This window comes from Vibrio ostreae, assembly GCF_019226825.1.
In the GTDB taxonomy this organism is placed as follows: domain Bacteria; phylum Pseudomonadota; class Gammaproteobacteria; order Enterobacterales; family Vibrionaceae; genus Vibrio; species Vibrio ostreae.
In genome coordinates this window covers 1268346-1326016 of record NZ_CP076642.1, presented here as the reverse complement: position 1 = coordinate 1326016, position 57671 = coordinate 1268346, and the positions used below count along the sequence as shown (strand labels likewise).

General features: G+C 48.9%; 48 protein-coding genes and 4 pseudogenes (2 of these 52 cut by a window edge). 25 read left to right on the top strand and 27 right to left on the bottom strand.

Annotated features, from left to right (window positions below; translation table 11 throughout):
- On the bottom strand, positions 1–710 hold the 5' portion of the coding sequence (locus KNV97_RS05770) for an aminotransferase-like domain-containing protein (protein WP_218561759.1). It extends 706 nt beyond the left edge of the window; the window shows 710 of its 1416 coding nt (coding positions 1–710); it begins with the start codon at positions 708–710; its stop codon lies off the left edge, out of view.
- Between the two features lie 152 nt (positions 711–862).
- Between KNV97_RS05770 and KNV97_RS05765 the strand changes: the two genes are divergently transcribed.
- The 6 genes from KNV97_RS05765 to KNV97_RS05740 all read left to right on the top strand — a co-directional run bounded on the left by KNV97_RS05765 (position 863) and on the right by KNV97_RS05740 (position 6380).
- Positions 863–2230, top strand: coding sequence for a cytochrome ubiquinol oxidase subunit I (locus tag KNV97_RS05765; RefSeq protein WP_218561758.1), 1368 nt, complete (start codon positions 863–865; stop codon positions 2228–2230).
- A 30-nt stretch (positions 2231–2260) separates the two neighbouring features.
- Positions 2261–3268 (top strand): cytochrome d ubiquinol oxidase subunit II, encoded by a 1008-nt coding sequence (cydB, locus tag KNV97_RS05760; RefSeq protein ID WP_218561757.1) that lies wholly within the window; start codon positions 2261–2263, stop codon positions 3266–3268.
- A gap of 19 nt (positions 3269–3287) precedes the next feature.
- Positions 3288–3410, top strand: a complete 123-nt coding sequence (locus tag KNV97_RS05755) for a DUF2474 domain-containing protein (protein ID WP_136487412.1) — start codon at positions 3288–3290, stop codon at positions 3408–3410.
- Between the two features lie 445 nt (positions 3411–3855).
- On the top strand, positions 3856–4110 hold the full coding sequence (locus KNV97_RS05750) for a hypothetical protein (protein WP_218561756.1): 255 nt from the start codon (positions 3856–3858) through the stop codon (positions 4108–4110).
- A gap of 356 nt (positions 4111–4466) precedes the next feature.
- Positions 4467–5414: a hypothetical protein gene (locus tag KNV97_RS05745; protein ID WP_407701873.1), complete on the top strand. Its 948-nt coding sequence runs from the start codon at positions 4467–4469 to the stop codon at positions 5412–5414.
- Between the two features lie 537 nt (positions 5415–5951).
- The gene (locus KNV97_RS05740) at positions 5952–6380 is read left to right on the top strand and encodes a hypothetical protein (protein ID WP_218561754.1); all 429 of its coding nucleotides are present in this window, start codon (positions 5952–5954) and stop codon (positions 6378–6380) included.
- A gap of 328 nt (positions 6381–6708) precedes the next feature.
- Here KNV97_RS05740 and KNV97_RS05735 read toward each other — a convergent pair whose 3' ends face one another.
- From KNV97_RS05735 to KNV97_RS05715, 5 genes and pseudogenes are all read right to left on the bottom strand, one after another.
- The gene (locus KNV97_RS05735) at positions 6709–13032 is read right to left on the bottom strand and encodes a DEAD/DEAH box helicase (protein ID WP_218561753.1); all 6324 of its coding nucleotides are present in this window, start codon (positions 13030–13032) and stop codon (positions 6709–6711) included.
- Positions 13033–14178 (bottom strand): STY4851/ECs_5259 family protein, encoded by a 1146-nt coding sequence (locus KNV97_RS05730; protein ID WP_256611571.1) that lies wholly within the window; start codon positions 14176–14178, stop codon positions 13033–13035.
- Positions 14159–16342 (bottom strand): STY4851/ECs_5259 family protein, encoded by a 2184-nt coding sequence (locus KNV97_RS05725; protein WP_218561751.1) that lies wholly within the window; start codon positions 16340–16342, stop codon positions 14159–14161. Before KNV97_RS05725 ends, KNV97_RS05730 begins: the two co-directional genes overlap by 20 nt.
- A gap of 166 nt (positions 16343–16508) precedes the next feature.
- Complete coding sequence (locus tag KNV97_RS05720) at positions 16509–16658, bottom strand: hypothetical protein (protein ID WP_218561750.1); 150 nt, start codon at positions 16656–16658, stop codon at positions 16509–16511.
- 369 nt (positions 16659–17027) lie between these two features.
- A pseudogene (locus KNV97_RS05715) lies at positions 17028–17774 on the bottom strand (transposase).
- A 78-nt stretch (positions 17775–17852) separates the two neighbouring features.
- Between KNV97_RS05715 and KNV97_RS22110 the strand changes: the two are divergent.
- Positions 17853–17945, top strand: a pseudogene (locus KNV97_RS22110) (integrase); the annotation flags it as partial.
- 113 nt (positions 17946–18058) lie between these two features.
- Here KNV97_RS22110 and KNV97_RS05710 read toward each other — a convergent pair.
- Positions 18059–19102, bottom strand: coding sequence for a GMP reductase (locus KNV97_RS05710; protein ID WP_136487414.1), 1044 nt, complete (start codon positions 19100–19102; stop codon positions 18059–18061).
- A 595-nt stretch (positions 19103–19697) separates the two neighbouring features.
- Here KNV97_RS05710 and KNV97_RS05705 point away from each other — a divergent pair.
- Together KNV97_RS05705 and KNV97_RS05700 are read left to right on the top strand one after the other, a co-directional pair.
- Positions 19698–20255 carry an outer membrane beta-barrel protein gene (locus tag KNV97_RS05705; RefSeq protein WP_218561749.1) on the top strand — a complete coding sequence of 186 codons (558 nt, stop codon included), beginning with the start codon at positions 19698–19700 and terminating at the stop codon, positions 20253–20255.
- Between the two features lie 143 nt (positions 20256–20398).
- Entirely contained in the window at positions 20399–21394 is a 996-nt protein-coding gene (locus KNV97_RS05700) for a 2-hydroxyacid dehydrogenase (RefSeq protein WP_218561748.1), read from the top strand.
- 144 nt (positions 21395–21538) lie between these two features.
- Here KNV97_RS05700 and KNV97_RS05695 read toward each other — a convergent pair.
- The 6 genes and pseudogenes from KNV97_RS05695 to KNV97_RS05670 form a co-directional block, all read right to left on the bottom strand.
- Positions 21539–23012: pseudogene (locus KNV97_RS05695) on the bottom strand (NAD(P)H-hydrate dehydratase).
- Between the two features lie 128 nt (positions 23013–23140).
- Positions 23141–23581, bottom strand: coding sequence for a PAS domain-containing protein (locus tag KNV97_RS05690; RefSeq protein ID WP_136487419.1), 441 nt, complete (start codon positions 23579–23581; stop codon positions 23141–23143).
- Positions 23581–24585, bottom strand: coding sequence for a response regulator (locus tag KNV97_RS05685; protein WP_218561747.1), 1005 nt, complete (start codon positions 24583–24585; stop codon positions 23581–23583). Before KNV97_RS05685 ends, KNV97_RS05690 begins: the two co-directional genes overlap by 1 nt.
- A 190-nt stretch (positions 24586–24775) precedes the next feature.
- The gene (locus KNV97_RS05680; RefSeq protein ID WP_136487421.1) at positions 24776–25015 is read right to left on the bottom strand and encodes a hypothetical protein; all 240 of its coding nucleotides are present in this window, start codon (positions 25013–25015) and stop codon (positions 24776–24778) included.
- Between the two features lie 283 nt (positions 25016–25298).
- Positions 25299–25652 carry an NADH:ubiquinone oxidoreductase gene (locus KNV97_RS05675; protein ID WP_407701872.1) on the bottom strand — a complete coding sequence of 118 codons (354 nt, stop codon included), beginning with the start codon at positions 25650–25652 and terminating at the stop codon, positions 25299–25301.
- Positions 25653–26219: 567 nt separating this feature from the next.
- Positions 26220–26423: an alternative ribosome-rescue factor A gene (locus tag KNV97_RS05670; protein WP_136487422.1), complete on the bottom strand. Its 204-nt coding sequence runs from the start codon at positions 26421–26423 to the stop codon at positions 26220–26222.
- Positions 26424–26799: 376 nt separating this feature from the next.
- Between KNV97_RS05670 and KNV97_RS05665 the strand changes: the two genes are divergently transcribed.
- Together KNV97_RS05665 and KNV97_RS05660 are read left to right on the top strand one after the other, a co-directional pair.
- Complete coding sequence (locus KNV97_RS05665) at positions 26800–27009, top strand: cold-shock protein (RefSeq protein ID WP_000106983.1); 210 nt, start codon at positions 26800–26802, stop codon at positions 27007–27009.
- Between the two features lie 189 nt (positions 27010–27198).
- The gene (locus tag KNV97_RS05660; RefSeq protein WP_218561746.1) at positions 27199–27741 is read left to right on the top strand and encodes a YaeQ family protein; all 543 of its coding nucleotides are present in this window, start codon (positions 27199–27201) and stop codon (positions 27739–27741) included.
- Positions 27742–27837: 96 nt separating this feature from the next.
- On the opposite strand, the gene hmpA is transcribed toward KNV97_RS05660, so the two are convergent.
- Positions 27838–29022 carry an NO-inducible flavohemoprotein gene (hmpA, locus tag KNV97_RS05655; protein ID WP_218561745.1) on the bottom strand — a complete coding sequence of 395 codons (1185 nt, stop codon included), beginning with the start codon at positions 29020–29022 and terminating at the stop codon, positions 27838–27840.
- A gap of 231 nt (positions 29023–29253) precedes the next feature.
- On the opposite strand from hmpA, the gene norR reads away from it, so the two are divergent.
- Positions 29254–30843, top strand: a complete 1590-nt coding sequence (gene norR, locus KNV97_RS05650) for a nitric oxide reductase transcriptional regulator NorR (RefSeq protein ID WP_407701871.1) — start codon at positions 29254–29256, stop codon at positions 30841–30843.
- A gap of 192 nt (positions 30844–31035) precedes the next feature.
- Here the strand turns inward: norR and KNV97_RS05645 are convergent, their stop codons facing one another.
- The 4 genes from KNV97_RS05645 to KNV97_RS05630 all read right to left on the bottom strand — a co-directional run bounded on the left by KNV97_RS05645 (position 31036) and on the right by KNV97_RS05630 (position 36627).
- Positions 31036–31920, bottom strand: coding sequence for a mechanosensitive ion channel family protein (locus tag KNV97_RS05645; protein ID WP_218561743.1), 885 nt, complete (start codon positions 31918–31920; stop codon positions 31036–31038).
- 445 nt (positions 31921–32365) lie between these two features.
- On the bottom strand, positions 32366–33598 hold the full coding sequence (gene pepT / locus KNV97_RS05640) for a peptidase T (RefSeq protein ID WP_218561742.1): 1233 nt from the start codon (positions 33596–33598) through the stop codon (positions 32366–32368).
- Positions 33599–33951: 353 nt separating this feature from the next.
- Positions 33952–34971 carry a DUF4382 domain-containing protein gene (locus KNV97_RS05635; RefSeq protein WP_136487428.1) on the bottom strand — a complete coding sequence of 340 codons (1020 nt, stop codon included), beginning with the start codon at positions 34969–34971 and terminating at the stop codon, positions 33952–33954.
- Positions 34972–35262: 291 nt separating this feature from the next.
- The gene (locus KNV97_RS05630; protein ID WP_218561741.1) at positions 35263–36627 is read right to left on the bottom strand and encodes an alpha-amylase family protein; all 1365 of its coding nucleotides are present in this window, start codon (positions 36625–36627) and stop codon (positions 35263–35265) included.
- 251 nt (positions 36628–36878) lie between these two features.
- Between KNV97_RS05630 and KNV97_RS05625 the strand changes: the two genes are divergently transcribed.
- Complete coding sequence (locus tag KNV97_RS05625; protein ID WP_136487430.1) at positions 36879–37532, top strand: DsbA family oxidoreductase; 654 nt, start codon at positions 36879–36881, stop codon at positions 37530–37532.
- Positions 37533–37814: 282 nt separating this feature from the next.
- Here the strand turns inward: KNV97_RS05625 and KNV97_RS05620 are convergent, their stop codons facing one another.
- Together KNV97_RS05620 and KNV97_RS05615 are read right to left on the bottom strand one after the other, a co-directional pair.
- Positions 37815–38015, bottom strand: coding sequence for a restriction endonuclease subunit S (locus KNV97_RS05620; protein WP_136487431.1), 201 nt, complete (start codon positions 38013–38015; stop codon positions 37815–37817).
- Between the two features lie 62 nt (positions 38016–38077).
- Positions 38078–39997 carry a methyl-accepting chemotaxis protein gene (locus tag KNV97_RS05615; RefSeq protein WP_218561740.1) on the bottom strand — a complete coding sequence of 640 codons (1920 nt, stop codon included), beginning with the start codon at positions 39995–39997 and terminating at the stop codon, positions 38078–38080.
- A 483-nt stretch (positions 39998–40480) separates the two neighbouring features.
- Here KNV97_RS05615 and KNV97_RS05610 point away from each other — a divergent pair, with 483 nt between their 5' ends.
- From KNV97_RS05610 to KNV97_RS05575, 9 genes are all read left to right on the top strand, one after another.
- Positions 40481–41437 carry an AAA family ATPase gene (locus KNV97_RS05610; protein WP_218561739.1) on the top strand — a complete coding sequence of 319 codons (957 nt, stop codon included), beginning with the start codon at positions 40481–40483 and terminating at the stop codon, positions 41435–41437.
- 9 nt (positions 41438–41446) lie between these two features.
- On the top strand, positions 41447–42373 hold the full coding sequence (locus KNV97_RS05605; protein ID WP_218561738.1) for a DUF58 domain-containing protein: 927 nt from the start codon (positions 41447–41449) through the stop codon (positions 42371–42373).
- A 9-nt stretch (positions 42374–42382) separates the two neighbouring features.
- The gene (locus KNV97_RS05600) at positions 42383–42868 is read left to right on the top strand and encodes a DUF4381 domain-containing protein (RefSeq protein ID WP_136487435.1); all 486 of its coding nucleotides are present in this window, start codon (positions 42383–42385) and stop codon (positions 42866–42868) included.
- The gene (locus tag KNV97_RS05595) at positions 42855–43823 is read left to right on the top strand and encodes a vWA domain-containing protein (protein WP_218561737.1); all 969 of its coding nucleotides are present in this window, start codon (positions 42855–42857) and stop codon (positions 43821–43823) included. Before KNV97_RS05600 ends, KNV97_RS05595 begins: the two co-directional genes overlap by 14 nt.
- A complete protein-coding gene (locus tag KNV97_RS22105; protein ID WP_322972660.1) occupies positions 43816–44979 on the top strand; it encodes a VWA domain-containing protein in 1164 nt (387 codons plus the stop codon). The genes KNV97_RS05595 and KNV97_RS22105 overlap by 8 nt, the downstream gene beginning before the upstream one ends.
- Positions 44870–45769 carry a tetratricopeptide repeat protein gene (locus KNV97_RS22100; protein WP_322972659.1) on the top strand — a complete coding sequence of 300 codons (900 nt, stop codon included), beginning with the start codon at positions 44870–44872 and terminating at the stop codon, positions 45767–45769. The genes KNV97_RS22105 and KNV97_RS22100 overlap by 110 nt, the downstream gene beginning before the upstream one ends.
- A gap of 2 nt (positions 45770–45771) precedes the next feature.
- Positions 45772–47433, top strand: a complete 1662-nt coding sequence (locus KNV97_RS05585) for a BatD family protein (RefSeq protein WP_256611560.1) — start codon at positions 45772–45774, stop codon at positions 47431–47433.
- Positions 47434–47505: 72 nt separating this feature from the next.
- Positions 47506–48225: an SIMPL domain-containing protein gene (locus KNV97_RS05580; RefSeq protein ID WP_218561735.1), complete on the top strand. Its 720-nt coding sequence runs from the start codon at positions 47506–47508 to the stop codon at positions 48223–48225.
- A 172-nt stretch (positions 48226–48397) separates the two neighbouring features.
- Positions 48398–48925 carry a L,D-transpeptidase family protein gene (locus KNV97_RS05575; protein WP_136487440.1) on the top strand — a complete coding sequence of 176 codons (528 nt, stop codon included), beginning with the start codon at positions 48398–48400 and terminating at the stop codon, positions 48923–48925.
- A 153-nt stretch (positions 48926–49078) separates the two neighbouring features.
- Here KNV97_RS05575 and astB read toward each other — a convergent pair whose 3' ends face one another.
- The 4 genes from astB to KNV97_RS05555 form a co-directional block, all read right to left on the bottom strand.
- Entirely contained in the window at positions 49079–50419 is a 1341-nt protein-coding gene (gene astB / locus KNV97_RS05570; RefSeq protein ID WP_218562138.1) for an N-succinylarginine dihydrolase, read from the bottom strand.
- A gap of 253 nt (positions 50420–50672) precedes the next feature.
- A complete protein-coding gene (gene astA / locus KNV97_RS05565) occupies positions 50673–51716 on the bottom strand; it encodes an arginine N-succinyltransferase (protein ID WP_136487441.1) in 1044 nt (347 codons plus the stop codon).
- A gap of 38 nt (positions 51717–51754) precedes the next feature.
- Positions 51755–52771 (bottom strand): arginine N-succinyltransferase, encoded by a 1017-nt coding sequence (locus tag KNV97_RS05560; RefSeq protein WP_218561734.1) that lies wholly within the window; start codon positions 52769–52771, stop codon positions 51755–51757.
- 661 nt (positions 52772–53432) lie between these two features.
- Positions 53433–53861: a DUF2000 domain-containing protein gene (locus KNV97_RS05555; protein WP_136487443.1), complete on the bottom strand. Its 429-nt coding sequence runs from the start codon at positions 53859–53861 to the stop codon at positions 53433–53435.
- A gap of 374 nt (positions 53862–54235) precedes the next feature.
- Here KNV97_RS05555 and KNV97_RS05550 point away from each other — a divergent pair, with 374 nt between their 5' ends.
- Both KNV97_RS05550 and arfB read left to right on the top strand, forming a co-directional pair.
- Positions 54236–54661 carry a universal stress protein gene (locus KNV97_RS05550; protein ID WP_136487444.1) on the top strand — a complete coding sequence of 142 codons (426 nt, stop codon included), beginning with the start codon at positions 54236–54238 and terminating at the stop codon, positions 54659–54661.
- Between the two features lie 125 nt (positions 54662–54786).
- Positions 54787–55199 (top strand): annotated as a pseudogene (gene arfB / locus KNV97_RS05545) (alternative ribosome rescue aminoacyl-tRNA hydrolase ArfB).
- On the opposite strand, the gene KNV97_RS05540 reads toward arfB, so the two are convergent.
- Both KNV97_RS05540 and KNV97_RS05535 read right to left on the bottom strand, forming a co-directional pair.
- Positions 55176–55379, bottom strand: a complete 204-nt coding sequence (locus tag KNV97_RS05540; protein ID WP_218561733.1) for a hypothetical protein — start codon at positions 55377–55379, stop codon at positions 55176–55178. The pseudogene arfB and the gene KNV97_RS05540 sit on opposite strands and share 24 nt — an antisense overlap.
- An 83-nt stretch (positions 55380–55462) precedes the next feature.
- Entirely contained in the window at positions 55463–56275 is an 813-nt protein-coding gene (locus KNV97_RS05535; protein ID WP_218561732.1) for a TSUP family transporter, read from the bottom strand.
- A gap of 100 nt (positions 56276–56375) precedes the next feature.
- Between KNV97_RS05535 and KNV97_RS05530 the strand changes: the two genes are divergently transcribed.
- The gene (locus KNV97_RS05530) at positions 56376–57284 is read left to right on the top strand and encodes a LysR family transcriptional regulator (RefSeq protein WP_218561731.1); all 909 of its coding nucleotides are present in this window, start codon (positions 56376–56378) and stop codon (positions 57282–57284) included.
- Positions 57285–57375: 91 nt separating this feature from the next.
- Here the strand turns inward: KNV97_RS05530 and KNV97_RS05525 are convergent, their stop codons facing one another.
- Positions 57376–57671 carry the final stretch of a LysE family translocator gene (locus KNV97_RS05525; protein ID WP_218561730.1) on the bottom strand. Its footprint extends 340 nt past the window's final position, so 296 of the gene's 636 nt are visible here — the last part of the coding sequence; the start codon falls outside the window, past its right edge; the stop codon is at positions 57376–57378.

The window sequence follows — 57671 nt, the reverse complement described above, 5'->3', positions numbered from 1 at the left end:
TGGAGTGCTCTTTCCAGCGAGTCCAGGTCAATACCGGTTTGCGGGTCTGTGCGGACCGACAACGCTTTCAAACCGAGGCGTTGCAGTGACTGCAGCGCGCCGTAAAAGGTTGGCGACTCCACCACCACCCAGTCGCCGGGCCGGGTGCAGGCCTGCAAACTGAGATTAAGCGCTTCCAGCGCGCCGGCGGTGATAACAATTTCATCCGGCGCCACGGCAATCCCTTTGGCCGCATAGCGCTTAGCAATCAGCGTTCGCAGCTCTTGATTACCCGGCGGCAGATTATCAAAAGAGTTGGACACCGGCATACTGCGCGCCGCCGCAGCCAAAGCGCGGGTGACGTGGTAACGCGGATATAAACCAGGATCAGGGTAGGCAAAACCAAAATTAACCATGTGCGGATTTTTACCCGCCTGCAGCACATCAAAGATAAACTCGTTGATATCGACCTGTTCAGTACCAGACACCGCGGCAGGCACGGGATGAAGCTCACTGGTCACCAAACGCGGCGCGACTTTATAGCCGGAACGCGCCTGAGAAATGAGCCAACCCTGCGATTCAAGTAACTGGTAAGCGTGCAACACCGTCATCAGGCTCAGACCACTGTGCTCAGCCTGCTTACGCAGTGACGGCAGCTTGTCCCCCGCCCGCCACACACCCGATTGGATCTGCCGTTTTAACTGCTCTACTAAATCCTGATACTTCGCCAATGCTGCCACCTGTTTACGCTAACTGGTAAAAACAATAACACAACAACTTTAAAACTGTTATACCTTAATCGCTCCGTTCTGTATCTACCCGCTCCTGGCACAAGCTTTTACCCTAGCTTACCCAACACAATAATTAAGCTCGAAGGAATTTTATGTTCGGTCTAGACGCATTTATGCTTGCCCGGATACAGTTTGCTTTTACTGTGTCTTTTCACATTATTTTTCCCGCCATCACCATCGGACTCGCAACCTATCTCGCGGTTCTGGAAGGACTATGGCTCAAAAGCCGTCAGCCGGAATACAAAACGCTGTACCACTTCTGGTCGAAAATTTTTGCCGTTAACTTCGGCATGGGCGTGGTATCGGGCCTGGTCATGGCTTATCAGTTCGGCACTAACTGGAGTGGTTTTGCCGATTTCGCTGGCAGCATCACCGGCCCGCTACTGACTTATGAAGTGTTAACCGCGTTCTTCCTGGAAGCGGGCTTTTTGGGCGTTATGCTATTTGGCTGGCACCGGGTTGGCGAAAAACTGCATTTCTTCGCCACTTGCATGGTTGCACTAGGTACCATTATCTCGACCTTCTGGATCTTAGCCTCTAACAGCTGGATGCATACCCCGCAAGGCTTTGATCTGGTTGATGGCCGCGCCGTGCCGGCTGATTGGTTTGCCATCATCTTCAACCCGTCCTTCCCTTACCGTTTAGCGCACATGGGTATTGCGGCATTTCTGAGTACCGCGCTATTTGTCGGCTCCGCTGCCGCCTGGCATCTGCTCAACAACTGCCGTACGCCAGCAGTGAAGAGGATGTTCTCAATGTCACTGGGCATGCTAGTGATTGTTGCCCCGCTGCAGGCGCTGATTGGTGACGTACATGGATTGAACACTCTGCAATATCAGCCAGCCAAAATTGCGGCGATTGAAGGCCACTGGTCCAATGCTAATGGTGAACCTACACCATTGATCCTGTTTGGTCTGCCGAACATGGAGCAGGAACGGACCGACTACGCGTTAGAGATCCCGCTACTCGGTAGCCTGATCCTGCGTCACAGCCTGAGCGAGCCGATCCCGGCGCTGCAAGACTTTCCTATTGATGAACGCCCGTATTCACCGGTCATTTTCTGGTCGTTTCGCCTCATGGTCGCGCTCGGGATGCTAATGATCCTGCAAGGCGTTTACAGCCTGTGGTTACGACGCAAAAACGCGCTCTACTCCACCCGCTGGTTCCTGAAATTTTCTGTTGTGATGGGACCGGCTGGTCTTATCGCGATTCTCGCCGGCTGGTTCACCACCGAAATCGGCCGCCAGCCCTGGGTGGTGTACGGGCTGCAAAAAACCACCGATGCCGTCTCGGCACACGGTGAATTGCAGATGAGCATCAGCCTGATAGCTTTTCTGGTGATCTACAGCACCGTGTTCGGCTTTGGTTACTACTACATGATCCATCAGATCAAGCAAGGCCCCGATCTGCCTGAGCCTGACGACATGCATGAGATCAGCACCATTTCAGGTCGTATTTAACGCCCGCAGAGAACGCTTGAGGTAAACACTATGCAATTTGACTTATCCGTGATTTGGTTCGCGATCATTGTCTTCGCCACCCTGATGTATATTGTGATGGACGGCTTTGATCTCGGCATCGGCATTCTGATGCCCTTCATCAGGCATCACAAACATAAAGACATGATGGTCAACAGCGTTGCCCCTGTCTGGGACGGCAATGAAACTTGGCTGGTGCTGGGCGGCGCGGCGTTGTATGGCGCATTCCCGCTCGCTTATGCGGTGATCAGCGAAGCCCTGACCGTCCCATTAACCCTGATGCTGATCGCGTTGATCTTCCGTGGTGTGGCGTTTGAGTTCCGCTTTAAGGCCCTGCCCAACCATCTGCAATTCTGGGATCGCTCGTTTATGGCCGGCTCTGTTTTAGCCACCTTCTGCCAGGGTATAGTCGTCGGTGCGGTGATTCAGGGCTTTGATGTCCAAAACCGGGTGTTCATTGGTGGTCAGCTCGACTGGCTGACGCCTTTCCCGCTGCTCTGCGGTCTGGGCTTGCTCGCGACCTATGCCCTGCTCGGCGCCACCTGGCTGATCATGAAAACCGAAGGAGAGTTACAGCACATCCTGTATAGGCTGAGCTACAAAACACTGTTTACAATGATCGCAGCTCTGGTAATGGTAAGTATTTGGACGCCACTGGCTTATCCTTCGATTGCCGAGCGCTGGTTCTCACTGCCGAACCTCTATTACCTGCTACCGGTACCGCTAATTACCGCCCTGGTGTGCCTCAAACTGGCTAAATCCGTGCGTAACCGCCGTGAACGCAGCCCGTTTATCATGGCGCTGCTCATCGTGTTGCTTGGCTTTGCAGGACTGGGGATCAGTATCTGGCCGAATATCATTCCGCCCAACATCACCATCTGGCAGGCTGCGGCTCCCCACAAGAGCCAAAGCTTTATGCTGGTTGGTGCCGCTATGATCATTCCGGTTATCCTCGCCTACACCTTCTGGAGCTATTACGTCTTCGCCGGCAAGGTCAACGAAGATGAAACCTATCATTAACATAACAGCAGGGGAAAAGATGAAAAAGAATCTCCAACAGTGGGGCTGGATGCTGGCCATCTGGGCCGCCAGTATCGCTGCCCTTGGTGCAGTATCCATTGGGTTTCGCCTGCTGATGACCGCAGCCGGACTGAAATCTTAACCCTTCCATTGAGCTTGCGAGGCTTCTATCTCCATCCCCGGTTTTTCGCTTGATTTCGGGGGTTTTGTGCGCCAATCAGTGTGTGACCGAGCCAATACCAGCCAAATCACTCTTTACTTTACACGTTGTTATTTTGCGCTTGTACACGGATGAATGTCGTGCGCTTAATCGTAATCAAAGCTCTGATGTGCCAATGTCGGCGCTTGATAAACGGACACGCGGCATTTTATTTATCTCAGCCAAGAGAATGATAAACAGTTTAATCAAACAACTGTTATATGTTTAAAATTGCATTCTGTATCTACATCAAGGCCGGCAAACCTTTTAGCATGGCGGAAAAACAGCAAAATTAAACAAATCATACCTAAATGGGTATTAAGCCAGATAAACATAAGCCTTTGGTTTTTCTAACGTAAGTAGATATTGAATTTGATGGAGATAAATAATGAGCAATGGTTGGTTTAACTTCTTTCCTTACTTTGCAGGCGCACTTAAGATCATTGTGACAGCGATTGGCGCTTACTTTGCGATTAAATGGCATTTTGATGAAGATCGACGGGTAAAAGAAGCAGAAGGCGTGGTATTTGAACCACAGAGCTTCAAGAAAAAGTTGGCCAAGATGCTCGCCATTCCAGTCATTCTGACCCTTCTGATCATTATCACCATCTACGCCACTAATTGGATACTTGACGCTTATTGACGGGTTATGTTGAGACGGTCGAGGGTTAGCGATTTGATATTGTCTGCTCACTTCGTTAAAAAACTGTCGATAAAATAGATAATGCTTGATGATGAAACTGGGGACGGATGTGCTTACCCAAAGCTTGGTTAATTTTTTCTGAGCATATTTGCGACACCAACGGCGGAGTTTTCCACACTTTTTGTGATATTTGTTCATATTCCATCGGGCTCGTTAGTTGAAACAAGACTAGCCAAATTACAATCGGTTGCATATTTAACTCAGACAGGTCACACCGATCGGGCAAATTTTTGCCTAGCAGTATTTACCTTTATGATGCACTGATGATGGATGTAAGAGACTGAAAAATGACGGATATGAGCCGTACCAATATGCGCTGGATAGAAGGAGATACGTTACCTGAAAAGGCCGCGCCTAAGCTGTCCCCGAAAGAAAAATATTTACAACAAGTACAAGAGAATTATCGCCAGTCGGATGAGAGCTGGAGCTATGTTCAGGCAAATGAAGACCGCTACGCTGCCCATCGAGCAGATGTACTTTCTCGGCGAAGCCCTTCACAAGTTCTGGATGACTCTCTTCGGGATACCATGACTTCACAGTGTTCACTACAAGAGGAAATGGCTAAGAATCATCAACATGTTCTCATTACTGATTTAGAAGATGCGCATAAAGTTCTGCATAACCTTTGGTTCGAATCTGGACATGATGTCGCGGCGATCGCCGCAAGCATCAATACGGCAAAATCTTGGTTCAACCATACAGAACCAATGTTTAACGCCCATTCTATTGCTAAACAGTTTGGCGACATGGGTATCAAAGCCGATTTAATCGAAAGTAAAGGTAAGACGTTCATTGCGTTTAACGGTACCGACAATAACGGAAAAGTGCTCAAGCATGCGTTTGTGAACGAAACTCGAATCAATATGAATGGTAAAAAATATCCATTGAACTCTTTTAAATCGATGCAAGCTGGTTTTAGTCCTCAATCTCGCTCGGGCAACTTCAAAGGTGCCGGCGTTGTCACGTTCTTTGTATCGTCAGGAATCGCTACCACCGAACTGGTATTTAACAATGACTATCACCTTGTGGATTGGTTCGGGAATGTTGGTAGCGACATGTTTAAAGCATTGGTTCAGTATGGTGCCGGTGAAGCTATGTTATTTTCCGCTGCTTATGCGAGCGCTCCAATTCTAGCGGGAGCGATATTTGTAATGATCGCTTACTTAGGTATTGAATATCTTTGGGGTGAATACAGAGTGCGTGATTCAATTGTGGAGGAATTAAAGAGTGTCACAGGGAGTTAAGGTTCGATTAGCTTGCTTATTTCTGTTTGGCGTTGCGTTTGGGGTTTGGGCAGTGTGTACCTACGGTGTTTACAGTGATTATAGGGATATAATCAATCGTGCGGACGTAGTGCAAGTATCGATTCTTACGCTTTGGGTTCCTTTAGGGGGATTCGGCGCAATTGCTTGTGTCTTGATGATGCTGCCAAAGGTGCTTTATTCAGGGAAGAAGATGAACGAGCTCTATACTCAGCGTCAATTTTTACTGGCAAACAAAGTTTGTATTTGGTTTGCCTTAATCGGAGTGGCATTTGCTGCTGGCTGGACATACTACTCCCTCGACTTGCTAGAAAAATATGGATATGTGTATAGTCGAGATCTCACGCGAATCACACCGACAGGGATACATCTAATCTATGTTAAGCTGCCGCAATACTGACATATTTAGAATACATTTACACTCAAGGGGCTTATTGCCCCTTGTTTCCTTTGGGTTAAGCGAGTTCTTATATACGCAGCAATGGAAAAATCGGACTCTAATAATAACGGAGCCTGAAAATGCCACAGCAAACTAAAGTGAGAATCGCAGGCGCTTGCTTACTATTACTTATGGTCGGCGGTTGGTTCTTTATATCTTATACCGCATTGCAAGATTACTTAGATTTGTTGAATCATAAGCATGTGGTGACGTTCTCACCTGTTGTATTGTTGGTGCCGATTGGTGGGCTCGGTGCAGTTCTCTGTGCGGTAGTTCTTTTCCCTAAAACCATTTGGTACGGGAAAAGGTTTGATGAAATATACTCATCCAAAATGATATCAAGAGTTAACAGGATATCCGTATATTTCATCCTCATCGGCGTAGCATTTGCAGCAGGATGGACTTATCACACTTTTGATTTGATGGATAAATACGGTTACGTGTACAGTGACGAACTCAATAGGAATGCGGGTACAAGTATTTACCGAAAATGGGTAAAATCTAGGTAGATTAGCTAGTACATCATTGGCGTTGAGCCATACTTTCACTAGCCACTTTCCATTTTTGACATAAAAAAGAGCCGCTAAACAGCGGCTCTCATTAGTTCGATATTTCTGTTGATACAACCATATGTTGATATCACCAAATACAACCATAAATTGATATTTTTGTGATAAACCGAGCTAATGCTGAGTTTTTGTGTAAGAAAGTTTCTTACACAAAGACGGTCGTTGTACCAGCTTGGTTAAAACTAAGCGCTCACACATTGAACTGAACTTCAATGTGTGATTTAACAACCCAACAGTAATATCTATAGACAATACTGATTGGAAATACCTACAACACGTTAACAGCAATCCAAGTGGACCAGTTAGCACTGTTAGACACCTTAGCTAATTTATATACTTCAATTAACCTTTTTATCTGGTCGTGTGTGTCTCTCATAAAATCAAACCGATGCATACCACCAGAGAGATCTAATCGCCAATAGCCAAACCCTTGATCTAGAGTGACTTCAACTATATCACCAGTAGAAAAACGCAACTTTATCGCTCTTCGGTGCGGCACTTCGCGTTTATTATCAATTATATTTGTATCTACTGTTTTAGCGGCCATATGGGTCAACCATGCACCAAATATTGCTTTATAGTCATCACGATCATCCCAATCATGGTTTACCGTATAAGGATTTCTATTTTGTTCATCAAAGCAACTATTTACTTCTATTTGGCAATCTGATGTTCCTACTAGTGCTTTGAGAACTTCCGCTAACAATAATAATGAAACAGGGCTTTGGAGATACCGGTCCGAATACGAAACACTCTTAAGCTCACCTTCTTTAAGCAACTTTGTTAGTCGCTCATCTTTACTTTTTAATAACTTCACAAAACCTCGACCGAAGTTTGAGAGTTGTCCATTTAATTCAGTCGCAATATCAACATGAACTGCTCCTAACAAGTGAGTTGGTTCCTTGGAGTCTAACTCAAAAGGAATTGTCGCGATTTCTGGTTCACTATAAGAAATAATGGAGATGTCGTCTGCTGTAAGCCAATGCGCTCCTGGGGTGGTGGCTTTAACGTCAAGATTGGCTAACGTTGACCAACCACTACTTGTCAAGCCTTGGAAAACAATCGCCCCACACTCTTTCCCATATCTTAGCTGAACTCCAATTTTTTGTATTTCCCTTAAGAAACTCACAATTTCATCTGTGAATTCAACTTTAGGGACGACTATTGAAACAGCGATATTCTTCGCTAATAGTTCATGCAATTTCGATTTCATCAAGACAAGAGATGTATCCCACCCCTCGACTTCAGAAGAAAGAACAAATAAACATTCCGATACCTTTTCATTGAGTAAATCGGTCAATTGCGCCTCGATAGTTTGAGGGCAGTATTTTCCATCCTTGATAAGGTTTTGGTGCTTAGTCGAGAGTGATACGTAATGTTTAAAATTATCCCCTAACCATTCTATCGCTAACATGCGATCGAGTTTATCGGTATCGTGCTTCGAATCCGACTCTAAAAGGCATTCAGGACAAAACGCATCACATTGCTTCCTACAATCAAGTTTTCCAACTAATCCATTCAATATCTCGGAAATATGAAATGGCGCGGATGTCGAAAATCCGGCACCACCGCCCACGCTGTCGAACAGTTGTAGTACTAATGCGCGTTGATTATCACCAATAACTGTTGGCCTAACGCTATATTGGACCTCATTTGTAGATACACCGAGTTGCTCTACTAAGCACTTTCGTAACGCTACAGCCAAAGTGGTCGCTATTTTTCGACCCTGCTCATTATCAGGTATGTATTCACCCGTTTTGGGATTCTTAATCACCAGTTCAAATACGTCTGTTCGAGAGTTAATACCCAAATGAATCGAAGACATTATCTTGGCAGACCCGTCACAGTCCGCATGTCGACCTACTTCATCTTTATCGAACTTACTAGGGCGCGGTGGTTTATGTGTCTTTTCAAAGTTAAGTGCGTTTGGCAACTCACCTTTCGCTGTCATTGACTCTGCACGACCACAAGCCATACATAACGCATATCCTTTACCCGACAATCCAGAACTATGATGGAAGACCTTGCCGTTGGCATCCGACACCATATATCCAAGTGCAGGCATTGGTAATGGTGTCGCTGTACCTGATGCAATAACCCAGGAAGGTTGAACGGGAACATAAACATTATTCGAAATATTATTCGTCGGCTCTCGATAATAATCAGTGACAAACCCTGTAGGCTGAATTACTTTTTTGCGGCATTCCGTGTTATCAGGAATTGCTTGCCCACAAGCGATATTAGTACACACGAGATTACTCGAATCAGATTGTACTTCTAAATCAGTTTCGTAACCTGTCTGCCCACAACTTGGACAACGCCAGGCTAGGTCAAACTTCTGAGAATCTTTCGCGCCATCAACGTGGATTTTTTGCCAATTCAGAGAAATACCAGCCCCTCGATGTACTCGACCATCAAGCACTATTTCAGAACCAGGAGCATACTCGCGGATTGCAACAGCTAAATTTCGACTTGGCAATCCTCGATTTATAGAAACATTATCTTCTCGATCGAGTTTACTTAGATTCCTAAATTGAAGCTGCCTTCTAAAATCGGCGATATTATCAGTATCCAAGTTTACGACATCCGTAGGGAATCCATATCCCGGGAGGAACGCCCTTGTTGCTAAATCTCGCAGTAAGTACTCTCGACATAAACGGGACTTCTCACTATTTAGCTTAAAAGCATACGGGCCATCAGGATCAACGCCGATCAATTCATTTTCTATGTATTGATATTCATTTACCCACCGAGTGGTTATTTCCTCTATTTTCTTTGCTGAGTACTTACAAATTTGTGCCAAAGGAGCATTTCTCAACGCGGTACCTTTAACTAAAGTAGACAAGGCTGATTGAAACTTCTTATCACACGTTTTCACCCAATTGATATAACGTTCTGCGATAGATTTTTCGTCATTAACCTTTGCGTTAAACCACTCAAGATCTAAGTTAAATTTTTCTTTACTTGTTAAACCAATTTCTTCGATTAAAAAGCGTCCCATCAAAAATGAATTTACATGTCTCTGCACCAATTTCTCAGATGAAAATTCAACGTGTGGAGCAGGTATAACGGTGGTGAATGGCCATTTCGGGTTGTTAAAAACCAACGAGTCATGAGGATTGCTTTTGCATAGCGTATAACTTATCGCTCTAGACTCTTTAGATCGGCCTGCCCGACCTGCGCGTTGAAGGTAGTTAGCAGGGTGTGGCGGTACATTATTCATCACTACCGCAGTAATCCCCCCTATATCAACGCCCATTTCCATTGTTGTAGAGCAATTGAGGACATTTTTCCTACCAACTTTAAACTCATCCTCATATATTTTAAGTCGCTCAGCGGATTGTTGCGCAGAGTGTTCTGCAGAAGAGTAGTAAAAACCACCCTCTACTGTTCTGTCATTAATATCCGTCCACAAGTTTTGCTCTCTTAGTGCTTTCACTTCCGATGAGTTCGCAATAGCTTTGCGCGTTAAAATCAGTGAAAGCAAGAAGTCATCACTTCCTTCAAAAGCCCATACAGCCGGAAGTTTCACTTCTTCACATAGATTATCATCTAACTGACCTTTAAACGGAATATACGGAGTGATTCCTTTGAACGTAGTATCCAACAGCTTGTTCGTAACCGGGCATATGTAAGCCGAATTCATCAATGAAAAGCTGACATTAGTCAAGTTCAAACTATATTGTTTGTCTGCTGCTGAATCTTGCAAGATTTTCGAACCAGTTAACGCATTCCAAGCAGAAATCAACCAGCCATTAATAGTGTCTTCTCCTGACGTACTCGTTATATCAATACCTGTGGCAATAGTGAGCAAATTGATTATACGTTGTTGACGTTTACTGCCTTTTCTTACTAGCGGCCAACTCTTTGCTCTGTTTTCATCGACATCACTCGCGTCAGGCCCTAATAAGGTTTTGGGAGAAAAGTGCATGCCGATCCAACGAATCCATTCACGATCAATGGTTATATAGGAGTTTTCGCGTACAAAGAAATCCAGACATACTTTAAGGTAATCGCGCCAATCTGTTACTGTTAAGCCGTAATTTTCCCAAAGCTCCGGTACAACATCGATTTTATCCAATCCTGGGTAGACTATCTTAACCAAGCCCTGAGTTTCTAGACTGTTTCTATTTTTGGGTCGTCTAGCAAATTCTCTTGTCAGTAGCATTTGAGTCAGTCGTATAGGCCCAGTCGAATCATCAAATATTTCCGGCGACAACCTCTTGTTCTCTTTTAACATCGACTCTTTTAAATCATTATCTTGCTTAATAACATCAACAAGATCAGACCAAGGGACCGTTTGAGGCACCGGTATAGCAACCGAGCTACTAGCAATATTAATATATTCTTTTAGTGCTTTTGCGTCTTCAGGCATGGATTGTTCGATGGATGGCAACATAACTCGTAGTTTTTCGATCGGCATACTCAAGTAGTCTTTCACCTGGTTAAGTAACGCCCCATCTATAACAACTTTGTCTTCAACATGCCTACGAAGCTCCTTAAATACTAAACCTCGCAACCGAGACCGCTCAGCTTCTTGTTGCATCCGAATTGACATTTTCGCGGTTCCTTGTCGGCTATCGGTAAAGGTAATTAACCGACGTCCTCTCCCTGGAACGGAATTAGGACCTATCCTGGATTCTTTATCCACCTCAATATCTGGGCAGTACTCGAGTACTGTTGGTACCACATTCGCCGTATAGAATGGCGCGCCTAATAGACCTCTTCGCAACGCTTTATTGTACTGACCTCTTCCTGAGTAACCACATTCACAACACTGTTGCGATTCACTCATCGACTTAGTCAACCGGATTGGACTCTTATCTGGAAAGCGTTCATGTCCAACAATATCAAAACCCGTTAATAGGTAATCATCGCTCTGTTTTGAGCCGATAACGACTTGAGTATCACTTGCCGTTGCATTTTTAGAAAACTGATCTGAGCGCTCTTCATCCATCTCTTTTTCAGCTTCATCAAGTAGCGAAAACTCATCATTAATTTTTCCCGTCCACTGTTGCAAGTGTCCATTGTGATCGGCTGCCAATAAATGAGGTTCGTTACAATCATTGCAAAACGCAAGTTCAAGCACTACCGCACCACAATGACATTTCTGACGATGTTCACTATACACATACCCAAATGGCCATGCGCCATTCAGTTTAGATTGTTTTTTATTCGGGCAGTTGGGGTCAATACAGCACCACAAACCATGCAATGTTCGCTGAAAATAATGAGCTCTGAGTTTTAAAAATGCCTCACTATTATGGGAACTTTTAGTTCCTGTGCAAATATCTAACCATCGAGTTAACTCTGCTTCATCTAACTCATAAGGTTTTAATTTATCTATTAATTCAGCGTAATGTACTGGACCTATATTGTATCCAGATAACAATTCTCGTATTTTCACAGCTAATGCTGAGCTCGCTAAAGCAGAGTATCGACGTTCTGATACTTCCGAGTTTTGACTCCGCTTCTTCTCTTTGGGTTGTTCACCTTCTGGATCTATCGCTTCTATTTCACTGAGGGTTAAATTTGCTGGCGTTACTTTGGGCAAGTTAGGAACAACACGTTTCCCCCCAATGACAACTACCTGCTGTACATCAACATTAGCTAACCTAGCAAGATATTGTTTTAGTTGCGTTTCAGCTTCTGCGCCCGCAATCGTTGCGGAAGTCGCAATAAAGCGAATATCTTCAGGCTTAACATCAAAAGCTTGCATGACACGTCTTAATTGCAGAGCAAGCTCAGCGGCCTGGGAACCAACATACGTATGCGCTTCATCTAGTACGATCCAACGCAACTTACCCTGCGACTTTTGGATAATGGGAGCATCAGCTTGCCTCACCAACATATACTCCAGCATGGTTCCGTTAGTTACCAAAATGGGTGCTGGGTCGTCTCGCATCAACTTTCTAGAAAGAACTTCCTGAGGCTGCTTTCTTTGCCTTTGCCTATCTTGGGCTTTAAGGTCATTTGGCGTATTCCCGTTATACAAACAAAAACGAATATCTCCGTTAAAGTGCCTCGTCCAAGCATTTAGTCGTTCTTTCTGAGAATTTATTAACGCATTCAAAGGATAAAGAAATAACGCTCTCACTCCAGTTAGCGAATTGTTTATCTGTTGCGTTTCTCTATACAAATCTTCGAGTACTGGCACCATGAAGCACTCAGTTTTACCAGAGCCGGTACCACTGGTGATAATCTGAGATTGGGGTTGAAGATCAAGTAAGCCTCTCCATGCTTCTAATTGGTGTTTATATGGTCTTATCTCTCGATTCAACACATACTTACACTTGCAACTGCTGTCTTTTTTACACCCTTCTTTATGCGGTGCGACATCTAGCGCGTCTAGTAGTTCTGGGCTGAGTAGGTTGTTATGTTTAGGGGTAGAGAGGTCTTCTATCGTTATTTCGTCTGCTTCCCAAGCAAACATTTGCTCAAACACAGGACCATGAACAAACTTTTCATCCGTTTCCATCAACTCACTTAAATGGTTTCTAAGAGCGGGATTATTAATACCCAAAATACTCAAAGTTGACTCTTTTGCTCGACTATTAGCTTGTTGTTTTAGGGTGGAAAAATATTGCTTCATTTAAGCTTCCTCTTGAGCAAATACATATAATGCACTTTGAAATACGGGGTTAAACCAATGACGATCAAACTCGACAATCTGTCGCAAATGGAAATAATGAATGGGATAAAGTGTCGATGATAGTTCTTCCAATTGAACTTTTCCACACGCCACTGCCGCTGCAAAGATAGGAAAATAAAGGACGCTCTTGTGGAACCCACGAATGACTTCGAAATGAATAAGCGATTCACAGTGTTTTTTGCACCATGTTTCTAACTCAAAACTAAATGCTGTCGGCCACTCACGGTCAGACAAATGAACTCGCACCAAGTCTTGACTCCATTCAGGCAGACAATATTGAAAAACAGCTGACAAATTCGGTTCTGGTTGGATAAATTGATCGGAGAACAATGCTCGACACTGTTCTTCAAACAATGGGGTAAATTCTGAAAGTGTTTCTAGTCTACTGTTTACTTTGTTATCCACCACTTTGTCAGGCAGTCCTATGCTTAACAACATCTGACGATATTTATCAATATTCGACTGCCAAATATGCAGCGGTATAAGCTCCCAAATAACATTAAATTCCACTTTCAAACGTTCCATCAACTGAACGGGGTTATCAGCTTTAAACGCAAGTGCTGATAGGCAAGCGGTGTGTTTCACTATTGCTTTCCATACTTCAAACGTAGCCATTGGGAGGTGAGAATAATTGGCAAACAAGTCATTAATAAATCGCCAACTACTGTGATTAAAATCATTAGCTAACATTGGAAATACATCGGCTATCGCATTTGGATTAGTTATTGGGTGGAATAAGGCAACAGCCTTGTTTAAGGTATGGATATCACTAATACAATCAATAGCCTCACTACCAGGAATAAATTTTGCGCGAAATGCCAGCTCAGTCTTGCTTGAAGGAACGATTAACGTTGGCTGATATAACCTTTTATTCAGCTCGAATACACCTGTCGCTGCGCCATTGGAATATCTTTGTTGAAGAGCATGCGGTTTTTCTGCTGGGTCTGCCAAATTAATCACTTCTGGCTGAATGATGAGATCTTTCCCCAGCTTCACGTCAAAACTTACCGTCTCATTAACCAACTGGGCTTCGGTTGCATATCGACCAATAATTATTTGTTGCTCTCTACAACCCGCCCCCCCCAATTACCATTCGAACTTCATCATCAAGTTCACCAGATGCCGCCAGTAGCTCCTGAATTCTATGACGGAACTCATATAGACTTACTTCAAGGACCTTATCTGTAACCTTGTACTCCCAATAATAATAAGCATCACGAGACTTCATAGGTCCTTTCAATTCAATATGATAACTCGCCGCAACATCCACGCGCGGGAAAAACTGAATACGCGCGCCTAATAAATCATCGATGGTGATACGTTTAGCTAGACCCTTACCATCTTTGTCAAAGATTAATGCACCAGACGCTGGAAAAGGTACCCGTACTTTTATCGGGTCAGCCATCAAGTTAGCACTTATGGAAACAATAATATCTGCTGGCGGTGCCCCTTCGGCTGTCACCTTGATCCTTTTACCGCTTTCTATATTTGTTTGCTTATAAGAGATTTGCTCTCCTTCTATCGATACAAATAAGTTGCGTTCACAATGAAGATCAACGTAGCCACTATTAGCTTGTTTAGACGGCTTAAGCTCAAACTGGAATGACTGCGGAAGAATAGCAAGCCGTTTACGAAGTATTGTGCGATTACCACTCCCCTTTAAACGTACTGATTGGATACCAAACAAACCAGATTGATGAGCTTCTCCTAATGGCTTACTACCTAACCACAATTCTGTATTCGCTTCTTGACTGGTAATGGTTGGCAAACCCAAATAGATTGGTTGTCCCGTACTAGAGTAATACTGTAATTTAGCTCCTCGCACACTCACTTGCTCAGCCAACACTGCTGACTGACGAGTCGATATTACATAGGTGTCGCCTTCACCTTCTTCAGTACGGTAATCAACCTTAATTTCCCCACTAAACTCTACTAATTGGTAGCGTTCAGTCGTTACTGACTTGCACAAGTCTGGAAACTCGGCTGTGTACGTTGAACCTTTTAGCAAAAGAACTTTAAGTTGGTCGGCTTTGACATTTACGCTTCCTTGTCCAATGACCCAATCATGTTCACCGTCTGACTTAAGAACAATCGGCATCTCATTAATAGCGATGTCACAGTTTGGAATTTCTTCTCGATGAAGCTCAATACCAGCTTGTAACACGACTAAGTACAAGTCTTGCTCTATGGATTGGCGACGAAACTCACATGCAGGGGTTCGCAAAATTACCTGGGTCATTTCGCCTTCAAAGGTTGTATGCCCGACACCCAACTCGGCGATTACTCGATTACCTTCTTGTATAAATAACTCAACCCGACTGTTAATCAATGCTTCGCGTTTAAAAGGCATTGGTATCGCCTTCATCAATTTAATTTGAGTAACAAAACCCAAGTCTTCATGGTTCGAAAGCCTTTGCGAGCAAATAATTCGTTTTGTTTGTTGTGACTTGCTTTGTCGCTGAACTGAAGCTGAAGTCAGTAAACTGGAGAGAAATTCACTGCCAGTGTCTGTATCAAGTGGGATTGGAAATAGATCTCGCCAATTTGGCAGTTGGGTATCTAAATGATTGACTGGTTGCTCTTGTTGTTGCAGGTTGTATTCGTCGGTTAAACGCAGCAATAGCTCCGCCATATTAGTAATAAGATCAACCGTTGTTTCTTGTTTAAATGCCTCAGGTAAGTGTTCAAGCCCCTCTAACACCAACTCAAAAGGCGACTGACCGAATGCCTGAGCATCATCAAAAACCCTAAGAATACGCTTAAAAATTACTAAGAACCTGCCGCCTTGACTAGCTAGCAGACCATAAGGCAGACCGCCCTCTCGGAACACTGAGCCAAGAAAACTATGCCTATCATCGTTATATTGACTAACGGTTCGCTGCCAATATTTAAAACCTGTTTTTATTACCTTACTACGTTGATTTGCATCTAACTCAAACCCTAAACTGCTTGATATACCACTCCAACTCCATCCTCCTTGATATTTACGTCGGTACCATTCAGCACTAAAAAGACAAAAAGCCGCACACCAGCTACTATCCCGATGCAACTTTGTTGGCAATTTTTGGCTTTTTAAACTGATTTGCAAATGACGATATTCGGGCTCTGATAGTTGATAAGTAAATAGCGGCTGGCCCGTGGGCTGAGATAGTTCTCGTTTCGTCAAAATGGCCCTTAGACAGCCACTAACAGAAGTAGAGTCGAATATCATACTTGCAGATCCAAGTTTGCTGCGGGACGTAGTATCCATTGAACACCTCTCCTTAGTGCCTAGCCTCAAATTTTATTTTGCTAAATACTCCGTACTTAGCAGCCTCTGTATACAAGCAAGTGCATTGCAACAAACATTCCCTTCAGTAACAAGTTGATTTCATATGGAATAAGTAGGTAGTCACACTTTGATTTAGTAAATAAAATTACAGAGGTGTAACTAATTTACCTATCTCATCCCTTAGCCTAGTCAACGCTTGCTCTTGATTACTCATCAAAATCAACAGAAAAACTTCTTCGTCTGGTAAGTAAAAAGTCGCTGCTCTTATAGAATTGTTCAAAATTAAAATTGCCATCGTTTGAATCTTTCAAGTATCGTGTAAAGCCGCAACTACAAGTTTGCTTAAACCCAGAAGGTTGAGATACAAAATCAGTCTTTGCTGAACAAATGGGGCATACAATCAAAGATTCTATTTCCTTTTGACGTATTTCTAGGGCTGTAATCTGTTCTCGAGCATTAGATTGAACTAATAAGTCTTTTAACTGCTTTAGCTCTTTCTGGTTTGTTTCACCAAATAATCGTAAAGAATGTTTGTGGGAATCGACGGAAATACTTGTTATTTTCTGAGCGAGCTCCAAAGGTTTAATAGGTACTTTTACTATGGGTTCTCGGCTTTGTTGCTCAATTCAGTGAGAAGACATGGCTGCCCTATGCTGATTGATACTTAAACAATACACTGAGTTTCAGGCATACCAAGCCCTGTAAGCTTGTTCACGCTTTGATCATGGCGTAAGTCTAGCCAACCTGAGCGTTGTAATTTCTTAGACTTAATTTCCCACCTGGCAATTGTTTTACCCGATACATGGCTGTCTCTGAGATCGAGCGCTTATGATATCCATACCGCTTTTTCTACTTTTTGTTGGAGCCGTACAGCTTCTGGCAACCTACCGCCAGATTGCGAGGATGTCCTTGTTCCCAGAAGGCTGCTCCTTCCTTTGGTGGTATGAGCGGAACTGCTCGCTTTATACATATGGAATCATGGCAACGTCTTGTGTCATAAGCGCCATCACCCGATATCTCAATGATTTTAAGACGTGTCTGCTTAAGTAGCATCGATGGCCAGATGCTGTATCACGCCTCTGGTTTTGGTTTTAAATGAAACCTCAATTTCCTTAGCCCGACGGCTTATACAGGTTTAATGCGGACAGACAAGCGGTATGTTAGCCAGCTTAAATACAGAGTCTAGAAAACCTTGCACTGCTCTCAATGGCATAGAGAAAACTCGTTTTACCATCAGTGCGTTAGTTATTGCTAGGTCGCTGAATTGACGAGGCCTGCCACGCTTGTTCTGTTTGCTTTGCTTCCATTCGCTTATCGCTTCTTCATCAATCCAGAAAGTGAGTGAGCCACGATTGATTAGGGCTTTGTTGTACTGTTTCCTGTTAGTTGTTTTGTAACGAGGTTTCGGCATAAGGCTACGATGATTAATGGATGTAGCCGATCAGATCGTGACTTCCTGATTTAGTTCCATCGAATTACGCAACAAAGCCATGCGGATATCTCGATGACCATGCGCTACGCGCTCCTCGCTACCGACCATTTATCTGAGGCGATTACCCGTAACCCTCTTCGCAATTTATAGCCCGTCGCCACCAAATTTTTTATAGATCTGTCGCCACTTTCCATTTTTGACGTAAAAAAAGAGCCGCTAAAAAGCGGCTCTCAATAGTTCGATATTTCCGATGTATTGTCGGATTACTCTTTACCGTACACGTTGTTCTCTTGCTCTTGCACACGGATGAACGTGGTGCGCTTGGTTAGCTCGCGAAGCTCTGATGCGCCTACGTAGGTGCAGGTTGAGCGCACGCCGCCCAGGATGTCCTGAATGGTGTTTTCAACTGGGCCACGGTACGGCAATAGTACGGTTTTTCCTTCCGCTGCGCGGTAACCGGCAACGCCGCCGGAATGCTTGTCCATCGCGCTCTTAGAAGACATGCCGTAGAACTTCATGAAGGTTTCGCCGTCGACGGAAACCAGTTCACCACCCGACTCTTCATGTGCAGCCAGCATGCCGCCCAGCATCACGAAATCCGCGCCGCCGCCGAACGCTTTGGCAACATCGCCCGGGCATGAACAGCCGCCGTCACCGATGATACGGCCACCCAGACCATGCGCGGCGTCAGCACATTCAATAATGGCCGAGAGTTGTGGGTAACCAACACCGGTTTTCACGCGTGTGGTGCACACCGAACCCGGGCCTATGCCCACTTTAACGATGTCAGCACCGGCCAGGATCAGCTCTTCGACCATATCGCCCGTCACCACATTACCGGCTGAAATCACTTTGTCGGGGAATTCGGCGCGCACGCGTTGTACGTAATCCACCAGGTGCTCTGAGTAACCGTTGGCAATATCGATACAGATGAAAATCAGTTCATCGCTCAATGCCATGATGTCCTGCGTCTTTTTAAAATCCGCTTCTGAGGTACCGGTCGATACCATCACATGGTTCAGCGTGTCCGTATCAGCGTCTTTAACAAACTCCGCCCAGTCTTCCACTGTGTAGTGTTTATGCACAGCAGTCATCACGCCGTGTTTAGCCAGCGCGTGCGCCATCCCAAAGCTACCGACCGAATCCATGTTGGCGGCGATAACCGGTACACCCGCCCATTGACGGCCACTATGCTTGAAGGTAAACTCGCGGGTTAAATTTACTTGAGAACGGCTTTTTAAGGTTGAACGTTTCGGGCGAAACAGGACATCTTTGAAACCTAACTTAAGTTCTTGTTCGATGCGCATTATGTAATTCCTTGATTGATTCACAAATTGTGTCTCTTTTGCAGAATGCGTAGTACCCAGGTTGGCAGACTTGAGTACTTTGCGGACACAAAAAAACCGGAGCGTTGGCAGACGCTCCGGTTTTCAGCATTATAGGCCGTGATTTCTTTCCGGCAAGTCTGATATTTGACATTTTTTTGTGTTACGCTGGCAGAGATTGCATACCTGCTCCCCCGCACAGAGTCCCATTTTATCTCATCAAAATTATTTATTGATAAAATACAGTAAGTTACTAAACACCCTGCTTATACATCCACCTGGTCAACGATTAAACACCTTACCATCACTTACAAATCCCGACGCTTTTTCGTTACTTATTTGCTCTTGTTGATAGTGATTTTTGCTACCTTGATCGGCGTTTTATTCATCAAACGCAGCTCCCTCGGCTAATTTCTTCTATGTTTACAAAGATGTGATTGATGGCTGACCTGAGTCCAAAACCGACGAAATGAGTACTGGGCCCTGAACTTTTAACGTGCCAGTTGAAGTGTGCTGACTGCGGGCCAACTCATTTATAAATCAACAACAATAATGAGCGTTCTCCGGGAGAATAACGATGAATAGCAGATGGATAACCGCAGTGGTGCTGGGCACAGTGTGTTCGGCTTTATCTCCGTTGGCCGCCGCCGTGGGCGAGCACCAGTTCAGTGCCGATGTCGGCTATACCGATCTCGACAACGGCTACAGCAGCGATGAAGTGCTGACAACCTCACTCGGTTACAGTTACTACATCACTAGCTTTGTGGCAGTGGATTTAGGCTATAACGGCACTTTATCGAACAAAGCGAAATTACGCGATGGCAACGGCAATGCCATCGAAACTAAATATGACAGTTATTCGGCCGGTGCCCGGGTCGAATTGCCTTTCAGCTCGTTTGCCACTGTGTTTGCCCGTGGCGGCGCCGCTTATACCGAGCTGAAAGAGGAAAACGTCTCGGCCAGTCCGAGTACATCGACCACCCACTCCGGGGTGAATCCTTATGTCAGTGCCGGGGCGCGTATCCAGATGCCAAATAATCCGAATGTACAGCTCAGTGCTGAAATCACGTATCAGGATCTGGAACATGGTTATGACAGCACCTCGGTATCGGTCGGTGCCCGCCTTCGCCTGTAGCACAGACATCACCCAAGGTGAGCAAAACACACACACATTACGCTCACCTTATTCTCTTAGAAAAGATGTGGTTTATTTTTTGCCGTATCCGTTTAACTATAGCGATAATTAATTGAAGTCAGGTCTTATTTAAGGAGACTGTTATGATTGATATCGCTTTTTTCAGCGCGAAAACTTACGACGAAACCTCATTTCGTAAAATCGTTGATAACGATAAATTTACGCTGCACTTTCACGATTTCCGTCTTACCGAGAAAACTGCCCAGATGGCGCAGAATTGCAAAGTGGTCTGTGCGTTTGTCAACGACGATCTGGGTGAGGAGGTTCTCACTAAATTGTATGACGGTGGTACCCGCCTGATTGCTATGCGCTGCGCCGGTTTCGACAAAGTTGATCTCGATGCGGCCAAACGTCTCGGCATGCAGGTTGTGCGTGTACCAGCCTACTCTCCGGAAGCCGTTGCCGAGCACGCTATCGGTCTGATGATGTGCCTTAACCGTCGTTACCATAAAGCGTACCAACGCACCCGCGATGCCAACTTCTCCCTAGAAGGTCTGGTCGGCTTTAACTTTTACGGTAAAACGGTCGGCGTAATTGGCTCGGGTAAAATTGGCGTGGCTGCGATGCGTATTCTGAAAGGTCTGGGGATGAATATTCTCTGCTTTGACCCGTACCAAAACCCGGTTGCCATTGAACTAGGCGCCAAGTATGTCAGCCTGCCAGAACTGTTCAGCAACAGTGACATCATTACGCTGCACTGCCCGATGAGCAAAGAGAACTACCACCTGCTGGATGAAGCTGCATTCAATCAGATGAAAGACGGCGTGATGATCATCAACACCAGTCGTGGTGAGCTGCTGGACTCAGTGGCCGCCATCGAAGCGCTGAAACGTGGCCGTATCGGCGCGCTTGGCCTGGATGTGTATGACAACGAAAAAGATCTGTTCTTCCAGGACAAGTCCAACGATGTCATTGTCGATGACGTTTTCCGCCGTTTGTCGGCGTGCCACAATGTGATGTTTACCGGCCACCAGGCATTTCTGACCGAAGATGCGCTGCACAATATTGCCGAAACCACACTCAACAATGTGCTGGCATTCGAGCAAGGCAGCACATCAGGCAACGAACTGGTTAACTGAGTATTATCTCAATCTGATCAGCCCCTGAGTTGAACAACTGACTTATTTCACCAACGGACTTATTTCACCAACGGACCTAGTTAACTAACGGACCCAGTTAACTAACGGACCTAGTTAACCAACTGAATTAGTTAACCAACTGAATTAGTTAACCAACTGACGTAGATAGCTGAACAGATCACTGGCGAGCAACCCGCGCTCGCCAAATTCCTTGGCGTTCATGTCTGCCGCCATGCTGTGGATCTGCACACCAAGCTTCGCCGCATCAGTCAGGCTCAGGCCCTGAGCCAATAAAGATGCGATGATGCCAGTTAACACATCCCCCATGCCACCGGTTGCCATGCCCGGATTACCGGCCAGGCACACATAGGTCTGCTGGCCGTCATACACCAGAGTACCGGCACCTTTGAGCACAATCACACCACCGAATTTCTTATACAGAGCTTTGACCGCACTAAAGCGATCCGCTTCTATCTGGCTGACTTTACAATCGAGTAGTTTTGCCGCTTCCGCCGGATGCGGCGTAATGATGCGCTGGGCGTCAAACCCACCGGACAATGCGAGAAAATGCAGCGCATCGGCATCCAGTACTTTGGGCTTTTCACTTCTTTCGACATGCTGCATGATATGACGCGCGGTATCATTACGGCCCAGACCAGGCCCGACAGCAATCACATCGCACCACTGCAACCGCTCATCGATGAATGACATTTCATTCCAGCCGGCAGCCATGATTTCCGGACAGGCAGCCAGCATAGCCATGATATTACTGGCGTGCATCAGAGTCGCGGTTAAACCGGCGCCACAGCGCGCGCACGCTTTGGCAGACAGAATCGCTGCCCCGCCCAAACCTTCATTGCCACCGATAATCAATGCCTTTCCATGGCTGCCTTTATGAGAACTCGGTTCACGCTTGGTCAGGAGCTGTTTGATCGACTTAGGGTCGATGGCCTGTAAAGTCGGCGTATTTTGCGAATTGAACGTCTCTTCCACCCCCCAGTCCGGCAAAGTTAAGATCGCCGACATAGTTACGCGCTTTACCCGTCACCAACCCTTGTTTGAGACCGATAAAACTCACCGTATGGGTGGCCCGAATCGATGCGCCCAGCACCGAACCGGTGTTGGCACATAAGCCGGATGGCACGTCGATCGCGACAATGGGTGCCGGACTGCGATTCAGCGTATCAATCAACTGCTGCAACGGCTCGCGCACTGTGCCGCTTAATCCGGTGCCAAGCAAGGCATCAATGATCAGATCGACATCCCTTGGCACTTCATCGTCAATCGGATAGACCTCACCGCCATGATCCAACCAGTGATAGTACGCCGATAGTGCATCGCCGCGCAGTTGCTCTGGGTCGCCATATTGCCAGACCGTCACCTGCACGCCGAGTGAACGTGCCAGACACGCAACAATGTAACCATCTCCGCCATTATTGCCTCCACCGCAACACACCAGCCAGTGATGAGCGCCCGGATACTGAGCATAAGCGACGGTAAAAGCCGCCTGGCCTGCGCGTTCCATCAGGCTGAACATCTCCAGCCCTATGGTTTTCGCAGCCATGGCTTCACCTTGTTTGACTTGTTCGGCAGTGTAGAAGACTTTGGGTAACGGCATGGTTCTTCTCCTTGCAGGATACTGGGGATCCCGCGGCAGCAACTGAGCTTAAAGTGTATGCAAAAAAGCCAAGGGCTTCCTTGGCTTTGCACCATTTTTGCGTGGTGAGTTGTTTGTTTACCAGGCGCTCACTGGCTTTGCAGCGTCATCAGCGCTTCAGCGGTTGCGTCCTGCACCGACAAAAACAGTGAGTTCACTTTGCCGGTCGGCGTGCGCATCGGATTGAGCGTAATGTTCTGATACATGAACTCCGCCTGCTGGGTCACCGGACGGACGTTACGACATTTAAACAGATAAGGGCGCTGTTGCCAGGTGATAAAACTGCGGCAACCCAGATCGTACACCGGCTTGGTTTTAAGCTTGAACCACTCCGGCGGGATTTCAGGAAACAGGGTAAACAACGACTGTCCGATGGCATCATGGGCCTGCTTGCCGCTGTGGTGGGTCATAAACCCGTTCCATACCTGCACATTGTAATCACGATCGAGAACCACCAGCCCCATGTCTACGTTCTGCACCATGTCCACCATCCAGTGGAACTGCTCAAATTCAGCCGGTAAAGTCAGCATCAGAAGTCCTCCATCAGGTAGGCCAGTTTGTGATCCAGCAGCGGCAGTGACTCATCCACAAACATAAATAGCAGATCGCAGCGAATTGAGGTGCCTTCAATGTTGTAACTTACTTCAAAGGTCATGGTTTTCTTAAACGATCCTGCGGTGGACTCAATGATCGAATCGATCGGAATGTGTTGGCCAAGTAATACCGGCGCACTCTGGAAAAAGCGTACTTCCGCCTGTTCGCCGAGGCCATTAAGAAACGAGCCGACCAGAATATTGGAGACATCCATCAGCAGTTCGAGCTCTTCCAGCTCGACACTTTCTGCCGGAACCTGCATCAGTTTTTTCAGATCCGACACGCTGGAATCACTGAGCAGCACTAAAGCTTCACCTGCAATCCCCTCACCGCTGAATCCCTGGCATACCCCCGAAACCTGACTGTTGTCAGCCAGATCACGCAGCGCCATATGCAATTCGCTCACTTCAAAGATATTGACGTTAGGCAACGGTAGCTGGACAAACACATCGAAATGACGTGCCAGCGCATCGGCAGCGCGACCAATGGAAACGTTAGCCACTTCCATATAAATGTCACGGCGGCGTAAAACCGGCAGTTCGATGCTGATCGGCGTCACCAATCTCGGTTGAGTCGGCGGCTCAAGAATCTCGCGAATCACCGCATTAAGATCGGTTTGACTGATTGGCTTTTGGATAAAGGCTTTCGCCCCCAGCGCGATGACCCGTTCTCTGGCCTTGGGCTGAATATCACCGGAAACCACCACGACCGGCGTCGAGTCATTGTTTGACTGCATGGCTTCAAGCGTGCCAAAGCCGTCCAGCTCTGGCATGGTCAAATCAAGGAACATCAGCTGATAGGAATTTTGCTCCAGCAGCGCAAGCGCTTCCAGACCGTGAGTAGCAAAGGTGATATCGGCGTTTAAGGCGGCGGGCAGCGAGCGCGCCATCTGCTTTCTGGCCAGGGCCGAGTCATCACAAATGAGTATGGAATACGACATACAGTGACCGTCCGTGCTGATGTGGGTGTAACAGTGAGTGTATACCCATTTTTGCCCCGCAAGCCAGAATATTAGGCTTACTTATTGATAACTCGACTGTTCGCTCAAATTAGCGGCGGGATTAATCCGCCCCGCGTGCGGTTAATGTGCGAGCCGGGTAAGAGATCATCCGTGTTACGAAGCAGGGAATTCAGTACCCCGGCCACAGGGTCAGTACAATGATGCGCAGCACCACAGCAAACACCACCATCGCAATGCCCAGGCGATACCATTTATACTCTGCCACCGTCATCGGAATGCGCTTGTAAAACATCGTCACAACGCCTTTCCAGTCATGACTGCGCTTGCCGTACTGAGTAATCCCGGTCAGGACAAATACAATCCCGGCCACTAAAACGGCTTTTTCAATCCAAAACAGTGTGGTTTCCATACGTCCGCCCTTTCCTTACTATTTAGCGCTCAGTGTATTAGCTCAGTGTATTAGCTCAGTGTATTAACAATACAGCGCTGTGGCTGTAGAACTATAGTCGAACTTTATCTCCTCAGATCACTTATCCCTCAAACCTCGTCCACGACGCTATCCCCGCTTCAGATAAAGCTGTCTGAACAGACAAAAGAGTAAAAGTTAAACTGGAGAAATAGCAAAAGAGGCCGAAGCCTCTTTTTATCGAATCACACTATTTACGCCGTCGTTTACCGCGCACAGGGCCTGACTACGCTGAGATCTCCGGTGCTTTAGTCATGCTGTCGCGGTAGGTAAACCACAGGTAGGTGACCACAATCGAGAAGAACAGATAAGACAGCGCAAACACGATAGGTGATGTTATCAACTGAGCCGACATGCCCCAGGCAACACCAAGAATGGTCACACCGACTTTGGCCAGTAAGCCGCAAATCAGCAAAAACAGCGCAAGCTCCGGGAAACGGGTGCTACGAAACGCAAACCAGTAGCAGCTTCCTACCGCCAGGGCTGCCACTGACAGGCCGAGCATAAAAGAATGCAAATGATCAGCAGACGCTACGCCGGCTGACACCGATGTCATCATGATCACTAACAGCTTTATCATAGGATTACCTCTGCTTTAAAAGCACACTTTCAATAATGGAATCTCATTTTGTGCGCATTTTCGCTGATCTGATTTTTATTGCAAGTAGCCGTAAATCGCAAAAATGCGTACAAAGTTTAACCGCCCGAACTTTGTTAAAAGAGGGTTAAAATTTAATCGCCACTCAAGTAGTAATAGCAGCACCTGACAGGGCTAAGGTGAGTCTGAATGTGCGTTTTGATACAAACTTTTAACGGTTGTAAATTTTTGTTTCATTGCTGAAAATGTGACCACAACCAACTCTATTGCGCTGCGGTAACCTGAGATTGCGAAAATAAGGCAACACTTAAGCCGTTTCTAAACGGCATCAGCAAAACAGGGGCCGCAAACTGATTAAGACACAATTCCCCCATATCAGGACTCTCAGAGTCTGCGCAGTAACAAATGATTACAAAAAACCGGTACTCGGCAGGAAGGGCAAAAAATGCAAGAAAGGCGCTGTTTTTGACAGCGCCTTTCTTTATTAATGATGAAAAACCAGTTTATGAAGAGAGCTGGGGATGGAAAAAACCTAGTCGAATGCATCTCTTAAGCAGCATTGGAATAGGTCTCTCTCCCTTTATGTTTCATGCTACGTTTGAAGCTGCCTTTGCCCTTTTTCGCTTTCTCAACTCGCTGTCTGAATAACTGACTCGTCACGACGGCTTTCAGTGCGTTGTCTTTGATGGTGCCGCGTCCGAACTCGGTGTCTGCACACTGATGTCCGCGCACCGGTTTTGCTGAGTGGCTCATTGATACCTCCTTGGGTGACAAAATGATGAGCTATTTCGTCGTGTATTGTGCGCCTAATTTTCTTTGAGTCAATCATCTGCACTGCCATTCAAGCCGCTTTTTTTTGCATTTAATAGACACTCAATTGCACAAAAAGCGTACGAAGAGCAAAAAAAATGATAAAAACTGAAAAAGCGACGTCGTTGAGTGAAGATTCGATTGACAACCCCCGGGATTACTCTAGACTCGATAGCAGCTAGAAATGAAGTTCTTTGTATACACATTGTTTCGTTGGATTACTTGTAAGTCCCGTAGTGTCGTACGCATAGCAAGCTACTTTTCCACGCTATCCGCGCCAATGTCGGCGATATTTAAATTTTGATTTAGGATTTACACTATGTCTACTCCAGTTACTGGTACCGTTAAATGGTTCAACGAAACTAAAGGTTTTGGTTTTATCAAGCAAGAAAACGGTCCTGACGTTTTTGCTCACTTCAGCGCAATCCAAGGTGACGGTTTCCGCACTCTTGCTGAAGGTCAAAAAGTTGAGTTCGTAATCACTCAAGGCCAAAAAGGCCCACAAGCTGAAAGCATCAAAGTTCTGTAATTGAACTGACCAAATATATAGTAGCCAGCTCACAGAGCTGGCTATTTTCGTTTCTGGGACTCGTAAAATTTCTCCGGCTTCGTTTCTTACGTACCTGTTTTATCCGACATCAGTTTTATCTGACGTACGTTTTATCTGACGTAAGTTAAGTTCTTCGGCCTGAGCATTTTCTCTGACGTAAGCATTTTCATGGCACTTAAACCCACTATCTATAAATTCCGCCTTTCCCTGTCGGACATCAACCGTGATCACTACGATACTCTCAACCTCACTGTAGCGTTACACCCGTCTGAAACCAATGAGCGTATGATGGCCCGCGTGATGGCATTCTGTCTCAACGCTCACCCGGACTTACAGTTTACCAAAGGCATCTCAACCACCGCTGAACCGGACATTTGGCAAAAAGACCTGGCTGACCACAACCTGTTGTGGATTGAGCTAGGTGAGCCGGACGTAGAGCGTGTTAAAAAAGTGACACGTCAGAGTGCGGTAACCAAGGTATATACTTATCAGGTGAAATCTGACATCTGGTGGCAGCAGAACAAAGGTAAACTCAGTTACCATCAGGCTGAGATCGTGCGCTTCGATCCGGAAGTGATCAGCGCAATGGCGGCCGAACCAAAACGCACCATGGACTTGTCTGTGATGATCAGTGGTCACTCTTTGTTTGTCGAGGGTGACCTGGGCAGTCATGAACTGACCTTTGATGTGTTGCAGTCACTGCCTGAATAAGCGGCAGGAAAACCCCCTCTGCTCTTGGCGGATGGTATGCGGCAGCAAAAAGGCCCTTCACGGGCCTTTTGTTTATATGTTTTGGCTTGATGCGCTTTATGCCGTCAGCGTTGCGTGCGGGCCGAACATCTCATAGTGGATGCGCTCCGGATTAACCCCTAACTGACCCAGCTGCGCGACGATATTTTGCATAAACGCCACCGGGCCACACAGGTAGAAATCCCCCTCAGCCAACGGCAGTTCAACATCCGTCAATTGCATCTGGCCCTGACGTGATTCGCCCTGCTCGCCTTGCAGATACCAGATATGTTGCTGCCACTGTTGGGTAGCCACCAGCGTCGCGGTTTCATCAACAAAGGAGTGCTGGAACGGAGAATGACACGCATGCAGATACGTCACATCCTGTTTACCCTGTTGAGCCAAGGCCTGCAGCATCGCCTGCATCGGAGTCGCGCCGACACCTGCTGAGATCAGTACCACCGGACGCTCACGCTCGACATAATGGAAATCGCCCGCTGGTGCGTACAGGTTAACAATATCGCCTTCTTGCACCGCAGCATGAAGGTGATTCGACACCAGGCCCGCAAACTCGCTCTCAGCGCCTTCACGTTTCACCGAAATACGATAGTCTTGACCATTACTCGCCTGCGACAACGAATACTGGCGAATCTCTTTGTAGGCCGAACCAAGCGGCGTCACTTCAATACTGATGTACTGACCTGGCAGGTACTCCAGCACTGGCTGGCGATCTTGCGGCGTCAGGACAAAACTGGTGACCAGCTCGGATTCAATCCGCTTCTCACTGACCACAAACGGACGGGCATTCTGCCAGCCACCGGCCGCCTGTTTACGCTGCAGATACAGTTCACCTTCACGATCGATAAACACTTTGGCCAGGAACAAATAAGCATCGGTCCAGGCTTGCTCAACTTCAGCAGTAAACGCCTCCGGAGCCAGTTCACGCAGGGTCTCAATCAGGTGATGGCCGACAATTTGGTAATGATCCGGCTGGATATTGAAACTGGTGTGCTTGTGCGCAATGCGTTCTACCGCGCTGCTCAGGGCTTCCAGGCTGTCGATGTGTTTGGCATACGCTGCGATGGCTTCAAACAAAGCCACACTCTGACGGCCCGTCTTTTGGTGCGTCATGTTGAAAATATTCTGCAGCTCAGGATTATGGCTGAACATACGGTGATAAAAATGGCGGGTCAGAGCCGGGCCGGCGGATTCAAGCAGTGGAATGGTACTTTTTACAATCGCGATAGTATGGTCATTGAGCATAAAATGATGTTCCCCATTTTTTGAGATAATGTCAGGCGGGCTGACCACTGTAAATGTGTGGCCTGAGACCTGACGTCGATTCTTCTGTAACCGATATTGCAGGTTCAATGCCACTTTCTATCTCACTGAAAAACATAAATTTGATTGAAATGTCGCCACGATAAAAATGTCAAAATAACTCGTTTATTTCATGTCATTTTGACACTACAATATCAAAAAACACCATCGGACATGCTTATGCCGGATTTCTCCATTTCCACCCTGGTCGATATGACCATCGGACTCGCCAGCGGACTCAATGATGAAGACCGTTTTAACCGTCTGCTGGATGCGGTACGAAAAACCATTCAGTGCGATTGCGTAGCCCTGATGTCACTGCAAAAAGAGACCTTGATCCCTCTCGCGATGCAAGGTCTGACCCGCGACACCATGGGACGCCGTTTTCTGATTGCGGAGCATCCACGCCTGGAGCAAATCTGTCATTCATCGGCTCCGGTGCGCTTCAATGCCGATTGTCCGCTACCTGACCCGTTTGACGGCCTGCTGCTCGATCATGACGACGATCTGCCAATGCACTCCTGCATGGGGCTGCCTTTACGATTTGGTGACAGCCTGCTCGGTGTCCTGACGCTGGACAGCCTGACTCCCAATGCCTTTGAACGGATCCCTGAACGCAGCCTGGAAGTATTGTCGGCAATTGCGGCGTCTACCCTGAAAATGGCGCTGACCTTTTCCCAGCTTGAAGCTCAAGCCAAGCAGACTCAGCTGCGTCTTGAAGAGTTAAATGAAGAGGCCTGGGAACGAGACGGCAGCGAGCTGATTGGTCAAAGCAGCGCAATGCAGGCGATGAAAAGCGATTTGGATGTGGTTGCCCCCTCCCAGTTCAATATTCTTATCCATGGCGAAACCGGTGTCGGTAAAGAATTAGTGGCGCGGACCATCCATCACCAGTCAGCTCGCCGCCGCCAACCGCTGATCTATGTCAACTGTGCCGCCATTCCGGAAAACCTGGTCGAGAGTGAGTTGTTTGGCCATGTCAAAGGCGCCTTTACCGGTGCTGATCGTGATCGTATGGGTAAGTTCGCACTGGCGAACGGCGGAACGCTATTCCTCGATGAAATCGGCGAGCTGCCGCTGGCAGCGCAGAGCAAGATTCTGCGTGCGCTGCAAAATAATGAGATTCAGCCGGTGGGCATGGATAAGGTGCAAACCATTGATGTCCGTATTCTGGCGGCCACCAACCGCGATCTGAAACATGAAGTCGAGGCGGGCCGTTTTCGCGCCGACTTATATCACCGTCTGAGTGTGTATCCGATCTATGTGCCGCCGCTGCGTGAACGCAACGGCGACATCACGCTGCTCGCAGGCTACCTGCTGGAAATCGCCCGCCGCAAGCTCGGTATCGTGCAGTTGAAAATCCAGCAGGCGGCACTGCGTTACCTCATCGGCTATAACTGGCCCGGCAACGTGCGCGAATTGGAACATGTGATTAACCGCGCGGCGCTCAAAGCGCGGGCGCGTCATCCTCAGCAGCCGCTGGTGACCGTAAGCACTGAAGATATCGGACTACTCGAGGGCACAACGCATCCGCGCATTGAGACGAGTCCGGTGCAGGCAGAGCGAGAGCTTCCTCTCAATCAGGGGCTGCGCGAGGCCACCGATGAATTTCAGCGCCGCTTGATCAGTGAAGCACTGACTCAGGCAGACTTCAACTGGGCCAAAGCAGGACGTCAGCTACAAATGGACAGAGCCAACCTCACCCGGCTGGCAAAACGACTGGGCATAGAAGTCACCACAACCCACGACATCAAGCGCCAGTAACGTCTGGTGCCATTGGCCAGCAGCGCCAATGCCCACAAGCAGCAATGTGCAGAAACACCATTACGCAGATACAACAAGGGGGATAATCGCTTATCCCCCTTACGTTATTACACACAGCATACTGATTGTGCGAGAGCCGTTACCGCGTAAGAACGATGACTACGCTAAAAACGGTTACTGAACAGAACACACTTATTGAACTGACACAGGTTGTGGTTCGGACGGCGATGCCACATCAGCCTGCTGGCTAAAGGCCTGCTCATATTCATACATAAAATCGCGCCGAATCAGTTGCTCCAGATCGGTGGCCCGCTCAGTCGGACAGAAAATCATCACGTTGACCACCTGCTCGCCGGTCATGGTGGAGGTGATATCGATGTGCGGGTCAGCACTCGGCAGATCAACGCCGGCATGCTTTTCAATCATGGCATTATAGCGGCGTGCCACATCGATAAAGTGCGCAAAGTGCTCTTCAATCCGGGCATTAAGCGCCGGCAGCAGCGGATACAGATTGACGAAATCCGGCACCACAATACTGAAATTGTGGAATACATAGCGCTTCATGAAGTTGAGGTTTTTGACCGGAAAGGTAAAAAACATACTGTTCGGCAAGGTGGCGGTTTTACCGGTGTAATGATAACGCCCGTTCTGCAAATCGATCTCCTGAATCACAGTCGCCATCATGTTGTGTTCGATCACTTCCCCGCTCAGTTTGCCGACTTCAATCCAGTCGCCGATACGAAATGAGCGTGAACTGGCACGCTGGATTGAACCGGTGAAACACAAGATAATCTCTTTCGACGCCACCACAATCGCCACCGCAATTGCCGCAACGGAAAGCGCAAATTCACTGATTTCCGGTTGCCACAAGGCAAACAATATAAACAGGGTCGCCACAAAGGTCCCGTTTTTGGTGCTCGACATCCATTTACGCTGATGCTCGCTGAGAAAAGCACCATCGCCGCGGATGCGCGCCAACGCCACCCGACGCAGCAAAATCATCACCGCCAGAATAATGGCCGAGAATATCAATTTGTGTGTGAGCAGATATTCAACGATAACGTTAAGCTTCTCCATTCCCTAATCCTATCTTGTTACATGACTTGATGAGCAGCCCAACTTATCATCAGTGGGTGCCGGGCGTTAGCCCGAGCGTCCACTAAACCTGCGGCCTGATAATCGATTCGGACCCTAAAGTCCCGCCGCAGTGACTTTATGCAACCCGTCCATTATTAAGAGCAATAACCTGGCTGACAGCTCGCCAGAGTATACCCAATGGCCGCACAAGTGTCGGCTTGGTTACCCGGAATTATGCACTTTATCAAAACACGGCAAGCTTCATGCTCAATATTTATTCATAGCCGCTCACTTGCTCACCAGATCGGTTTGTGCCGCTGACACTGACCGGCAGCCAATAAAAACGCCGCGGCAAAAAGGCGCGGCGTGAGACCATTGATGAGGAAGGATTAAACGCGGTTGTCGCTCATAACCGTTCGTAACTCATAACCGTTCGTAACGGAAGCTAACTCTGATAACGCTGGGCGGTTTTCTGGGCCAGCTTAACCAGCACTTTAACCGCCTGCTCCATACCTTCGATGGTAATAAACTCATGAATCCCGTGGAAGTTATAACCGCCGGTAAACAGGTTCGGACACGGCAGGCCCATAAAGGAGAGACGCGCGCCATCGGTACCACCGCGAATCGGCTTGATCAGCGGCTCGACACCGCACTCCTCCATCGCAGCTTGCGCCAGTTCAATAATGTGCGGATGCGGCGCTATTTTCTCTTTCATGTTGGCATAGCAATCGTGAATGATAAGCTCCACCCGGCCTTTTTTCAGTTGGCTGTTGAGCGTACTCACGATGTCCTGCATGCACCGCTTACGAGCCTCCAGCCCTTCGCGTTCAAAATCACGCAACAGGTAATCGAGTTCTGACTTTGCGACCGCCATTTTGGCCGCGGCAAGGTGATAGAAGCCCTGATAGCCGTCGGTGTGCTCCGGCGTTTCCTGCTCCGGCATCATCAGGATAAAGCGTGCTGCAATCTGCATCGCATTTACCAGCTTGTTTTTCGCCGTGCCGGGATGAACGCAGACCCCGTGACAAATGACCGATGCAGTCGCAGCATGAAAGTTCTCATACTCCAGTTCGCCGACCGGGCCACCATCAACGGTATAGGCCCACTGCGCGCCAAACTTTTTGACATCAAAATGGTGCGCACCCCGGCCAATCTCCTCATCCGGGGTGAAAGCGACGCAGATGTCACCGTGCTCAATCTCCGGATGAGCAATTAGCACTGCTAACGCGGTGATGATCTCCGCGACTCCGGCCTTATCATCCGCACCGAGTAAGGTTTTTCCGTCTGTGGTGATGAGGTTAAAGCCGTGCAAATGGTGCAGTTCCGGATAGTGGATCGGCGACAACACTTCATCGCCGCGCCCGAGGGCAATATCGCCGCCCTGATAATTTTCCACAATTTGCGGCTTGATGTTCTTGCCTGACGCATCCGGCGCCGTATCCATATGGGCGATAAAGCCAATCGCCGGAACAGCATAATCCACATTCGATTTCAGCTTGGCCATCACGTAACCATGCTCATCGAGCGTCACCTCGCTCAAGCCCAGTTCCAGTAACTCATCGTGCAGCATCAGGGCAAATGCTTTTTGACCAGTGGAACTCGGGCAGTGATGGTTTTTTGGTTTAGATTGAGTGTCATAAGTCACATAGCGCAGAAAACGCCCGACCAGATTTTCCATAGCGAATCTCACTGTCTGTCAAAATACCGTTGAGTGGCAGCCCAACCGGAACCATGCGCTTATACCCGATAGAGTCAGAATGCGGCGCACCAGGTGCACTGGCGTGTGAATGGGTATATACGCAGTCAATTGCAATCCATAGTACGGATTCTGTCTGAGTAAGAGTTGCTATAAATCAGGTTTTGGTGGATTAAGTCCATACTATTGATATGGGGAAAGCGCATTTTGAGATAAAGAAAAGCTCAACTCACCGGCTCAAAAACAAAACGACCCCGCCAAATGACGGAGCCGTTGTCTTCAGCGCGGCTGGGCGCTTACCCACCGCAGAGAGCAGGCGTATCTGACAGCGTCGCTTACAGCGAAGTGGTAGTGGTCTCTTCAACCGGATCCGGCGTCGGTTCCGGTGCGATATACTCAAAATTCACCACACCCTCTTCACCTGCGGTCAGAGTCACCTCATGCACCTGGTCCGCTGGAGATGGCAGCGGCACTATATCCTGGCCGTCGTACTGAATGGAATCATCACCAGCACCGTTACAGGTAAAGGCGACGGTGTAGTCACCGGTTGGCAGGAAGCCAAACGAGTAGTTTAACGTCTCATCTAGCGCCGTCGAGGCATAAGGAGTCACTACGCCTTCCGGTACCGGATTCGTAGCATCGAACTCTGGATCGTTTTCATCAACCAGATCACCCAGCTCTGAGCCGGATACCAGACCTTGGTACAGGTACACATAACTGCTGGTTTCCGTACTGCACGTCTCGCCCTCATCCAGCAACGTCTGATCCACCGTGCCTGACAGACTGACCACATCACTGTTGCTCAGAATGCTGACGCCATGCGGTTTGAGAATATAGCCGTTCTGACTACCGCTGTTACCGCGCATTACCAGTGAAGAGCGCAGATCAAACTCAATCGTAAATGCCTGAGTCGCTTCATTACTGACGGTAAAGCTGCCTAAACGCAGTCGGTTACTTGGCTGTTTCAGATCCTGTGTGCCATCAGCGTCATCGACAAAGTTCACGTTAGACTCGCTGCTGATATGCAGAATCAGATTCTGATAGGTACCAACCGGGATTTCTTGATTGGTAATGATGAGCGCTGAGTTTGCGCCTTGATAATCCAGCAAATCAATTTGTTCGTAGTCTGCACTTGGATCATCCGGATTCACATCCAGAAAAATCGACTCACCGTTCTGCTGCACCAGCTCAACCTGAGTAAAACCAATCGTCACTGACGAGGCATAATCAACCGGAGCATCAGACACGGCAAAAGAGACTGTTGCGGTCTGGGTCGAACTATCGTCACCGCCACCACCACAGGCAGTCAATAAAAGAGCGGCACTGCTCAGTGCCATAAGAGGTAAAGTTTTCATGCTACACCCATTGCTTTGTTTTATCGTTTGTTGATATTCATCTCAATTATAGTTGAAGCAATATGTGATTGATGAAAACCGGGCAGATTCTGGCAAGCATCTTACATTATGAAAAAAATTAACAAGCCTCTGTCAAAACTGCGACCCAATACGTCGTTTAATCGGCGTATTGCCCCGTCTGTACAGGGGCAAACCCTCCCTGTCTTAGATTCAGCCGCGTCCTGTGACGCGGCTATTTTTTTCTCTCACAGTTCCAGTCGTCTGTTCTAAACAGTGCATCAGCTTAATGGCCTAACTCTGCGCCTTGGCTAAACACAACATTCGGCTGCTCATCGCCGGCGTTTCTATCGTGACTTTTTCGCCGTCAGATTCAAACTGCTGACCACTTAACAGATCAAGCAGAGCCTGCGGCCAGTTCAGGTCGATACTCTGGGGGCGGGCTGATTTGTTTATGATCACCACGCCGCGCTCACCGCGACTGAACACCAAGAGATCATCGTTAGCTTCCAGATGGACCATTGGCAGCCCATGCATTTGATTGTGAAAAGCAATTCTGGCCGCCATTTTTGGATCACACCAGGCGTGCTCCCAGCGCGGCGTGTCATCTTCCAGCAAAAAGCCGCTGGTATTCAAATCGGCGTAAATCAGCGGCACACCGCCATCACGGCCGAGGATGTAGCTGTAGGCCAGCGCTTCACGCTGCGGCGACATCACCAAGTCTGAAAACACATCGTTGTTGGGAATATCATGGGTGATGGCAAACGTAATCGCCCGCTCTTTCGACAGAGCCTCACCAAAACAGTAAGGATCAATGAGCGCGGTTAAGGAGCCTTGCTTCTGCAGCGCAGTGTAAATGGTCTGAAACAGCGGAAAATCGTATGCACCGAGAGAGGTTTCCTCCAGATAGGGTTGCAGGAACAAACGATATTCTTCATGGGTTGCCCCACCATCGGTAATGATTTCCCCAAAAATGTGCACGTCATGAGTGATATCTTCACTCCAGACCTTTTTCAGATGCTCAATGGTCATATGTTTGGCGGCATCAATCCGAAACCCCTTCACCCCGAGTTGCTTCATCGCCAGCAGATAGTTTCTCTGCTGCTCTACGACATGAGGATTGTCGCGCAAAGTCGGTAATCCCTGATCATGCGGCCCGCCGGTAATGCGGCCATTCTGTACCTGCCATTTGTCCTTCCAGTCGAGAATCCCGAACGCTTCAACAAAATCATCCTCTTCAAATAAAGGCTCGGACAGATCGCCGAATAGTCGCTGTTTCTGGTAGTAGCGCGGTTTTTTTCGATACGCCTTAATGTCCTGGCTGCTCGGGTATTGCAGATCGAGTCGTTGCTTCGACTCATTGGCCATATGGTTAAAGACCACATCGATATACACCAGGATGCCGAATGAGCTTAGTGTATTGATCATTAAAATAAAATCTTCGGTATTGCCTAACTGGTTATCGATCAGACGATAATCCTGTGGCTGATAGCGCTGCCACCAGGGCGTACCTGATTTAGTTTGATACGATTTCATCGGAGGTGAGACGAGTACCGCTTTGTAGCCAGACTGGCGAATAAGATCTGCCCGCTGAGTGACCAGGCCGTAGGGCCAGTCAAAGGCATGTAAAATGACATCGGTCGGTTGAACACTGTTCATGAGCCAAACTCCTTCTACTTTAGCAAGCGAAGAATACGAAATAAATAAGGCGGCTTGCTAACATTGACGCTGATTATAAATCGACCAAACATAGGTAAATCCCCCTTTGGAGAATAAATTACGGTTGAGAGTCAGGGCGTAGGACATCCATTTTGCTCCCCTTTGGTTAAAGTTTGACTCACTCCCAAGTTAGAAAACCATGCAAAAGCTATACTTAGTTGTTCAATATTTAGACAAACCTGGAGCCTGACATGCGCACTGTCCGAATTGATATCGTCTCCGACGTTGTCTGCCCCTGGTGCATTATCGGTTATAAGCGCCTGGAGGCGGCGCTGGCTATTCTGTCCGGACAAATCCGGGCGGAGATTCACTGGCACCCCTTTGAGCTCAATCCAACCCTGCCACAAGGCGGAGAAAATCTGCGTGAGCACCTGGCCCGTAAGTACGGCACATCGACCCAATCAAGCATCGCGGCGCGGGACACTTTGCTGCGCTTAGGTCAAGAAGTCGGTTTCACTTTCCGATTTTTTGATGACATGCGTATCTACAACACCCGCAAAGCCCACCAGCTATTACTTTGGGCGAATCAGCATCACAAACAGGCAGAATTGCAAATGGCGCTGTTTGACGCTTACTTTACCCGTGGTCAGGCAATGGATGATGAAGAGGTATTGCTGGACTTGGCTGAGCAGGTCGGCCTGGAGAGGGGGCAGTGCCGGCAGATCCTGCATGATGAGTCCTGGGCAAAGACGGTTGCCAATACCGAACAGCAGTGGCTGCAGGCCGGAATTCAGGCGGTACCGGCAATCATTCTCGATCAGCGTCATCTGATCTCCGGCGCGCAGACCACCGAAAATCTGCTTAGCGTATTGCAGGAAATCAGCAGCAAAGCGTCGACGCATTAAAGCAATGGTTTACCCTAAACGAATGGTTTACCCTAAACGAATGATTTGCCCTAAACGAATGCTTTGACACAAGTGAATGCTTTGACACAAGTGAATGGTTTGGCACAAACGAATAGTGTAAACATAACAAAAAGGCACCTGAATTCAGGTGCCTTTAAAACATGCTGCGAGATTTTAAGCGTACGCGAGCTATTTGTCTCTAGAGACCTGTTAGTCTCAAGAAAACAGTTAGTCTCAACACAACTGTTGCTCTCGAAAGAACGGTTGGTTTCAACAGAACAATTAGTGAATCGGCGCGTCACTTTTCGAGAAAAATTTACCGAAATACTGCTCGAGAACTTCCGGCGTCAGTTTGCCGTCTGCTTCCAGTTGTTTCAGTTCCTGTGCAATCGCTTTTTGCTCTTCCAGCGTTGGCAATGGGACTTCTTGTTCTTCGCCCGCTTCCTCAGCCATCAGCTCCAGTTCTTTTTCAAAATCGCTCATCGTGCTTACCTAATAAGATTTTAATTACTGAGCCAGAGTGTACCTAACTCGCCACTCTGATTCTAGAGCTTAAAACTGCCCACCATCTTATCCAGACGCGCAGACAATTGACTCAGATCGCGACTGGCCGCAGCCAACTCTTCCGCGGTTCCTGTGGTTACTTCATTAATCGCGTTGATCTCTTCAATATTCTGGTTAATGGTGTAAACCACGGTCGACTGCTCTTCGGTGGCGGTCGCTACTTGGGTATTACGATCCGAAATATCGTTAATCCGTTCAGAAATTGCCACCAGCACCTGCACCGCTTCATCGGAAGAAGCGACACTTTCCGATGTCAATGCTTTGCCTGCCGTCATCGCTGTTACTGCATTTTTGGCATCACTTTGCAGCTTGTCGATCATCTTCTGAATCTGCTCTGTCGATGAAGCGGTGCGACTGGCCAGGTTACGGACTTCATCGGCAACCACAGCAAAACCACGTCCCTGTTCACCGGCACGCGCGGCTTCAATCGCGGCATTCAGCGCCAGCAGGTTGGTCTGCTCGGAAACGTCACGAATCACATCCAGAATCGAGCCGATCTGCTGCGTCGTCGCCGCCAGTTCTTCTACCACCCGACCAGTCTGTTCAATATCGGTTGCAAGGCGATTGATGGAATCTTTCGAGCGAGCCACCACACCTCGTCCTTCCCGGGTGTTATCCGATGCCTGGCTGGCGGTATCGGCAGCAGTCGCAGCGTTAGAGGCGATCTCTGCAATCGTCGCGCCCATCTGGTTGATGGCAGCAACCACCTGAATGGTCTGATCACGCTGCATTTGACTGTTATCATGCGTCGTGCTTGCCTTGTCAGAGACCGTCTGCGCGGCTTGTTGCAGCGAACTGCTGGTCGACGCCACTTCCTTAATCGAGTGATGAATCTTATCAATAAAGCCATTAAAACCGGCAGATAGCTGAGCGATTTCGTCATTGCCGTCAACGATGATACGCTGGGAAAGATCGCCATCCCCCTGGCCGAGTTCACTAAAACGCTGCGCCAGTTGGCGAATCGGATTGACGATACTGTTGGCGAGCACAAAACCCAGGCCAATAAACAGCGCAGCCACCCCGAAGGTGATCAGCAGCATGCGATGAGTCATCTGGTCGAGTTCAGCAAACACTTCCTCAACCGGTACATTACCCACCACAAACCAGTCCATCGACGGGATATACAGGCTGGCAACAAATACCGGCTGACCCTGATAGTCAGCATGAATCAGATTAAAACCGGATTGATTAAGCAATGCATCCGCCTGTGCACCGTATAAAGATCGCAGCGTGGCATTGGCCTGCTGTTTTTGACGATGAATCTGTACTTTGCCTTTGGCATCCGCCAGGAACACAAAGCCGGTTTGCTCAATCTGGAAACTGTTGAGCAGCTTTACCATGTCATCCATCGATTTAGACAGGCCGGACAAACTGTTGCTGGAAAGGTCCTGATAGTTGGCGAACATCTTCACTTCACCGGTCGACGGCTCCTGGAACATGCTAACCATGGTAGCCTGGCCTGACGAGGTAAAGTTAAAGAACCAGCCATCCTGATCACGGGTCAGCTGACGCAGAAAGCCGTTCTGATTCCAGTAATAAGCGGTGTCGCGGTTCGCCACCGATGCATCGTTAAGCTGGTACTGTCCGACGACATTGTTGAGCTGTTTAACCAGACGAGCTTCACTGCCTGGCTCGCGATCGGTTGAGACGATCGCCTGCTTGATGTACTCATTTTGCGCCAATTGTTTCGCCGCTTGCAGTAACGTACTCACTTCACGATCAATCTGCTCGCCGATTTGTGCCAGCATAGTCGGTAACTCAACATCCACCAGCTGATGCTGCAAGGCCGCTCGAGACTGACGCTGCGCAATAACCCCCATAATGATGGTGGATGCCAGTACGGCAAAGGTTATCCCTAACACCACTTTCTGTTTAATCGTTATATTATTGAATTTTAACATTTTCCTCGCCTTAAATGGCTTAAGCTGACTTGGGCGCGCTATTACCTTAGTTATGTAGCATTACCTTGATGGCGTCACTGGACCCTGGTAAATACTGGACCCTGGTAAAACGCTAGACCTTGGTAAAAACGCGAGATCTTAGTAAACACATTACCCGTGATGAATTATCGGCCAATCTGATTAAGACTTGAGATTCAACTCTTATTTTTATGAAAACAAATGAATCATATATCAAAATTGAATCATAAGTGAGATTTGTGCCAAGTAATTTGAGTCTAGTGGATTTCAGATACCCTGCCATAACCGAGGTGAAGAAAGAGCGGGGGTTCAGCCCATGATTGGCCTTTAAGCTGAGCCCCAATTTGTCTAACAATTGGCCGTTTAGAGAGCGACTCAAAAAATCGTTGGAACTTTTTGTTACAAATCCGGTACTAACTGCCGAATGTAGGCAGAGATTAAAAGCTCGAAGGAGAGTTGAGTTACATGCAGTCACACACTTTTCAAACATTACAGAATTATCTGAATCAACAGGTTATCGGTCAGCAATCCCTGGTTGAGCAACTGCTGGTCGCACTCTTGGCTGATGGGCATATCCTGGTTGAAGGTCCGCCGGGCCTGGCAAAAACCAGGGCGGTAAAATCCCTGGCAGACTGCATTGAAGGCGATTTTCACCGCATTCAGTTCACGCCCGATCTGCTGCCTGCCGATCTAACCGGGACGGATATTTATCGTCCTGAAACCGGTGAATTCACCTTTCAGGCCGGGCCGATTTTCAATTCGCTGATCCTGGCGGATGAAATCAACCGCGCACCGGCCAAAGTTCAGGCCGCGATGTTGGAAGCCATGGCAGAAAAACAAATCACCGCCGGACGCCAGACCTACCGCCTGCCGGAACTGTTTCTGGTGATGGCGACGCAAAACCCGATTGAACAGGAAGGCACGTATCCGCTGCCGGAAGCGCAACTGGACCGTTTTCTGCTTCACCTGGATGTCGACTATCCGGATGCCGAGCATGAACTGGCGATTCTGCGTCTTAACCGCGGCGAAGCGAAAGGCACCGCCGAAGTAACGCCACCGGTTATCACTCAGGAGCAGATTTTCGCTGCCCGCCAGGAAGTACTCAATATTCATATGGCGGAGTCGATTGAGCATTACCTGATTCGTCTGGTCATGGCGACCCGTAACCCCGCACAATACGACGCGCAACTGGCGCAATGGATTGAACTGGGTGTCAGCCCGCGTGCCACCATAGCACTGGATCGCTGTGCGCGCGCGCATGCCTGGTTACAGGGCCGGGATTTTGTCAGCCCGGAAGATGTCCAGAGCATGGTCTTTCCGGTACTGCGCCACCGCCTGCTGCTGACGTATCAGGCCCAGGCCGAAGGCGTTCAACCTAATCAGGTGATTGCCCACCTGTTATCTCTGGTAGGCAGCGCGTAGGACATCAGCATGGCAACACATCAGCCTCACCTGCTGCCCGAACATGCCAACGGTGTGACCCTGTGTCTGGAAGAGCTGCTGCCCTACCAGCAACAAACGGTGAAATGGCTGCCTCCGGCGCGCAGCCTGTGGTCACATATGGCCGGCCAGCACCAGGGCCGCCGTCTGGGACGCGGCATGGACTTTGCCGAAGTGCGTCAGTATCAACCGGGCGACGACATCCGTACGATCGACTGGCGGGTCACGGCGCGCACCGGAAAACCGCATACCAAGCTGTTCACCGAAGAGCAGGAAAAGCCGGTCATCCTCTATATCGATCTGAGCCCATCGATGCAGTTTGGCTCACGCCTGATGCTCAAATCGGTTCAGGCCGCACACTTTGCCAGCCTGCTGAGCTGGCTGTCGGTGGCGCAAAAAGATCGTATCGGTGCCGTCATCGACCTCGGCCATGAGCAACTGGAAATCAAGCCGACCAGTCGCCGCAAAGGGCCATTGCAGTTAATGGCAAGTCTGGTTGACGCCCAGCAACGCGCGCTGGCCCAGGCCCAAAGCGCTCCCCCTGCCATGCATAGCGCGATGCAAACTCTCAACCGGATGTGCCCGAAAGGCAGCGAGGTCATTATGATCAGCGACTTTGTCCGTTTTGACGATTCATTGCGCCCGCTGTTCAGTCAACTCAACCGCCATAACCGTGTGCGCCTGGTGCATATTTTTGACCCGCTGGAGCAGGGCCACACCGCTTTTCGTGGCGTTGAGCGGGTCAGCGATCACCAACAGACGCGCTGGCTCAACTTTTCCGCAAATAGTACCCGGAATGGGATCAAAAAAGCCTTTGAATCTCAAAAAGAAAAACTAAAATCACTCTGCCAGTCTCTGGCGATAGATTATCGTTCACTCTCCTGTGAGCGTCCTTTGCTACAACAATTGTCCGGATAACTTAAAACTATGAAGCAAACACCTTCGACGCCGCTTGAATTAAACGCGCTGCATCTCCCTTCAGAGCCTTCCTGGTGGCCTTTAGCCTGGGGATGGTGGGCACTCGCAGCCGGCCTGTTATGCGTCGTTGTATTTTCCCTGCTGATGGTACGCTGGAAGCGAAAACGTATCGCGCCGCAAAAAACCGCGCTACGTCTGCTCAATCCGCACCTGAGCAATACGCCCTCTTCGGCGATTGAACTGCTCAGACAAGCGGCGCTTTGTTATTTTCCGCGTGACCAGATTGCTCATCTGACGGGCAAAGAGTGGTACAACTTTCTGGACGAACAACTCGGCCGTCCGCTGTTTGTACCGAATGAAACCGTGTGGCAGCAAGCCTTATACCAGAAACAACCTGTAGCGGATGCCAAAGCACTCGTTGCGGACTGTTACGTTTGGGTTCAGGACGCTTTGCCACCAAAAAAACGGAGACCTTCGAGCGTTGGCAAACATTGAGTTCGTTTTCTGGTGGCTGTTTGTTCTGCTGCCCCTGCCGCTGCTGATCTATCGCTTCTCACCAGCGATAAAACAACAAGCGGCGATACATCTGCCCTACCTTCCCGCGCAAACGGTCAGCGCTAAACCTCGTCATTGGTGGATCAAAGCCCTTGCCGTTGCTATCTGGATTTGCCTGCTCACCGCGGCAGCCCGCCCGGTCTGGTATGGCGACCCGGTGACGACTTCACCCAAACACCGCGATCTGATGCTGGTGGTCGACCTCTCTTATTCGATGAGCCAGGAAGATATGAAATCCGGTGACCAGTTCATTGATCGTTTAAGTGCGGTCAAGCAGGTGTTGTCGGACTTCATTCGTAAACGGGAAGGTGACCGTCTGGGGCTTATCTTGTTTGCAGATCATGCCTACCTGCAAACCCCATTAACACTGGATCGCAACACCATCTCAGAGCAGTTGAACCGCGCCGTGTTGCGCCTGATCGGTACCAAAACCGCCATTGGTGAAGGGATTGGTCTGGCGACCAAAACCTTTATTGACGGCGATGCGCCGCAGCGCGTGATGATTTTGCTCAGTGACGGCAGTAACACCTCCGGAGTGATGGATCCGATGGAAGCGGCCACCATTGCCAAGAAATACCACACCACGATTTACACCGTCGGAGTGGGTGCGGGCGAAATGATGGTTAAAGACTTCTTTATGAGCCGTAAGGTCAATACGGCGCAGGATCTGGACGAAAAGACGCTCAAAGCGATTGCAGATACCACCGGCGGACGCTATTTCCGCGCCCGTAACCAACAGGATCTGCAGACTATCTACGACACCATCAATCAGCTGGAGCCCATCACCAATGCGACCCAAACCTGGCGCCCGCAAACCGAATGGTTTGCTTATCCGCTCGCGCTGGCGCTGCTGCTTTCTCTGGTGGTGATTATTGTGAGGAGAAACCATGTCTGATTTTATTTTCCTCTCGCCATGGTGGCTGACTGCCCTGGTGCCACTCGCTCTTTTACTCGGCTGGCTGGCACGCAGAGCGCGTCATCAAAGCCTGATAGCGCCGCATCTGGCGGCCGCTCTCGGCTTATCGGGCGACAATAAGCAGCGCCGCGCGCTGACCCTTATTGCCATATGCTGGCTGGTCGCTGTACTGGCCCTGGCAGGCCCGAGTTTTGAAAAGCAAGCAAGGCCAAGCTACTCGGCCAGCAACGCACGCGTGGTAGTGATGGATATGTCGTTGTCGATGCATGCCACCGATATCAAACCCAATCGCCTGGCACAGGCACGCTATAAAGTGCTGGATCTGCTCAAAGGATGGCAGGAAGGCAGCACCGCCTTAATCGCATATAGCGGCGATGCCTATACGGTCAGCCCGTTGACCAGTGACAGTGCGACCATAGCGAATCTGATCCCGAGCCTGTCGCCGGAAATCATGCCCTACCCCGGAGCGAATGCCGCCAGCGGAGTCGAGCAGGCGATCACCATGCTCAACAATGCCGGGCTGCGTCGGGGCGATATCATCGTCCTGGCTGATGATCTCGACAATCAGGAAAGTCAGGCGATCGAAATATTGCTGCAGGGGACTCACTACCGGCTGATGATCCTTGGCCTTGGCACCCGTGACGGCGCACCGATTACTCTGCCGGACGGCTCGCTGCTCAAAACTGACGCCGGGCAGACCGTGGTCGCGAAAACCGACTTTAGTACGATGCAATCGCTGGCTACGCAGCTGGACGGTATCTTTACCCCGTACCGTGCCGACGGCTCCGATGTCGAACGCCTGCTGGCGGCCACGCAAAATGAACGTCCGCTGACCGGCAAGAAAAACAGCCAAACCGTGAGTGACCATGTCAATAACGGTTACTGGCTGGTCCTGCTGCTGCTTTGCCCGGCTTTACTGTTATTCCGACGTGGTTTTATCTTTGTACTGTTACTTTCAACCGGCCTGACGATGCCACCACAACGTGCCGAGGCATCCCCCCTGGCTCAACGCAGACCAGCAGGCTATGCAGTCCTATCAGCAAAAGGATTTCGCAGCCGCCGCCGAGCAGTTCTCAGACCCCGAATGGCAAGGGATCGCTCGCTATCAGGCCAAAGACTACCAAGGTGCGATTAATGCTCTGTCACAGCTGGCACAGCCTTCGCCGCAGGCACAATACAACCTTGCCAACGCCTACGCGCAGGCTGGTCAGTTAGACAAAGCCAAGCAGCTCTACCAACAGGTTCTGCAGGCTGAACCAGACAACAGCGACGCAAAGCATAACCTGCAGGTCGTCGAGCAGGCGCTGAAGCAACAGCAACAGCAACAGCAACAGCAACCAAAGTCTGGCTCTGACGCGGATAAGTCACAACCGAATCAGCACAACAGCGCCGATAAGTCGCCATCAGGAAACTCAGGATCGCACTCGGGGTCAGATAAGCAGCCAAACGCCGGACAGAACCCCGACACCGCTGAGCAACCTGATCAAACATCCGCTTCTCAGCCGTCGTCGAACAATCCTGCGTCTGCCCAAGAGCAAAATAAACCGAACCAGCCTGAGTCGTCACCAGACAATCCGGGCGCTCAAACCGATCAAAAAGAGCAGGCTCACTCAGGCTCTGCCACCAGTCAGCAACAGAGCGATAAGCAATCATCCGCTAAGCAATCATCCGCTAAGCAGTCAGCCGAACAGCCATCCACGGCCCGGCCACAAGCTCAGCAGGCACAGGCGAGTCAGGCAAAAGCGGACGATTCAGATAACCGGGCAGCGTCTGCAACTCAGGCCACCACGCAGCCGATCGATCCTGAATTACGTAAGCTCGAGCAAGTCGAAAGCGCCCGCGATCCCAGCCAGCTATTGCGCGCCCAACTTTATTTTCAGGCACAAGACAGAGAGCCTCCACAAACTCAAGGTAAGAAGTGGTGATCATGAAATTATTATTCCGCCGTCTTTCATTCGTCCGTCACCTAATCACCGGGCTGACGGTGCTATTTTTTTGCATGTTCAGCCTGAGCGCCAGTGCGGCTTTCTACGCCAGCGTCAGTAAGAATAAGGTGGCCAAAAATGAAGTCTTTCAGCTTAAAGTGGTCAGTGAGGACAAAGCGTCGTCAGACGATATCGACTTCAGCCCGTTAGACAAAGATTTCTTTATGAGCCGTCCCAGCTTTGGCTCATCCATTAACATTATCAACGGTACCCGCACCAATCGCAGTGAGTGGACCGTCTCACTGGCAGCCAATCAGATCGGCACAGTGACGATTCCGAGCTTTGAGCTGAACGGAGAAAAAACTCAGCCGATTACGATTCAGGTGACCAATGATGAAACGGCTCCGGGCAGCGATGATCTGGTCGAAGTACGGAGTCAGTTATCACGCTCGACTTTATATCCGAATGAGAGCGCGCTGCTCAAAGCCCGCTTGATCATCAAAGCCGACCCGCGCCGTTTGCAGGATCCCCAGATAGCGCCGCCAAAGGTGGATGGCATGGAACTCAAAGCGGCTGGAGAACCAAACCAGTATCAGACGGTGATGGATGGGATTGAAGTCACGGTCGTCGATCAGAACTTTCGCATCACCGCGACCAAAGCGGGTAAGTTTACCCTCTCCGAGCCGAGCCTGACCGGCACCCTGGTGTATGGCAGCAGCTTTAATGGCTCAACCCGCATCATTCCGCTCAACACTACGCCGAAAACCTACACCATCACGGTTGAGCCTAAGCCTGACAACTACCAGGGCAACTGGCTGCCCACCAGCTTGCTGACGCTGAAAGAGCGCTGGCTGGACAGCAATAGTCAGCCGATTGAAAGCAGCCGCTATGTCACTAAAGTCGGTGATTCTATTAGCCGTGAAATCACTGTGCAGGTGACAGGTCTGTCACCGGAGCAGCTGCCGGATCTGAAACTCAACTATCCCGATTCAGTGCGCGTGTATGACGAAAAGCCGGTCTTCGATACCCTAGATAACGGCGATGTCACCATGACGGTAAAGCAGGTTCTCATCCCGCGCCAAAGCGGCGAAGTGACCCTGCCCGCCGTCGCGGTTAACTGGTGGGATACGGTACGCAAGCAGCAACAGACAACTACAGGAGCAGGCCTGACCCTGACCGTAAAACCAGGTGATAACCCGGCGGTGGTCGGCGCGACACCAACTCCGGCCCCCACTGCTCCTGCCGAGGTTCAAACCGTCACGATAAAAGATCCCGGTTACTGGCCTTATCTGACCGCCCTGTTTGCACTGCTCTGGATAGTCTGCTTTGTGATGCTGGTATGGAAGATGCGCAAACCGGGCAAGCCAGCACCAGAGGCGCCAACCGGTACGGCTTCCTCAAACTACCAACAACTGCAACAGGCGCTGCAGGGCAACGATGGCATTGCTCTCAGTCATGCGCTCAAACGCTGGCAAGCTGAGGTGGTCACAACCGATCAGGAACAAGCGCAGTTGCAACTGGCACTGAGCGAACTCAACCAGGCACTGTACTCTGCTAATCCTGGCTCATATAGTAGCCGCGAGCTGGCGCAGTTAACCAAACGGATAGAACAGCAGCAGAACAAACGCAAAAAACAGGTCAAAGATCCGTTAGCAACGCTGTGAACGTGATCTGACGCTTAACGATTCCCCGTCAGCTCGTCTACGCTGACGGGAGAATCGATTTCGGAGCGTATTATGACCCAGTTAACCACTAAATCCTCTCTTATCCTTGGCCTGTGTCTGCTACTAGGCCCTGCCACCCTCGGCTACTATGTGCAGCAATCGGCGGTTAAGTTTAAAGAATATGAACGGGTCGTCACCGTGAAAGGCCTTTCAGAGCGTGAAGTCGCAGCGGATACCGTGATTTGGCCGATTCAGTTTACTCTGGCAGATAACGACTTACCCAGCCTGTTCACCACGCTTGATCTGCAGACCCAGCAAGTGATGCAGTTTCTGGCCCGCCAGGGCATCAGCGCCGATGCGGTATCACTATCCTCTCCTGCGGTGATCGACAAAAAAGCTCAGCAGTACGGCGGAGATTCTCCGGTTGAATTGCGTTATCTCGCGACCCAGTCGCTGACGGTGTACAGCCCGAATGTTGAACTGGTGCGCCAGGCCATCAGCCAGATTGGTGAACTGGGTAAAGAAGGCATCGTGTTTAACGCAGCCAACTACAATAGCCAGATTGAATATCTGTTCTCAGGACTTAACGAGATCAAGCCGGAAATGGTCGAAGAAGCGACGCTACAGGCTCGGCAGGTTGCCGAAAAGTTTGCCAAAGATTCGCAAAGTACCCTGGGCAAAATCAAACGCGCGACGCAGGGGCAATTTTCCATTTCTGACCGGGATAACAACACGCCTCATATCAAGAAAGTGCGCGTTGTATCGACCATCGAGTATTTTTTGTCTGATTGAACCCGCAATAGACCAGCTGAAATAACCAATTGAGTGCTGCTGGTCTCACATTTTGATTGGCCAGCCGCAATCCGCACTGGCACTGAACGTAAAACTGCCCGCATAATAGAGTCCTCATTTGCCTTGGTTTACCCACTGTTCCGCTGGAATAGCCGTTACTCACGAACTCGTTATGCGAAAAAACAGCACCCTGTCTGTGACCTTATTGTCATTGCTGCCGACTCTATTCAGTGCCGCCACCTCTGCGGACGGGCGCTTTGCACCGGTTGCAGCGCTGAAAGCCGATCTGGTGCAGGTCGATAAATCCAAACGCCGTATGTACCTGCTCGAGCAAGGACGGGTGATTCGTGAATTTCGGATCGCACTGGGAAAATCCCCTAAAGGTCACAAAGTTCAGGAAGGCGACCAACGCACGCCGGAAGGACGTTACTATCTCGACTATGTCAGCGAGCAGTCCGGCTTCTACCGTTCGATGAACATCAGCTACCCCAACCAACAGGATCTCAGACGCGCCGAGTCAATGGGCGTCAACCCCGGCGGCGCCATTAAGATTCACGGCCTCAAACAAGGATTCGACGGCCGTCCCGAATACATCCAGAGTTTCGACTGGACCAATGGTTGTATCGCTCTCACCAATCGGGAAATGGATGAATTCCTCAGTTTAGTGGACAGCGGCACACCTATCGATATCGAGTGGTAGCCCCTATGCTGAAGGAAGATGACGAAACCCTGACGGCTACCGCTGATCTGCAGTGACCTGGTTAAAGCCTAATCACCCACTCTCAAAGCGTGACGATAAAAAGTAAAATGCCCGGTTACCCGGGCATTTTTTCTGTCGGTGTTTTTGGCAACATTACTGCTGGAACGGATAAATCGAGCCCAGCCCCATAATTTGGGTCAGCTCATCGAGTGCCGTACGGTTTTCTGTCAGCAATTGCGGGTCAGCAAGGTCCGCTTCAGTCAGTCGGTCACGATAATGTTTACCCACCCAGTGAGTCAGTGACTGATACAACGCATCATTCATCACTGCGCGTTGATTTGTTGCCTGTAATTCTTGTTCGGTCAACACAACTCGTAAACGCAGACACGCCGGACCACCACCGTTACACATACTCTCACGCAAATCAAAGACCCGGATGTCACGGATAGGCCCGCCACTGGTAACCAGCTCATTGAGATACATCCATACCCGTTCGTTATTGCGCGACTCCTGTGGCACCACTATCATCATGCTGCCATCCGGCTTGGTCAGTAACTGGCTGTTAAACAGATAAGTATGCACCGCGTCTTGTACCGACACCTTGCTGGTCGGCACTTCAATCGGGGTAAACTCAGCGCCAACCCGAGCCAGCTTGCGCTCAATTTCAGCAAACGCCGCAACCTGGTGATGAAACGCTTCCTGATGGTGGAACAGCACCGGGCCATTGCTTACCGCTATCACATCATTATGGAACACGCCCTGGTCAATGACCGCCGGATTCTGCTGCAGAAACACGGTATTGTCGTCATTGAGCTGATGCAGCCGGGCTACCGCTTCACTGGCTTCGCGGGTTTGGCGCGCCGGGTATTTTTGTGGCTCGATCTCACCGCCAAACGCCTGACGGCCATAAACAAAAACTTCAACGCCGGCGTCACCGTAACTGGCACACAACCGGTTATGGTTGGCCGCGCCTTCATCACCCATGATCGCCTGTTGCGGCAGAGCATCATGATGGGAAAAATGGCGATCATCGCGGAAAATGGCCTGCAGAGCACGTCCTGTGGTGCCATCTTCAATCGAACGATGAAACTTGTTATTCAGATTCGCTACGGTGAAGTGCACTTTGTGATCGGCAGTATCAGCAGAGGGAGAGACAGTTGCCGCGTTCGCAACCCACATGGAAGAAGCCGAACTGACGTTAGCCAGCAGGCGCGGCGCTTTTTTAGCCGCTTGCGCGATAACCTGGGCATCGGTACCACTGAATCCGAGCTTACGCAATGTGTGCACACATGGCCGCTCCTGCGGCGGCAGAACGCCTTGCTTGAAGCCCATATCCGCCAGAGTTTTCATTTTCTCCAGGCCTTGCAGTGCAGCCAGTTTCGGATTGGCCACCGCGTTCTTGTTGGATGTGGACGCAACATTACCAAACGAAAGCCCGGCATAGTTATGGGTCAGCCCTACCAGACCATCAAAGTTTGCTTCATAAGCGGTCACATCTGGCTGCTGATTGGCGGCCATTTCTGACACCGAATGGGATGACACTGTATGTTGTGACATAGTCTACTGCTCCTTATCACCTGTACCTTCTCGCGGCCCGTCTTGACTACGCGTGCCAGGTATTTATTAATCGTAGTCGGTACTGACTAATCGTATATGTGGGGTACACATCGTTTTGGATAAATTGGCTTGAACACGGCCATCTGGTCTCACCGAAAGTCCAATCACATCAAATCTATTCATGGTCCGGTCAGCCCAGACCATGATGTTTTTCCCGTGCAAATAACGGCGCAATTCTGACCACCTCACCCGCGGTGACATTGAGCGCGTCAGCCTGCTCGGCGGTCAGTAAAATTTCGTCGCGGGTGTAGGGCTGATTGGCGACAATGGCACGATAATGCTGGTAACTCTGGTTACCAATCAGCAATGGCGTTACGCCCTCTTCTGCGTCGTCAACGACCGCGACGCGGCGCGTTTCATGGTCACGCACAATACGCAGATCTTTGGTATAAGCCTCCAGAGTCGGGCCCGCATCGAAAATATCGATATACCCTTCATAACGCATGCCTTCGCTTTCCAGAATTTTTCGCGCCGGCAGCGTGTTCTCATGCACTTCAGCGATAACCGCTTTTGCCTCATCGGTGAGGAAATCGACGTAGAACGGGTGCTTTGGCATCAGTTCAGCAATAAACGCTTTCTGACCAATACCGGTCAGGTAATCTGCCTCGCTGAAATCAATCGCAAAGAAATGGCGGCCTAAGCTTTCCCAGAACGGAGAGTGACCATTTTCATCCGAGACGCCGCGCATTTCCGCGATCAGTTTGTCAGCAAACTTGTCTTCAAAGGTGGCCATAAATAGCATGCGCGATTTGGAAAGCAGATGGCCATTCTTACCCTGACGATAATCCGGGTCGAGGAACAAGGTGCAAAGCTCACTGTTCCCAGTATGGTCGTTGCTGAGGAACAGGGTCGGCATCTGGGTGTAAACATTCAGTTCTTTCGATGCATGAACCAGCGTACCAACCCGAAAATCGTACCAGGCTTCTGTCAGTCCAATCGCCACCTCGATGCCACTGATCCCGACCACCTGTTTAGTGACACTATCTTCCAGCACAAACAGATAACCCTGCTCGTGCAGCGGCGCACTGCCTTCCCAGGTCGCGATCATGCGCTCAATACGATCGCTGATGCGCTGTTCATTATTAGGCAATGAAGTAAAGCCTATCCCGGTTTTGGTCGCGAGATGGAGCAGCGCCTGTTTATCATCCCTGTTGATCGGACGAATCACCATCATAGTTTTCATTCCTTGTCATGGTGTTGAAAGAGAGAAGATTACAGTGGCAAAAACCACACTGACTGGCCCTGTTGCAGGCCGGCTTCTTCACACTTTCCTTGTTCTAAAATCAGTTTCTTGCCGGCAAAATGCGCAGGTACTATGGTGGCGCAGAAGCCATCCGGGCGCATAAAACCTATTAAAAACGGTTTGGCTGTCGCCAGTCCATCTGTTGCACCAGCCACACAGGCATGTTGCTTACCATGCCAGATAGACAAGGTATCGCGCCGCGCCGTCATGATGGCGCCGGCATCGAAGATCTCGACGTATTTGTCGGCTTCAAATCCCTCGTCATTCAGCAGGCTGAATTGCAACTGCGCGTCGCCGTGCACCTGACCCAGCGCCTGCTGCGCCTCTTTGGCCAGCAAGGGCACATAAAGAGGATGATGAGGCATCAGCTCCGCAATAAAAGTCTTGTCCCGCGTGCCGTTGTAGTATTCGACCTGGTTGTAATCCATGCCAAAAAATTTACGGCCGACGTGTTCCCAAAAAGGAGCCCGACCCTCAGCATCTGCGACACCCGGCATCACCGCCAGCCATTGATCCGAAAAGCGCATAGGAAATGCACTCATGAACAGCAACCGACCCAGCGTGACCAGTGCAGCATAAGGCGTGTCACGCAAAGACGGATCTACATAAAATGAACAGAGTTGGGAGTGGTCACTCAAGTCATGATTCAACGTCAGAGCCTGAATCCGGCTGTGGACGTTCAGCGCGCGGGAAGAGTGAATCAGCACATCTTTGCGCAGTGCATAAAAGGGTTCCTGGCACCCGGCCAGTGCATTGATAGCACCAGTCCCCATTAAGCGACCGCTACGAGCATCTTCCAGCACGAAGAAATAAGCCTGATCTCCCGGAGCTTCAACGTCCTCGGAAAAAGAGGTCAGTGAGCGTTCAATCTTCTGAGTCAGATGGGTATGTGTAGCCGGCAGGGTGCACACCATTGGGCCACTGTCCTGGGCCAGACGTTCAATATCACTCAAATCGCTGAGTTGAGCGGGACGAAATAAATACATGTCATATCCTTATCTATGCAGGTAAACCCTGCCCAATCACTCCGGATCGGTCTTCATAGCCTGATCGTTGATTTCCAATACTGTCAGGAGCGGATTTCAATTAATCTTTTGAGACTAAGGTTAAAATCGAATAGTTAATCAAAACTAAAGCGCCTTAATGAAAATTCATGCATGAAAAATCACTATTTAAATTAAATCTATTCCACTTATTCCATAAAAATAATCTCAATCTTGGCAGCTATAGTAAAATTAAACCTGATTAGATATCAACAAATTAAATACACCAGAAACATAATTACAACAAAAACAAATGAGAAAAAAATAGACAAGCAACTGTTTAATAAAGATTTATTTTGTTTTATGTTTTTCTTTACTCTCTAAAACCGGAGATAACTCTTGCATGATTTATCACAAATCTGACAAAGATATTTTATTTATAAAATCTGCATAAAAATATTATCAAATGGCCGAATTAATTTATTTATGCCATTAATAAATAATGCGTAAGGAAGGAAGTTTTAGTCTGACTTCGTGTGTAACGCTGATCCGCACAGCCGTAAATTACGGATAAAAAAACACCAGAGTTTTTCTGGTGTTGGTATTCAGCCGACTTTAGCTTGAGCGGCATCAGACGCTCCTGTCACTGTGCTAGATTCACGCTTTATTTGTAGAGACTCAGCTTCGAAGTAAACTGCTGAATTGTTTCGGTATCACCAAACAAACAGATGCCCCAGTAGTCGAGCTCTGACTCAGGAGTCTGCTGCGTCAGCGTTTGTTGCTCGGCAGAGCCTCCTTGTGCCATGGTATGGGTAAAAACGGTATAACGAATCCCCCGCTCACTGGCATCCTGTTTCACTTTGCGGATTTTGTTAGAATTGTCGGCTTTCAGTACAATGAAGGGGTAATGGGAAATGTTAGGCAAAATATGGCCATCAAGGTCACGATAGTCGACGTACTCGGTACCCTCACGATGCAGCATGTCAGCCAGACCGGCGCTAAGATGTCCCAACACGTTTAGACTGCGGCCCAAATCGAGTTTTTTGCTCAGTACAGCGACATAACGCTGTTGATTCTCATCCGGTAGGTTCACTCTTTTCTCCTTACTAAGCTTCTCACTATCTATGCATATCAAATTGATTATCAATCTGGCGAGCAGAGTACTACTCCTTGTACTTATCGAGATGGGGTCTCAGTGACTCTCGCCCGCCGCCTCGTCTGCGACTTGCTGCCGAGGGCTCTGCGTTGTAACAGGCGATAGGTAATACTCTGACCCTGTGCAGATTAAACATATAGCGTTCGATAAACAAGTCTTTAGCCCTGTGCAGCGCCGCACTGCCAACCCGTGCTCGCCGCGCAAAAACAGGCCACATCGAGCAGAATTTTTGCGGTTCTGTTAGCACAGCAACACTATTGTTCGCAGTAAATACTATGATATTCAAAGTAACTTAACGAAGGAGTATCGTAATGAAATATCAACATATCCTGGTCGCTCTGGAATTGGAGGAAGAGAGTAAACTGTTGATTGATAAAGCAGTCTCTTTTGCCAGCTTAGTCGATGCTGATGTGTCTCTGGTTCATATTGATGGGACGAAAGGGGAAATCTACCAACAGCTGATCGACATCCAGGCTGAGCCGAAACAAAAACCTTTGGATGAGCATTCAAATAAGATGCTCAAGCAGTTACAACAATACTGTGAATTCCCATTCAAACACTTTTATGTCGGTACCGGGGATCTGAGCAAAAAGCTGGAAACCCTGATTGCCAGCGATAACTATGATCTGCTTATCTGTGGTCATCACCATGATTTTGTCAGCAAAATCGTCTCCTACTCGCGCCACCTGATCAATAAGTCTCCTATCGATATTCTGGTGGTACCGATTCTTGATTAGCGTCGGCCAGCGATTTTGCAGCCTGGCCAGTAAATCCAGTGACGCAGAAGGTAGCCAAACGCCACCGGACTGCTTAGAATGTTGCAGACACTCTCTGCAACATTTTGTCTGGTTACGCGTGATTTATGCTACAAATTTCCAATAACGTTTCTCTTGCCGACTGGGAAATCGAACTCTCGGCCATCCGAGCCATGGGCAGTGGCGGCCAGAATGTCAATAAAGTCTCCAGTGCCATTCATCTGCGTTTTGACATTCATCGCTCATCGTTACCCCAGTTCTACAAAGAGCGCTTACTGGCCCTGTCTGATTCAAGGCTGACCAAAGACGGGGTCATTGTGATTAAAGCGCAATCTTACCGTACGCAGGAACAAAATAAAGAAGACGCACTGAACCGGCTAAAGGAGATGATTATCGCCGCCATGGTGGTCGAAAGACCCGGCGGGCAACCAAACCCACCAAAGGCTCGCAACGACGCCGCGTCGATACGAAAACCAAACGCGGCGCCACTAAGGTATTAAGAAAGAAAGTGGATTACTGACCGACTTGATGTCAGTAGGCAAAAAGTGAAACCAAGCTTAACGGTGATACAGCGCGCGGCATCCAGTCCGGTATCATCAAAACAAGCAATCACTACGGCATCAAAATCCGGCTGCACCTGAATCACCTGCAACATACCCGGCTCCGCCATCGCTTCACCTCCTTTATCAGCGAGTTTCACAGAGCATGCCGACAACCATTGAGTTTATAAGCAACTCAATGCCTAATAATTCACATGATATTACCTGTAAAGGATAGATAACCTCAGGTCCACCAAATCGCAGCCACATTCTCGTAGATCAACTTTGTTGTCATCAGAACGGTCACCGAGATAAACACCGGACGCACCAGGCGCGTGCCAAAACGCATCACAAACTTACTGCCAACCACAGAGCCGATGATTTGTCCGGCTGCCATCAACAAGCCAAGCTGATAATCCAGCTGGCCCAGAACGATGAACAGGATCAGAGAAATCAGGTTACCGACCAGATTCAACGGCTTGGTCGCCATGGTGGCCTGCTTGAGGGTATAACCGAGCAGAGCAACAAAACCGAGCATCCACAGCGAGCCAGTCCCCGGGCCAAAAAAGCCGTTATAAAAGCCAATCAACAATCCGGCGACCAGCATAAACTTACGGTTAGACCATTTTGCTTCACTGGCCTCGGTGGCTTTTAAACGCCTGGACAAAATGGAATACAGGGTAATCGCCACCATTAACACCGGCAACAACACTTCCAGCGCCGCCTTATCGATCAGGCTGACCGCCACAGCGCCGGATAAAGCCCCAATAGAAGTGAACAGCACACCCAACATCATTCCCTGCAACGGAAACTGGCGGCTGGCAATAAACATCAGCGAGGTGGTCATTTCCCCAATCACGGCCTGTAACCGGTTGGTCCCCAATACCACCATGGGCGGCAAACCAGCCAGCATCAGAGCCGGTACGGTAATCAAACCGCCACCGCCGGCGATAGCGTCCACCACGCCGGCAATAATGGCCACAGCAAATAAAAACGCGTATACCCACTCGCGGTGAGCAAGCAGTTCACCACTACTCAAAATAACCTCACTGTGCATGTTTTCCTCAACATCAATCGCAGACAGAGCGCTATTTGTATCACCAGCTAGCATGTGGTTAAATTAATACATCCTTATTCCATCATTAAGGTCAGACTTAATGGTCAGTTCACAAGATATCGAATTCTTTATTACCATCGCTGGCAGCCGCTCACTGGCGGCGGCGGCGCGTAAACTCAACGTCACACCGCCGAGCGTATCGCAGCGTTTGCAGCACATTGAGCGTAAACTGGAAGTAAAACTGGTCGACCGCAGTGCACGTTTTATTGCGCTCACTCCGGAAGGCGAAACTCTGGCACGGCGTGGGCAGAACCTGCTGCAAGATTTAGAGCACCTGACGCAAGAGGTCGCCGACAGCAAACGGACGATTTCCGGGGATATCCGCTTAGTGGCGTCTTTAGGGTTCGGTGAAAAGCACATCGGGCCATTGGCGGCCGAATTTCAGCGCCAGTACCCACTGACCCGGATTGAACTCAACCTGTCTGACAATCCTAAGTGGGCGCAGCACAATAGTCCGGACATTATGTTTTACATCGGTCACCTGCAGGATTCTTCACTCAAGCGGATTGTGCTGGCCAAGAACCGTCGTTTACTGCTTGCCGCACCTGACTACTTACAATCCGCTCCAGCGTTAACCACGCCGCAAGATCTGGAGCAGCACCGCTGCATTGCGCTGCGCGAAAATGATGAAGATGCCACCATGTGGCGACTGACGCATGTGAACACCGGTCAGGTCAGCAGCGTGCGCATCAATGCCGTCCTGGCCAGCAATGTCAGCCAGGTCACTAAAGATTGGTGCATCAAGGGAGAAGGGATCATTCAGCGGTCGGAATGGGATGTAAAACAGGAACTTGCCGAGAAAACTCTGATCAGGGTTTTGCCTGAGTACCAATTAGCCGAGGCCGATATTGTCGCCCTGGTTGGATCTGAACGTCTGCACCGCTCCGATAAAGTCAGCGCCTTTCTGGAGTTTGTGCAACACCATTTACCGGCCCGTCTAGCCCTTTAGACTTAATCTGGTTTGAGTCAATCAGGCGCAACACCAACAAACAGACCCTCCAGGTCTGCTTGTTGGTTGCGGATCTGAACATCATCCTAAGTCAGCTCCTTGAACTCAGTAGTACGCCACCACCCATGGTAATAAAAATCCCACCGGTACATTTTGCCAGGTAATGCTGCAAGCGATGGCTTTTCAATCGCTGGTCGAATCGGCTGATGACCACAGCATAGCCAAGATGAACCGCAGTGACTATCACGCAAATAGTCAGATACATAATGGTAAACTGCTCTGCCGGCGGATGAGCGACATCTAAAAACTGCGGCAGAAATGCCGACAAAAATATCAGCGTTTTGGGATTACTGGCTGACACCAGAAAGGCCTCAAAACCCAAAGAGC

Coding starts and splice junctions, on each gene's coding strand:
- norR (WP_407701871.1), top strand. CDS start 29,254: ATGCTTATGCCGGATTTCTCCATTTCCACCCTGGTCGATATGACCATC.
- KNV97_RS05530 (WP_218561731.1), top strand. CDS start 56,376: ATGGTCAGTTCACAAGATATCGAATTCTTTATTACCATCGCTGGCAGC.
- KNV97_RS05625 (WP_136487430.1), top strand. CDS start 36,879: ATGCGCACTGTCCGAATTGATATCGTCTCCGACGTTGTCTGCCCCTGG.
- KNV97_RS05550 (WP_136487444.1), top strand. CDS start 54,236: ATGAAATATCAACATATCCTGGTCGCTCTGGAATTGGAGGAAGAGAGT.
- KNV97_RS05745 (WP_407701873.1), top strand. CDS start 4,467: ATGAGCCGTACCAATATGCGCTGGATAGAAGGAGATACGTTACCTGAA.
- KNV97_RS05585 (WP_256611560.1), top strand. CDS start 45,772: ATGAAATTATTATTCCGCCGTCTTTCATTCGTCCGTCACCTAATCACC.
- cydB (WP_218561757.1), top strand. CDS start 2,261: ATGCAATTTGACTTATCCGTGATTTGGTTCGCGATCATTGTCTTCGCC.
- KNV97_RS05580 (WP_218561735.1), top strand. CDS start 47,506: ATGACCCAGTTAACCACTAAATCCTCTCTTATCCTTGGCCTGTGTCTG.
- KNV97_RS05635 (WP_136487428.1), bottom strand. CDS start 34,971: ATGAAAACTTTACCTCTTATGGCACTGAGCAGTGCCGCTCTTTTATTG.
- KNV97_RS05615 (WP_218561740.1), bottom strand. CDS start 39,997: ATGTTAAAATTCAATAATATAACGATTAAACAGAAAGTGGTGTTAGGG.
- KNV97_RS05675 (WP_407701872.1), bottom strand. CDS start 25,652: ATGATAAAGCTGTTAGTGATCATGATGACATCGGTGTCAGCCGGCGTA.
- KNV97_RS05535 (WP_218561732.1), bottom strand. CDS start 56,275: ATGCACAGTGAGGTTATTTTGAGTAGTGGTGAACTGCTTGCTCACCGC.
- KNV97_RS05575 (WP_136487440.1), top strand. CDS start 48,398: ATGCGAAAAAACAGCACCCTGTCTGTGACCTTATTGTCATTGCTGCCG.
- pepT (WP_218561742.1), bottom strand. CDS start 33,598: ATGGAAAATCTGGTCGGGCGTTTTCTGCGCTATGTGACTTATGACACT.
- KNV97_RS22100 (WP_322972659.1), top strand. CDS start 44,870: ATGCAGTCCTATCAGCAAAAGGATTTCGCAGCCGCCGCCGAGCAGTTC.
- KNV97_RS05670 (WP_136487422.1), bottom strand. CDS start 26,423: ATGAGCCACTCAGCAAAACCGGTGCGCGGACATCAGTGTGCAGACACC.
- KNV97_RS05740 (WP_218561754.1), top strand. CDS start 5,952: ATGCCACAGCAAACTAAAGTGAGAATCGCAGGCGCTTGCTTACTATTA.
- KNV97_RS05700 (WP_218561748.1), top strand. CDS start 20,399: ATGATTGATATCGCTTTTTTCAGCGCGAAAACTTACGACGAAACCTCA.
- KNV97_RS05620 (WP_136487431.1), bottom strand. CDS start 38,015: ATGAGCGATTTTGAAAAAGAACTGGAGCTGATGGCTGAGGAAGCGGGC.
- KNV97_RS05665 (WP_000106983.1), top strand. CDS start 26,800: ATGTCTACTCCAGTTACTGGTACCGTTAAATGGTTCAACGAAACTAAA.
- KNV97_RS05755 (WP_136487412.1), top strand. CDS start 3,288: ATGAAAAAGAATCTCCAACAGTGGGGCTGGATGCTGGCCATCTGGGCC.
- KNV97_RS05560 (WP_218561734.1), bottom strand. CDS start 52,771: ATGTATTTATTTCGTCCCGCTCAACTCAGCGATTTGAGTGATATTGAA.
- KNV97_RS05610 (WP_218561739.1), top strand. CDS start 40,481: ATGCAGTCACACACTTTTCAAACATTACAGAATTATCTGAATCAACAG.
- KNV97_RS22105 (WP_322972660.1), top strand. CDS start 43,816: ATGTCTGATTTTATTTTCCTCTCGCCATGGTGGCTGACTGCCCTGGTG.
- KNV97_RS05765 (WP_218561758.1), top strand. CDS start 863: ATGTTCGGTCTAGACGCATTTATGCTTGCCCGGATACAGTTTGCTTTT.
- KNV97_RS05645 (WP_218561743.1), bottom strand. CDS start 31,920: ATGGAGAAGCTTAACGTTATCGTTGAATATCTGCTCACACACAAATTG.
- hmpA (WP_218561745.1), bottom strand. CDS start 29,022: ATGCTCAATGACCATACTATCGCGATTGTAAAAAGTACCATTCCACTG.
- KNV97_RS05720 (WP_218561750.1), bottom strand. CDS start 16,658: ATGGCAATTTTAATTTTGAACAATTCTATAAGAGCAGCGACTTTTTAC.
- KNV97_RS05725 (WP_218561751.1), bottom strand. CDS start 16,342: ATGGATACTACGTCCCGCAGCAAACTTGGATCTGCAAGTATGATATTC.
- KNV97_RS05660 (WP_218561746.1), top strand. CDS start 27,199: ATGGCACTTAAACCCACTATCTATAAATTCCGCCTTTCCCTGTCGGAC.
- KNV97_RS05750 (WP_218561756.1), top strand. CDS start 3,856: ATGAGCAATGGTTGGTTTAACTTCTTTCCTTACTTTGCAGGCGCACTT.
- KNV97_RS05600 (WP_136487435.1), top strand. CDS start 42,383: ATGAAGCAAACACCTTCGACGCCGCTTGAATTAAACGCGCTGCATCTC.
- KNV97_RS05690 (WP_136487419.1), bottom strand. CDS start 23,581: ATGCTGACTTTACCGGCTGAATTTGAGCAGTTCCACTGGATGGTGGAC.
- KNV97_RS05685 (WP_218561747.1), bottom strand. CDS start 24,585: ATGTCGTATTCCATACTCATTTGTGATGACTCGGCCCTGGCCAGAAAG.
- KNV97_RS05680 (WP_136487421.1), bottom strand. CDS start 25,015: ATGGAAACCACACTGTTTTGGATTGAAAAAGCCGTTTTAGTGGCCGGG.
- astA (WP_136487441.1), bottom strand. CDS start 51,716: ATGATGGTGATTCGTCCGATCAACAGGGATGATAAACAGGCGCTGCTC.
- KNV97_RS05705 (WP_218561749.1), top strand. CDS start 19,698: ATGAATAGCAGATGGATAACCGCAGTGGTGCTGGGCACAGTGTGTTCG.
- KNV97_RS05605 (WP_218561738.1), top strand. CDS start 41,447: ATGGCAACACATCAGCCTCACCTGCTGCCCGAACATGCCAACGGTGTG.
- KNV97_RS05735 (WP_218561753.1), bottom strand. CDS start 13,032: ATGAAGCAATATTTTTCCACCCTAAAACAACAAGCTAATAGTCGAGCA.
- KNV97_RS05710 (WP_136487414.1), bottom strand. CDS start 19,102: ATGCGCATCGAACAAGAACTTAAGTTAGGTTTCAAAGATGTCCTGTTT.
- KNV97_RS05630 (WP_218561741.1), bottom strand. CDS start 36,627: ATGAACAGTGTTCAACCGACCGATGTCATTTTACATGCCTTTGACTGG.